Consider the following 56,226-nt stretch of genomic DNA (forward strand, 5'->3'; position numbering starts at 1 on the left):
GTCTTCGGGTCCACGGCCGAGGGCAGCTTGCCCGCGCCGACGAAGTAGTCACCCATCCCGCTCAGCCACTTCTCGATCGTCCCGTCCTTGCTGTAGCCGTCCAGGTCGGAGAGCGACAGCACCTTGGAGTTGGCGGCGTCGGCCTTGACCTGGTCGGCCGGCAGCTTCAGCATCTCGGCGGTCGCGGCCACGGTCTCGTCGAGGTGCTCGCTGCGGTACTGGATGGCGTCGCGCAGCACGCCGATGACCTTCTCGGTCTTGTCCTTCTCCTTGGCGACGACGTCGTTGCCGGCGACGAACGCGGTCGGGAACGACACGGTGTCGGCGAAGTCCTCGTTCTTGGCCAGCTCGACCAGGTCGGGGACGCTCTTCTTGATCGTGGAGATGGCCGGATACCAGAAGCCGGCCGCGTCGATCTGCTTGGAGGTGAACGCCGACACGATGGTGGAGGCGTCCATCGGGACGATCTTCACGTCGTCCTTGGTCAGCCCGGCCTTCTTCAGCGCGAGGGTGAGGATCATGTCGCCGGAGGTGCCCTCGGGCACGCCGATCGTCTTGCCCTTCAGGCCCGCCAGGGACGTGATACCGGCCTGGGCGATGACGCGGTCGGCGTTGCCGAGCGTGTTCAGCGCGACGACCTTGGCCTTGCCGGAGGCGGGCAGCCACATGGCGCCGGGGCCGATGTAGCCGAAGTCGAGGTCGCCGGTGCCCAGCGCCTGGATCTGCAGCGGGCCGTTGGTGAACACGCTGACCTTGGCGTCGAGGCCGTGCTTCTTCCACAGGCCCTGCTTGTCGGCCACGGCGAGCAGGCTCGCGCCGTTGAAGTCGGCGATGTAGCCGAAGTCCACGTGGGTGGTGCCTCCGTCCGAGCCGCCCGCGGCGCCGGAGTCGTCCGATCCGCAGGCCGCCGCCGACAGTGCCACGACGACCGCCGCGGCGGCCAGGAGAGTCTTCTTCATTTCGCGGGCTCCTTGATCTGCCGCTGGTGGTACACCGCGTGCCAGACGCGGTTGCGCAGGGCCCCGAACTCGGGGCTCAGCCTCATGTCCTCGTCGCGCGGGTAGGGGAGGTCGACGTCGATGATCTCGGCGATGCGGCCCGGCCGGGCGGCCATGACGACCACCCGGTTGGCGAGGAACACCGCCTCGTCGACGTCGTGGGTGATGAACATGACCGTCCGCCGTTCCTTGCTCCAGGTCTCCAGGAGCTGCTCCTGGAGCCGCACCCGGGTCAGCGCGTCCAGGGCGCCGAAGGGCTCGTCCATGAGCAGGATCGACGGGTTCACCGCGTACGCGCGGGCGATCGCGCACCGCTGCTTCATGCCGCCCGACAGCGTCTTGGGCAGCGCGTCCGCGAACTGCTCAAGGCCGACCAGGCGGATGAAGTGCTCGGCCCGCTCCCGCCGCTCCCCCTTGGGGACCTTCGCGGTGCGCATGCCGAACTCGACGTTCTCGCGGACGGTCAGCCACGGGAACAACGCGTACTGCTGGAAGATGACGCCGCGCTCGGGGCCGGGGCCGGTGACCGGCTTGCCGTCCACCAGCGCGGTGCCGCCGGTGGGCTGCTCCAGCCCGGCGAGGATGTTGAGCAGCGTGCTCTTTCCGCAGCCGGAGGGGCCGACCACCGTCACGAACTCGTTGTCGCCGATGTCCAGCGAGACGCCGCCGAGCGCGACGAACGGCTCCTTCCCCACCGGGAAGACCTTCTGAACGTCGCGTACGGAGATCTTGGGAGTGCTCATCGGTTCTCCTGCCAGGCCGTCAGCTTGTTGCCGGCGATCATGAGCAGCCGGTCCATGATCAGGCCGAGGACCCCGATCGCGATGATGCCGACGAAGATCGTCGGAAGGTCGTAGTAGAGCTGCGCGCTCTGCATCCGGTGACCGAGCCCGGCCTGCGCGGCCAGGAGTTCGGCGGCCACCAGCGTCCCCCAGGCCGAGCCGAGCCCGACCCGCATGCCCACGAGGATGAACGGCGTCGAGGCCGGCACCACCACGCGGCCGAAGATGGTCCCGTCGCTCGCGCCGAGCACCCGCGCGGCGTTGATGAGCGTCTTGTCCACGTTCACCACGCCCTGATAGGTGGAGATGACGCAGGACAGGAACGCCGCCAGGAAGATGACGAAGATCTTCGGACTCTCCCCGATGCCCATCAGGACGAGCACCAGGGGCAGCATCGCCAGCGGCGGGATGGTGCGGAAGAACTGGATCCACGGCTCGAACAGGCCGCGGGCCACCGTGTACCACCCCATCACGAAGCCGACGATCACCGCCGCGACCGAGCCGAGGGCGAACCCGGCCAGCACGCGCCCGAGTGAGGCGCCGACGTCGGTCGCGAGCGTGCCGTCCTGGATCATCTTCCAGGCGGCCGAGACGACCTCGACCGGAGTGGGGAACTGGAGTCCGGCCAGGGACAGCCCCCACCAGATCGCGATTCCGGCCACGATCGAGATGATGTTGAGGACCAGGAAGGTCCGGTTCTTGCGCGGCCGGGCGGGGGCGTTGTCGGCCCTCGTGGCGCCCGCACTGGTCACGGCCACTATCGGCCTCCGTCCGTCGTGACGTTCGCTTCGTATCCGGCGAGCAGCGGGGACTCGTGGAACAGGGCCGCGATGGCCCCGCGCGCTCCGCCGTCGTCCGAGAGCAGGGCGGGGCGGATCACGGGCGCAGCGTCGATGCGCCATGAGAGCTCGTAGGTGACCGTGTCCGCGACCTGGCGCAGCAGGGCCGGGGCGACCTGGATGATCTCGCCGCCGAGCACGATCTCGTCCGGATTGAGTGTCATGGCCGCCGTGCCGAGCACCCGGCCGACCGCCATGCCCGCCTCGCGGAGCACCTGGTCCACGGTCGGGTGGGCGATCTCCACCGCGGCCTTGAGGTCGTCCAGCGTGTCCACGGGCACGCCGAGCTCGCGGCACCGCCCGAGGATCGCCGGGACCGACGCGACGGTCTCCACGCACCCGCTCTTGCCGCAGCGGCACCGCGCGCCGCCCGGGACGGCGGTCACGTGGCCGAGCTCCCCCGCGTACCCGTTGGAGCCCTTGACGAGCTGCCCTCCCACCACCAGGCCTCCGCCGACGCCGTCGGACAGGCGCAGGTAGATGAGGTCGCGTACGGAGTCCGACTGAGCGTGCAGGGCCTCGGCCAGCCCGGCGAAGCGCACGTTGTTGTCGACGATCACGCCGGCGTGGAAGCGGGTGGCGAACACCTCGGCCACGCCGTCGGCGCTCGAACGGTCGCCCCAGCCCGGCACGCCGATGGCGATCGCCTGAAGCGCCCCGTAGTGGACGCCGGTCTCGGCGCTCAGCCGGTCGATCAGCGCGAGCCCGGCGTCGAGACGCTCGGGCCACTGTGCCGACTCCTCGTAGCGGGCGGTCCCGGACGCGATGATGTCGTGCGCGGCGTCGGCCACCAGGACGTTCACGCGGCGGTGACCGAAGTCGACGCCCATGTACTGCCCGGAGGCCGGGTCCAGCGCGAGCCGCTCAGCCGGCCGGCCGCTGCCCACGCGCTCCACGGCGTCGGTGTCGACGACGCGGATGGCACCGCGGCCGAGGAGATCGCCGGTGATCTCGGAGACCGTGGTGCGTGACAGGCCGACCCGGGCCGCGATCTCGTTGCGGCTCTGCGCGCCGTTCTGGCGGAGCACGCGCAACACCCGCTCCTCATGGGAGCGGCGCACGAGGGCATGCACGCCGTTGGGGGTCGTTGACACGCTGGAAACCTAAGGTTCGTCTGTTTTTTACGTCAACCATCCGATAAAAAGATTCGATAAATATGTCCGGGATCTTGACGAAAGCCTCTGACCAGCACGGACACCTCCCCGACAAGCTCCCAGGCATCCTGCCGCACCCGCCGGGGGCCGCTGAGGCCCCTGGGACACCGGATTCTGACGGCGTCTCGACGGAAAAATTTCACCTGTCTACGGTGCTCGCCGTGAGACAACTGGTGATCGGAGCCTTACTCCTCGCGTCCTCCGTGGCCCCGGCGACGCTGCCCGCCCAAGCATCGACAGTGCAGGCATCGACAGTGCAGGCGGCGTCCGGCCCCACCTACACCAACCCGGTGAGCGCCGGGGCGGTGCAGACCTTCCCCGACCCGACGATGATCCGCGGCAAAGACGGCCTCTGGTACGCCTACGGCACCACGAACCCGATCGACGGGAAGAACGAGCACATCCTGCCGATGCTCACGTCCCCCGACATGGTGCACTGGACGTACGCGGGAGACGTCTACACCGGAGACGACCACCCCTCGTGGTGGCCGAACGGCACACGCCCCTGGGCGCCGGACATCCGCTATGTGAACGGGACCTACCACCTGACGTACGCGCTCTCCACCGGCGGCGTCGGGCTCGCGACCAGCCCCCACCCGACCGGCCCCTGGACCGACCACGGCATGATCGTCCGGGCGGGCGGCAGCGGCTGCCCCACGGGCAACATCGACCAGGCCATGTACACCGACGTGAACGGTGACAACTACCTCTACTGGGGCAGCTACGACACGATCTGCGGCGCGAAGATGAACGCCGAGGCGACCGAGGTCACCGGCCCGGTCACGCAGATCGCCCGCGGGCGCCGCATGGAGGGCGGCTTCGTCGTCCGGCGCGACGACAAGTACTACCTGTTCTTCTCCGACGCAGGGTGCTGCGACGGCGCGTTCAGCGGCTACACGGTCAAGGTCGGCCGTTCCGACAGCCCACTCGGGCCCTTCACCACGCCGACCGGCGTCGACCTGATGGACCTGACCAGCAAGGACGGCATCGTCCTCGCGGCCAACGGCAACGGCTGGGCCGGCCCGGGCCACAACGCCGTCCAGACCGACCTCAGCGGGCAGGACTGGCTGGTCTACCACGCGATCCCCTCGTCGGCCCCCGAGTTCGGGCCGGTCACGACGACCTGGGGCACGACCATCGGCAACCTGGCCCGCCGGCCGCTGATGATCGATCGGCTCGACTGGATCGACGGCTGGCCGGTCGTACGGGCCGGGGCCGGGCCGTCCACCGGTGAGCAGCCGGCGCCGGTCACCACGTGGACCGTGGGCGGCACGTTCAACGAGGGCAAGGACGGGTGGACCGGGCCGTGGAAGCTCGCCTCCGACCCCGACTCGCTCGGCTACCTCAGCGGCAAGGGCGTGACCAGCGAACTCAGCGACGACCGGGTCCAGGGCGACGTGCGCGTGGAGGCCGACCTGCGCCTCGGCGCGGACGGCGACGCCGCCGGGCTCTTCGTGACCCGCGAGAACGGCGCGCGGAACATCACGGCGTGGCTCGACCGGGAGCGGGGCGCGCTCGTGGTGACGGCCAAGGTGAACGGGAAGACGACGAGGGCCTCCAGCCCGCTGCCGGCCTCGTTCGACTACGGCTCCTGGCACAACGTCGCCGCCGAGCGGCGCGGGAACGCGCTGGTCGTGTCGGTGTCGGCCGACCGGCTCGGGGACCCGCTGGCGACGGTCTCCATGACGCTGCCCGACGGCACGCCCACCTCGGGTGCCATCGGCGTGACCACGCGTGGCGCCGCCGACGCCGACAACGTGGGCGCCGCTCCGCTGTACCAGCCGGTGACCGAGCGGGTGCCCGACCCCGTCCTGGGCAAGCGGCTCCCGGCGTACTCCTACGAGTTCGACGGCACCGGCTCGCCCACCGGCTGGACCAAGGTCCGCAACCCGTCGGCCACCCTGTCGAACGGCTCCCTGGTCTGGCCGACCCAGAACGCCGAGCTGTACCTGGGCAACAACAGCGCGTCGATCCTGCTCCGCGACGCGCCGCAGGATGACTTCGCCGTGGAGACGAAGCTCACCTTCGACGGCACGAAGGGCAACCAGCAGGCCGGTCTGCTGCTGTACGAGAACGACGACCGATGGCTGAAGCTGACCCACTCGATCCTGCCGCTCAACCAGGGCAACGGCGCGGTGCTCCACCAGACCGAGTTCGGCAAGGAGGGCCCGCGTCCGGGCACCACCCCGCCCACCGCGGTCGCCAACGCGCCCATGTTCGGCGGCCCGGCCGCGGAGACCACCTGGCTGCGGCTGCTCTATCACTACGACCAGGAGAACGGCGAGCACGACGTCCGGATGGCGTCGAGCACCGACGGCACCCACTGGATCTGGGGCGGCACCTGGTCGCTCCCGCGCACCGGGCCGGTGAAGATCGGCCTGATCTCGATGAACACGGCGGGCGCCACCGCGACGTTCGACTACCTGCGGACGTACGAGGTGACCAGCCGATAACCGGCGACCGGCCGCCCCTTCACCCAAGGGGCGGCCGCTCAATGCGCGGGGAATGATCCGCTGCGGTTTGCGCCGGGGCCGGGGCGCGGGCCCGCGGGCGGGGTAGAGGCACTCCGATGCCGACCATCCACACCCTCACGGGATTCCCTGACTCCCTTGCGCGACGGCCCACGACGACGGCGGCGACGCTCGCCCTCGCGCCGGCCCTGGCCCTGGCTCTGGCCCTGGTGGTGCCGGTGGCCGCGGGCGCGGCGGCGGCCGGTGACGGCAACGGGAACGGCTCCGCCGTGCGCGTGGGCAACGGCTCGGCCAACCGCAACCTGGTGGCGATGGGCAGCACGCACCTGCGCGGCGCCCTCCACCAGTTCTCGGCGGGAGTGGGCGGGCTCAGCAGCGTGCAGGGCGGACTGTGCAGGCCGCGTGGCCGGCTCTGCGCGTTGTCGCAGGACATCCGCGCCACCAGAGCCAGGGCGACCCGGCGGTGACCCGCTGATGCGCGGCGGTCTCGCCCTGGCGGCGGTCACGATCGCGACGGCGGCGCTCGCCGCGTCGCCCCCTGCCGCCGCCTTGTTCCCTGCCGCCGCCTTGCCCCCTGCCGCCGCCGCACAGGCGGCGGTCACCCATGCGGCCGGGAACGGCGACCGCAACGGCAACAGCGCCACCGTCCGCCTCGGCAACGGGATCCGCAACGTCAGTCAGCTGACGGTGGGCAGCGCGCGAAGCGCGACCGGCATCCAGCAGAGGACGGTCGGCGTCGGCGGCCTGGCGAACGCGCAGAGCATCATGTGCCGCCGGTGGTCCCGCCTCTGCGACCTGACGCAGCGGGTGCGGGCGTCGGACCGGCAGAACGACGTGGTCCGCCTTCCGGAGGCGCGAACCCGGCGGGGCGTCGGGTCGTCGCCCTCGCGCCGGACGTCTACGGCCAGCCCGCGCCGGGCACCGTGACCCGGGTCGAGAGCACCTGCCCGGTTCCGGGTGGCACCATCTCGGGCATGCGCCACTCGGCCGCCACGATGAACAGCGTCTTCCCGTCCTGACCCCCGAGCGCGCAGGCGAAGCATCCCCGGTCGACTTCGACGGTCTGGAGGACCTCACCGCCCTCCCGGATCCGGACGCAGCGCTTGTTGCCGACGTCGGCGTACCAGACGGCGCCCTCGGCGTCGATGCAGATGCCGTCGGGGTGGTCCTCGCCGGTCTCGGCCCAGACCCGGCGATGGGACAGGCCGCCGTCCGCCTCGATGTCGAAGGCGACGAGCCTGTTGCCGTATGAGTCGGCCACGATCAGCGTCGAGTTGTCCGGCGTCACGGCCATGCCGTTGGGAAAGGCGATGTCGTCCGCCACCTGGCGCGCCGAGCCGTCGGGGCCGACGTGCACGACGTATCCGGGGTCGAACGCCGCACCGCTGAGCATGTCGAAGCCGATCCGGTTGACGTAGATGTTGCCGCGGCCGTCGATGACGATGTCGTTCCAGCCGCGCCCGAGGCCGGTGAGGTCGGCCAGGGTCGTCGACGAGCCGTCGGGTTCCAGCCGCCGCAGCAGCCCCTGCGCGGAATCGACGATCACCAGCCGTCCGTCGGCCTGCCACGCCGTGCAGAGCGGAAGCGAGTCCACCCGGGCCACCACTTCGTGCGTGCCGTCCAGGCCGAGCGCGATCACCTCGTGCGCCGTCCAGTCCGAGAAGTACAGGCGGCCGTCGTGCCAGCGCGGCGACTCGACCAGCCCGAGACCGGTGAGCCACGTGCGCAATTCCGTCATCGAAGACTCCCATCGCCGCGTTCGATCGGACAGTACGCGGCCGCTACGACAGTTTCCGTGTGCTTCTCACCGGCGCCGCCAGGGATCAGGGCACAACGGAGATCGTTCCGCTGGGAGGTCCTAATCCTCGTTCAGCGGCCGTGACGAGCGCGCCGCCCCGGGGTAGATGCCCGGCAGGTCCGTGCGAACGGATCTCCTTGACGGACGACGGGGAAGGCGCGGGAGAACATGGCTCGTCACAGGGCTCGTCACTGGGCTCACAACAGGGGGCGGCACGCGCTCACCGGCCCGGCGGCGCGACTGCTGGCGCTGACCGCGCTGACCTTCACGAGCGCCGGCCTCGCGCTCTCCCCCGTGAGCGCGGACGCGGCGACGAGCCGGGGATGGGGCGGCGGCGACGGGAACGGCGCCAACTCCAGGTATGTGATCAACAACGGTCAGAACAACCTGAACTCCCTGCTCGTCGGCAGCCAGCGGAACACGACGGGCGCTCAGCAGGTCATCACGGGCGTGGACGCGTCGGTGAACACGCAGGCATCCAACTGCCTGCACCGGCCCGGTTGCAGGGGCTCCCAGAACCTCCGGGGCCGTAACCAGAGCTCCCCCAGGACGAGCGGCACCGTGATCAACGGACGCTGACGTGCCGCAAAACGGCCGAGAACATGGTGGGACACGCGCGCCGGGGATCATCGGCAGGACCGCTGCGGAAGCTACGGTGTGACCAGGCTTCGGATCGGCGGACGGGCGGTGGCGGATGCATCATTCCTGCGGCGCATCTCGGCGTGTCCCGCTGTTCGCCGTCGTCCTCGTCGCGGCCGCCGCGCAGGTCCTTCTCACCGCTCCCGCGAACGCGCGGGCCGGGCGGGGGGACGGGGACGGCCCGGCCTCCGTCGGCAACGGAACCCGCAACCGCAACATCGTCTATCTGGACAGCCCCACGCGCAATCGCGGTCACCAGCACACCGCGGCCAGCACCGCGGGCGGGGCGACCAGCGTGGCGGACGGTTTCTGCCGCCGGGCCAGGAACTGCGACATCAGGCAGAACATCGCGGTCGCCGTCGCCGCGCCCCTGTAGCCCTCCTCACCTGCCCCTGCTCACTTACTCAGCGCGCGTACGGCCTCTTCCGGGCTGTCGTAGAAGGAGAGCAGCCGGTCCAGGCCCATGATCTGGAAGACGCGGGCGATGTCGGGGTCCAGGCCCGCCAGGAGCAGGGCGGCGCCCGCGTCGGCGGCGCGCTGGTGGGCCGCGACCAGTATGGCGATGCCGGTGGAGTCGCAGAAGGTCAGGCCGGACAGGTCGATCACCAGATCGGCGTCCGGGCCGAACTTCACCTCCTCCAGGGCCGCCCGTAGGCGTGGAGTCGTGTGATGATCCAGGTCACCGGCCACGACCAGCAGGTGCGGCCCGGAGGTGTGCGGCTGGAGGCTGACGGTCAGACCGTTGTCATGCTGCACCGAGGCTCCCGGAGGACGGCGTTCGAGTGGCGGGCGGGACGGACAGGGCGAGGACCGCGGTGTCGTCTGACACCCCCTTGCCCAGGGCCGTGATCAGGTCGTGCACGGTGGTGAGGAGGGCGTCGGCGCTCGTGGGCCTGGTGGCGGCGAGATGCGCGGTCAGTCCGTCCTCGTCGAGCATCGAGCCGGACGGCGTCCGCGCCTCGGTGAGGCCGTCGGTGTAGAGCAGCAGCGCGTCACCGGCGTTCAGGCGCGCGCTCACCTGGGCGAAGTGGGGATCGCGCAGGATGCCGATCAGCTGACCGCCGGCCGGGTGGATGGGCTCGACGGCGCCGTTCGCCCGCACCGCCAGCGCCGGGGGATGGCCCCCGGTGGCGAGCGTGACGCCGAACCCGTCACCGTCGGGCTGCAGGACGCCGAAGACCGCCGTGCAGTACGGCACCGGGGCCTCGCCGCCCGCGTGCTCCTGTTGCAGGACCGCGTCGAGATTGGCCAGCACCGCGTGCGGGTCGGCGTCGTAGACGGCCGCGGCGCGCAGGGTGTAGCGGACCAGTGACGTCAGCGCGGCGGCGTCGGCGCCCTTGCCGCAGACGTCGCCGAGGAAGAAGCCCCACCGGTCGCCGTCGAGGGGGAACAGGTCGTAGAAGTCGCCACCCACCTCGTCGGCAGAGACGGGGTGATAGGCGGCGGCCGCGCACAGTCCGGGCACCCGGGGCAGCGCCGGCGGGAGCAGGGTGCGCTGCAGGGTGCGGGCCAGCCGCTCCGCGCCCGCGCGCAGCTCCCTTTCGACCTCGACCGTACGGTGCGTGGCCAGCCGCACCTCGAGTTCGTCCATGACGAGGCCGGCCAGGTCCCGCAGACAGGCCAGCTCCTCGTCGCCGGCCTCACGGGGGCGGACGTCCATGACGTTGACGCTGCCCAGTGCCTCCCCGTCGGGCGTCGTGATCAGCGCGGCGGCATAGAAACGGATGCCCGGCTCACCGCGCACCGCCGGGTCGCCGGCCGCTTGAGGGGCCGGCAGCGCGTCGTGGACGACGTACGGGCCGCCGTGCCGTACGGCCGCGGCGCACAGGCTCTCGACGAGCCCGCGGCGCGGTGGCAGCCCGTGCGCGGCGATGACGCGGACCGTGTCGTCGCCGATGATCGTCACGGTGGCGAAGGGAGCGCGAAAGATTCGCGCGGCCAGGGCGGCCACCCGGTCGAACGCGGCGCCGGAGGCGGTCTCCAGGGCCGCGTAGCGGCGCACGGCCGCGAGACGACTCGCCTCCGTGGCGGAGACGAGCGACATCGGCCTGCCGGGCGCTTCGTCGACGGTGCTGACCTCGGGCTCCTTCCGCTCTCACCGGACCGGGGGCCCGGGAGCCCGCCTGCCCGGTGAACGATTTGCCCTATCCTACGTATCGTTGAACTGCGGCCAGGCGTCACCCCAGACGACGTCGCGCGCCTCGCGGTAGGTCTCACCCTGGCGCTTGGAGACCGCGCGGTCGGCCAGCCCGTCCTCGGCCGTGCACAGGCGCAGCGTCACCAGCCCCTTGCGCTTGAGGGGGTGGCGCAGGATCCGGCTCTCCGCTCGCGGCCATGGCCGGGCCGACGCCGCGACATAGGAGAACTTCTCGTCCTCGAAGCTCAGCGTGCCGTCCTTGATCCGCCGGTGCAGGGCGGTCCGGTTGAGGCGGACCGCGAAGTGGCACCAGTCCTGGTCCGGGCGGATCGGGCACTCGCCGTCGTGCGGGCAGGGGGCGACCAGGTGCAGGCCCGACTTCGCCAGCAGCCGCCGGGCCGCCGCGATCCGGGCGTAGCCCGCGGGCGTGCCGGGCTCGACGATCACCAGCATGGCCGCGCCGCGGGCCAGGGACCCGACCACGTCCTCCTGGACGGCGGGCGACAGCTCGCCGAGCACGTAGGACATCGTGACCAGGTCGGCCACCGGCGCGGGCGCGCTCCGGTCGACGAACGCCTGCTGCCAGCGCGCCTCCCGCACGGCCGCCGCGGGCGCGTGACCGGCCAGCCGCCGCCCGAAGGCGATGGCGGAGGGGGACTGCTCCAGGACGGTGACCGTGCGCAGCGCCGGCCAGACCGTGCTCGCGGCCCACAGCGCGCTGCCCGTGCCGCCGCCCACGTCCACCTGCGTCTCCGGCGCGAAACCGGGGGCCAGCAGGGCGACCTGGCGCAGCGCCGCGCGCACGGCGCTGTAGGTCGCCGGCATGCGATATCCGGCGTACGCGGCGACCGCGACCTCCGAGCTCAGCGCGGGCACGCTCCGGTCGAAGCCCTCCCGGTACTGCCGGATGAGCGTCTGCACGCTCCGCGTCAGCTCGGCCGTCGGGAAGCCGCCGAGCGACGCTTCCAGCGCGTCGTCCAGGTCATCAGGCAGGGTGGACACGGCGTTCATGATGCCCGGCTCCGCTCAGGCTGTCGAAGCGCCGAACCGCACGGTCACCGTGCAGGAGGCGCCCTCGTGACCGGCGAGCCCGCCGAACGTGAGCGTGAGCCGGGCGCCGGTCTCCACGCGGCGCAGGAGCGGATGGCCGCGCGTGACCCCGGCCACCGGGCGGTCCCACGTCACCGTCAGCCCGTCGAGGGCGCGCCGGGGGTCGGCCACCGTCACCGTGGCCGTGCCGTCGCCGAGGTCGCGCACGAGGACCGCGCACGGATCGGAGGCCGTCAGGCCGCCCGCCCGTCCCCCGGCCCGTCCGCCCGTCCAGAAGTTGACCGCGGTGACGCCCAGCGACGGAACCTCGACCCCCTGCTGCGCGGAGGTGTTGGCGAGCACCCGGGCCCAGCCGGGATCGGCGGCGCGGGCGGCGATCTCCGCCGGGCCCGCCCCCGGCATGAGGTGGTAGACGTAACCGGCCGCGTCCGGGTCCACGCCGTGGTCCAGCCACAGTGTCGCGTAGGCCCGGGTGACCCCCGCGGCCGTGCGGTCCTCGCACAGCGTGCGCAGCGACTGCCCGGCGGGCACGACGTAACCGCCGTGACCGTCCAGATGAGCCCATCCGGTGTCCACAGTGAGCCGGGCGCCGGTCCTGCGGTTGTCCACGACGGTCTCGACCGGCACGCCGTCGCGGCAGGTGATACCGGCGCCGAGGCAGACCACGGCGTCGTCGAGGAAGAACCACGACTTGAACGCCTCCAGCGTGCTCTCCAGGCCGTAGAGGTGCTGGCCCACGGTGGCGTACACGCCGTCGGTCGCGCCGCCCACCCATTCGGCCGGCGGGCGGGTGTCGCCCCACTCACCGCCCGCGCCGTCCGGCAGCCGCCGGGTGGAGACCGTCGTGCCCGGCAGCCGGTAGGGATCCACGGTCGGCCAGAAGGCGTCGGAGTACTGCTCGCCCTGTTCCTGCGCTGACGGGCCGGTGGTCCACCAGTAGAGCATTCCTGAGCCGGTGTGCCAGCCGCGCAGGTTCTCGCCGTTGCCGTACTCGTAGTGCGCGACGCGGGAGGAGGCCATGCTGACCGCCGCGCACCAGCCGGGTCTGCGGTGCACGGCGCGGGCGCTCATGGGGAACAGGCGGTGCCCGGTGGGCTCGGCTGCGGCCGGGACGGTCGCGTCGCCCAGCACGGCGGACAGGCGCGCGTGGAACGCCAGGTCGCTTCCCTCGGCCGCCCCCTCGGCCGCCCCCTCGGCCGCCCCCTCGGCCGCTCGGAGCATCGGCTTCGCGGTGTCGCGCACGGCCCAGCCCTTGACCATGGCCCGCCAGCGGGCCCGGTCCGGGTCCGGGGCGGTCTCGGCCAGCAGCAGGACCGCCGCGGCGATCTCCCTGCCCCTCCTGTGGTCGCCGTACGGCCGCCTGTCGATGCCCCGTCCGCGTACGAGGTCCATGCAGGCGCCGTCATGGACGAAGGGCGCGAACGCCCGGTCCACCGCGTCGAGGACGGTGCGCGCCGCCGGGTCGGTGATCTCCCACGGCGTGCCGCGCAGCACGGCGAACAGCGTCGCGAGGCCGGTCAGCAGCACCGCGCCGTACCCGCCCTGGTAGGGGACGGAACCGTGCTGGATGAACGAGCCGTCGCGGTAGAAGCCGTCGCCCTCGGTGACGTAGGGGAACACCGGGGAGAGCGCGGAGGCAGCGAGCGCGGCACGACCGGGGTCGCTGCCGGCGATCGCCCGCAGCAGCGTCACCGTGCACAGATCGACCCGGTTCGCCCCGGTGCTGTTGCCCTCGTAGTCGTCGAGGCGGCTTTCCGGGACGAAGGTGTCCACCGCCTCGCACAGCGCCGAGACCTGGGTGTCCGTCAGGTGCGGAGCGGCCAGCACGGCCGCGTCGAGCAGCGCCCTCGGCGTCCCGATCTGCCAGTCCCACCAGTTGCCGGTCTGCTCGGCGTCCGCGGCGTACACGTGCCGCACGTAGTGCTCGACGCCCTCGCCGACGGCCGTGCCGAGGCCCGGCTCGGCGGTCAGCCCGGTGCCCGGCAGCGCGTACGCACGGGCCATGGCCCGCAGCCGGGCCGGCGTGGCGTCGAGAGAGGGGAAGGGCAGGTCCGGCCAGAGCGACCGGCGCGCGGGCGTCATGGCGTCGCGGTGCCGCGCGGCCTTCGCGCCCAGCCGCGCCAGCCGGGTCCGGTACGGCTCCCGCTCCGGGTCGAACGTCCCCGGGTAGCCGAGCGTGACCTCCCGCCATCGGCGGCGCAGCGGGGCGATGGTTCCGGCGTCGGCCTTCTCGCGGGGAGCACAGGCCGCGGCCAGCGCGGCGAGCCCGCCGAGCTGGAGAAATAATCGCCGGGAAGGTCCTTTCACGCGTAGATTATCCGCGCGATCCCTTCCTTTCATCGATCTTCCACGCGCCTCTATGGGAGCGCTCCCAAATGACGTACCTTACTTCTGCCGTTGTCATCGGGAAAAGGAGCGCGTCGTGCGACGACTGTTACCCGTGGTGTCGTCCTGCCTGGCCCTGCTGCTGCCGCTGACGGCCGCGCCGGCCGCCTCCGCGTCGGCGTCCCCGTCGCACGGGCCGGGGACATGCGCGAAGGGCGGCACGCTGTTCTGCGAGGACTTCCAGTCGCTGCCGGTCGGCGGCGCGGCGAGCCTCAAATGGGGCGTCGACACCAAGCACGGCACGCTGACGGTGGAGCGCGGCGCCCGCGGACAGAAGATGCTGCACGTCCACACCGAGGGCAACGGCCGTGCGTTCCTCAAGGTGGACGACTTCGCCCCGCCCGGCAACGGCTTCTACGGCCGCCTGCGGCTGCGCGTCAAGGCGTTCCCCACCGCCCCCGACTGGGCCCACTACACACTGGTCGAGGCCACCGGCGCGGGTCCGGAGATCGTCCGGCCGCTCGGCGGCCAGTACGTCCCCACGCTGGGCAAAGACCTGTGGGGCGTCGGCGCGGACGGCGGCCCGACCGGCGACTGGACCAACTGGCGCGAGTCGGCTCCGTCGCGGGCGGACGTGTGGCAGTGCGTCGAGTGGCGGATGGACCCCGCCGACAACACGATCTCGCTCTGGTTCGACGGCGTGCCCAACCCCGACCTCACCGTGTCCACCCGCGGCCACGGCGGCAACGACGTCGACTTCGTGTTCCCCCGCTTCGACACCGTCCAGATCGGCTGGCAGCTCTACCAGCCGAACCCCTCCCCCGCGGCGTACGACCTCTGGGTGGACGACATCGCCCTGAGCACCCAGCGCGTCGGCTGCGCCTGACGTCCCACGCGGCCTCTCAAGCGGCCTCGGCGCGGCTGTCCCGCGGACCGGTCAGCAGGCGCAGCGAGCCGACGGCCAGACCGGTGACGAGCACCACGTGGACGACCAGGTGGACGGCCATGAAGTAGGCGGCGAAGACCGGCCCCCGCTGCCGGCGGACGAACCCGACCAGCTCCGGATCGGCGAGGACGAACCCGGCGACGAACACGGCGGGAAGGGCGAGCAGAAGGGGGTGGAACAGCCCGAACGGCAGGCTCAGCACCACCAGCCCCAGGCCGGCCAGGGCGAGCCCGCAGGACAGGATGCCGGCCGGGCTGTTGGCGTGCTCCGGCTTGGCCGCACCGCGCCGGGTGGTGGTCAGCGCGAGCGGGATCAGCGGCAGGGCCCGCCGCCACTGCTCGGTCAGGATCGGCAGCAGGCGGCTGCCGTCGTCGTGACGGCCCACGACCGTGTCCGTCAGCACGATCCGGCTGCGTACGGCGAGCCTGCTGCTGTATTCGACGTCCTCGCAGTCGCGCAGCCGCTCGTCGAGCCTGCCCACGGCGAGCAGCACGTCGCGGCGGACGGCGGCGAGGGCGAACACGACGCTGTTGACCTCCCCCAGGTGGCGGCGGCGCCAGTGCACCGCGTGGAGGATGCGATACCACTCGACCGGCCCGTCGTCGATCAGCGGCACGGTGTCGTAGACCCCGTGGACGCAGCCCACCTCGGGATCGTGCTCAAGGATCTCCATCGCGTTCGCGACGGCGTCGGGCCGCAGCGCCACGTCGGCGTCGAGGAAGAAGACGACCTCGCCCGTGGTGGCGTCGATCCCGGCGTTCCTGGCGGCGGACACGCCCCGGTTCTCCGGCAGGCGCACGACCCGGCAGCCCAGTTCCTCGGCGATCTCCGCCGAGCCGTCGGTGCTCGCGTCGTCGACCACGACGATCTCGCCGGGCACGCGGGTCTGCGCCAGCACCGACTCCAGGCACAGCCGCAGCGTCCTGGCCGCGTTGTAGCACGGCACGACCAGCGAGATCATCGCGTCGGTCCCGAGAGCACCCGCGCGTACACGGCGAGCGTCTCCTCGGCGGCGCGGCTCCAGCTCAGCGTCTCCCGCACCAGCCGCTCGCCCCGCTCGGCCAGGCCGCGGCGCAGCCCGGGATCGGTCATGACCTCGATCACCCCGTCGGCGATGTCGCGGGGATCGGCCGCCCGAACGAACCGTACGGCGGGGCGCGCGGGGTCGCCGAGGAAGATCCGGGAGAAGCCGTCGCCCAGGATCACCGGCCGGGCCAGGGCCATCGCCTCGGTCGCCACGAGCCCGAACGGCTCGAAGAGCGAGGGGAACACGCAGGCGTCGGCCATCGCGTAGTACTCCAGCAGCGCCCGCCCGTCCACGAAACCGCCGGAGGTCAGCACCCGGCCGTCGAGCCCCGTCTCGGTGACGATCCGCGCGACGCCCGCCTCGTCGCCCTCCCCCACGAGCACCAGACGCAGCCCCGGCACGGCGGGCGCGATGTCGCGCATGGCCTCGAGGAGCGGGTAGATCCCCTTCTGCCGTTCGAGGCGGCCGACGAAAAGCAGCACCGGGTCCTGTTCGGCGATGCCGAGCCTGGCGCGCAGATCCGCGGCGCCGAGGCGCAGCTTGTCGCGGTCGAACGCGGGGTCGGCGACCACCCGCTCGTACGTGCCGCCGAGGCGGACGACGTCGATCGGCGAGCGGTCCCAGCCCGCCTCCAGCAGTTGCTCGCGCACCTCCGGCGTGGCGACCACCACCCGCCGGGAGATCCGCGCCAGCCACCGCTCCAGCGCGGCGAAGAGGTTGAGCGGGTCGGTGATGCTGCGCTGCGGGGCGACGCCGTACTCGGTGGTGTGGACGTGGAACACGACCGGGAGCCGCAGCACGTAGTGGCACAGCAGGCCGCACAGGAAGTTCGTCGAGTCGTGCACGGCGACGAGGCCGGGCCGCCGGTCGGGAGGCAGCCGCCGCAGGAGCAGGAAGTAACGCCAGTTGCTCACCACGACGGTCAGCGCGAGCAGGAGGAACTCCAGGCCCCGTGTGCGGTTGAGCCTCCGGCGGCGCGCGATCGCGCCGAGCACGCGCCCGCGCGGCCGATACACGGTGACATCACCGATCCGCTCCCACACGGGCAGGCGGCCGTCGTTCAGTGTGAAGACCGCCATCTCGTGATCGCGTGCCAGGTGCGGCGCGATCAGCTCGGCATACCGGCCGAGCCCCGCCGTGATGTTGGGCGGGAACTGGTTGATGACGTGGGCGATCCTCACCCGCGCACCTCCATTGCAGGCCGGTAGAGCCGGGCGGAGACGGCCGTCACGACGGCCACGAGGACGACATTGCTCAGGGCGAAGGCCACCAGCCCGCCGGCCAGCCCCTGCCAGGCGATGAGCGCCGCCTGGCAGGCGAGCGCGAGCGGCGTCCCGGCCAGCAGGCAGCCGATGAGCACCTTCGCCCCCCGCACCCCGTCCATGGTCAGGGCGACCTGCTGGAGGTTGAAGACCGTGTGCGCGCCGATCCCGAGCGCCGACAGCGCCATCAGACCCAGCGAGTACGGATACTCGCCCCCCATGAGCAGGAAGAACACCGTGCTCGCCGCGAACGAGAACACGACGGTCGCCGCGAACACCACCGGGGCGAGCCGGGCGATCCGCCGCATCACGGCGGGCTTGTCCGACGTCGCCAGGGTGGGCAGCAGCACCAGGCCGACGCCGTCGGTGAACACCACGCCGAGCAGCCGCTTGGGAAAGCCGTTGTAGACGGAGTAGACGCCCACGTCGGCCCGGGGCGCCCAGTGGTTGAGGAAGATCACGTCCACCCCGAACACCACCGCCGTGAGCGCGGCGATGGCGGTGACGTACGCGCCGTGCCGGTAGAGCGAGCGGGCCAGCGCCCACGACCAGGACCGGGGCACGACCTCGAACCCGGCGACGGAGACCAGGGCGAAGACCAGGTTGGTGCCGATCAGCGCGACCAGGTAGGGCTCGGCGTCCCGCACGCCGAAGACCAGCAGGCAGCACGCGGCGGCGCCCAGGTAGACGACGGCCACGGCGAGCTTGAGCCCGGCGACGAGGCGGAACCTCTTCAGCCCGCGCAGGAAGCTCTCGGTGAGCTGGTTGAGCGTCATCGACAGCGCCAGCGCGAGCGCGAAGGCGAGCGTGCGGGTGTCCACGCCGAGCGCGGCGGTCAGCAGCGGAGCGGCCGCGAGACCCGCGGCGAACACCACCGCGCCCAGCACGAGCGTGGCCAGCAGCGCCGTCGTCACCAGGGCGGGCCGCGCACCCGGCTCGGCCCGCGGCAGCTCCTGGAACATGACGTAGTTGAGGCTCGTCAGCATGCCGACGGTGACGATCAGCGCGATCGACAGCACGACGGTGAAGTGGCCGAACGCGGCGGCGCCCACCCCTCGTGCGATGACGAGCGTGGTCGCGGCGGCCGTGCCGCTCGCCACGGTGCTCACCAGCGTGGGTCCGGCGGCCCAGCGGTGGGCGGCCAGGAGCCCGGCCGCCCGGTCCGTCAGCGCGCCCACCGCAGGTGTGCCCGCCGGGCGAACTCGAGGTCGTCGGCCGTGTTGACGCCGCGCGCCTCGTCGGGGTCGGTCACCGGCACCACCGTCAGCGGCCAGTTCCGCTCCGCCGACAGATAGGGCAGGAACGGCAGGAAGTTGACCTCTCCGGTCCGGGCGCCCGCGGCCGCCTCGCCCAGGTAACGCGTCCACTCCTCACGGAGCCCTTCGGTGTCCAGGCAGAAGACGCCGACGTCGCTGAGCCCGCCGGGGCGGCACTCGTCGCCCTCCCGCGACTGGCGCACCCGCAGCAGCGTCCCGTCGTCGTCGAGTTCGTACTCCACGTACGGGTCGGCCATCGGCACCAGCGGGAGCGTGAACCCCTTCTCGTGCGCCCCGGCGACACGGCCGACCGTGTCAGGGGACAGGCCCGCCTGGTCGCCCCAGACCACGAGGATCGCGCCGTAGGCCTCCCAGTGCGGTGCGGCACCGAAGATCGCGCCACCCATCCCGGTAGGCGTGTCCTGCACGCTCACCGAGACCGCGCCGGTCGCGATCCGGTCCGCCGCCAGCGCGCGGAACGGCCCCTCCCCCTCTGGGGACATCACCACGTGGACGTGCTCGACGTACGGCCGCAGCCGCTGGTGGAGCACGTGCCACACGGTGACGCCGTCGGCGATCTCCACCATGATCTTGGGGATGCCCAGGCCGAGGCGGGTCCCCCGCCCGGCCGCCGGGATCACCGCGCACAACCGTTCAGCCGGCACCGCCCACCTCCGCGAACAGGAGAGACACGATCTGTTCCAGGTCGCGCACGGCCACCGCCCCGGGAGCGGGGTCGGCCACGTGGACGTGCAGGGTCGCCAGGCCCGCGCCCACCGCCGACGCCACCCCGTGCGCGGAGTCCTCCAGCACCACGGCCGCGCCGGGATCGAGCCCCCAGCGCTCGCACGCGTACGCGTAGAAGGCCGGATCGGGCTTGCTCGCCGGGACGTCGTCGCTGGTGAGCACGCCACGGAAGTACGCGCCGAGCGAGCAGGCCGCCAGCACCCGCGCGACCGACGCCCGGCTGCCGCTGGTGACGAGGTAGGCGTCGCGGCCCGCGGCGACCAGGCGGCCGAGCAGCCGCCGCGCGCCGGGGAACACGGCCACCGCACCGGCCCGCTCGCGGTACAGCCGCTGCTTCAACCGGGCCAGCCGGTCCGCGTCCCCGGTGTCGCCCAGCAGGCGCACCGCCACCTCGCGGGTGCTCGCGCCGGCGTGGTCGGCATACCGGAAGGACGGGAGCAGGTCGGGCGCGACCTCGTCGATGGCCTGCAGGAAGGCCGCCTCGTGGGCCGGGCAGGAGTCCACGAGCGTGCCGTCGAGGTCGAAGAGCCAGACGCGGCGGGCACACGCCTCCGCCAGGAGCGCCGTCATTGGGCCCGCGCCAAGGCCGCCTCGTCCCTGATCGCGAGCAGGGCCTCGGCCGTACGCTCCGGGTGGTGCAGGCCCGGGCGGCCAGGGTGTTTCGGGTCGGCAGGGTGTTTCGGGTCGGCAGGGTGTTCCAGGTCGGCGGTGACCCAGCGGGCCCCCGCCCACTCTCCCCGGTCGAGCACGCCGTGAGGCACCGCGGGGGCGTCCGGCGCGGACGTGCGATGGCTCAGCACGTGGGTCACCAGCCGCCGCCCGTTGCGGGGGTCGCCGAGGTAGGCCAGCGTGCGGTCCACCAGGTCGGGCGCACTCAGCCCCCGGATGTCGTGATCGCTCCGGGTGTTGACGACGAACACCTTGGCCGCCGCCCGGCTCCGTGCGACGGCGTCGGCAACGCCCGGCGTGAGATAACTGGGCAGGAGCGAGGAGTGCGGGGTGCCGGGACCGTAGACGATGAGGTCGGCGTCGCGGATCGCCTCAAGCGCCCGCGGGCTCGGCGTCACCTCGGCGCGCTCGCGGCCCAGGACCTCCCTGGTCCATGCGGGCGGCAGCGCCTCCAGTTCGACCCGCCGCCGCGCGCCGAGCGGTTCGCGCAGCAGGAACAGATCGGTGATCACTCCGGGGCCCTGCGGCGCGACGATGTCGGCCTCGTCGGCCAGCAGGCTGCCGTCCCGCCTGAGCGCGGCCAGGAAGGCGTTCTCCCCGTTGGTCACGTTGAGCAGCCGTACGGGCGAGCCGAACGTGCGCGCGCAGGCGTCGACGGCGGCGTTGAAGTCCCTGCCGAGCCGCAGGTAGGCCCCGGCGAACACGAGGTTGCCGAGCGCGCAGTCGGCGAGGTCGAGCCCGTGCGGGTACGCCGCGAGCCGCCGGGCGAACACGCGCAGGTCCGCCGTGACGGCCTCGCGGGCCGCCTCGGGCAGCGCGGCGAACGGGCCGCGCCGCGCGGCGATCGCCTCGATGACGGCGGTGAGCCCCGCAGGCGTCGTCCCGCCCGGCAGGCGGTGTTCGAGCACGGTCGCCGACGCGGCCTGCGCCGGATCGGCGCGGTCGAGGTGGAGCAGGAGGTTCTTGCGGAAGTCCGACGGCCCGAGCATCCCGGGCAGATAGCGTCGCAGCGCGCCGGTGGACAGGCCGTTGTCGTAGCCGTTGACGATCAGCGACAGGCCGACGCCCGGAGTGCCCAGCATGCCCCTCGCGATGCCGGCCGCCCCGCGCCCGCCGCTGAACATCGTCACCGCGACGTTCATCGGATCTCCTCACGAGCGGCCGGCCGGCGCAGGACGCCCCGGCGCAGCAGCCAGTGGCGGTAGCCGAGATAGGCGACGAACAGGGCCCGGTCGCGGGCGCCGCGCCAGTATCGCCAGCCGCGACCGCCGCCGCCGCGCTCCCGGTGCTCGATCGGGACCTCCACCCACGCGTGGCCCATCTCGGCGACCCGCGCGGTGATCTCGGTCGAGCAGTTCATCCCGCCCGACTCCAGCGGCAGCGACCGGAAGAGCGGGCCGTGCACCACCTTGAAGATCGAGTTGAAGTCGCGGTAGCGCGTGCGGTGGAGCAGGTTGCTGACGGCCCCGCTGGCCGCCGACCCCCACCGGTAGGCCACGCCGTCGGCCTTCCTGATCCGGGCGCCGGAGAACGCCAGGGCCTCCCCGGCCTGAACCCGCGGCAGGACGCGGTCGAGGTTGGCGATCGGGAACTGGCCGTCCGAATCGAGCAGCACCACCCAGTCGAGCCGGGTGTGGGCGATCGCGGCGGCGACGGCCGCGCCCGCGCCCCGGTTGCGCTCGAACGTGACGACGACGAGCCGCGGGCACCGGGCCCGCAGGCCGGCCAGGATCTCGCCGGTCGCGTCACTGCTCCCGTCGTCGCAGACGACGATCTCCCAGTCGCCCACGGCCGGGGCGTTCTCCAGGTAGTCCTGCCATTCGCCCACCACCGCCGCGATGGTGTCCGCCTCGTTGTACGCGGGCGCGGCAACGGAGATGTTCACGGCGACGCTCACGGGTCACCCGCCCCCAGCAGGCGGCCGATCCAGCGGTCGAGGGGAAGCAGGTTGACCCCGACGATGATCGGGATGTGTACGAGCGCGAACACGATCGTCGCGCCGTACGAGATCGGTCCCCCGGTGAACAGGTTGATGTGCGGCGCGTCGATGACCTCGGGGATCTCGACCGGGTTGACCACGAACCACATGAGGTCGAGGAAGCCGGAGAACACGATGAGGATCCCGCTCAGCATGATCTTCAGGCAGCGTCCCGGGGTGCCCCCGCCGATGCGGTACGCGGCGGCGACCGTGAGCACGATGCCCGGATAGAGCAGTAGATAGAGGTGCGTGTAGAAGCTGTCGCCCTGGGCCCGCGCGCCGTCGCCGTAGTAGAACCAGCTGATCCGCGGGATGAGATAGCCGGTGAAGAAGACGAACGGGACGTAGAGCAGCCAGTTCAACCGCGGGGACACCCAGGGGAAGACCGCGATCGCCACGCACAGGCAGGCGAACGCGACCAGCTTGGCCACCAGCTCCCAGGGTGAGCCGATCTCCCTGGCGTGCGGCGTGGCCAGCCACACGAAGGCGAAACCGAGCGCCCCGACGGCCAGGGCCATCCACCACAGGTGGGGCGCCCAGGGGCGGGAGCCGGCGCGGACGACGTCCGCCGGAACATCTCCGTCGAGATGCGGCCGGGACGGAGGACTTTTGCCGAATGCCGTCATGAAGACGCGGCACCTTCCTTCCAACGTGCCCTGCGGGCAGGCGTGCCGGATGGCGCTGCGGAGAATGCAGCCGGGAGCGCGGGAGCGCTCCCACGCATTATGTCATTCTGATCCGGAAATCCGTCCGCAATATCAGATATTGGGCATCAGGGATCGACATTAGGGGCATATGCGCAGGTCAGCAGTGGCCCCAGACAGGAAAATTGTACTGGCGGGTAGTTGAATCTCGCGCTATCGCCGCCATTTCATTGCATTACGGACAATGTCAATCGCGTTTGCGGGCCCATGTCAATTTTGGACCGGTCCTATTTCGCCCAGCCTCAATCAGAAATCCTTTCCGGGGCCAGCCGGCCCAGGAGGACGTCGAGGTGCTGCACCCGGCCCGGCAACGGGGTCGTGCCGTCCCACCAGCCGATCGCGGCGATCTCGGCGTTGGGCACGAACCCGCCGTGCGGTCCGGGGACGCGGACGGCGTACACGGCGGCGTACTCCACCCGCCGCTCGGCTCCCAGCGCGAACCGGGCGTATCCGGCGAAGGTCAGGTCTTCCGCCCGCAGCCCGGACTCCTCGCGCAGCTCCCGTACGGCGGCCTGGCGGGGCGTCTCCCCGGGATCGATCAGGCCGCCCGGCAGCTCCCAGCACTGCCGGTAGCGGTTGAAGACCAGGAGCAACCGGTCCAGGTGCGCGAGCCGGTGCCAGGCCGCGACCAGCGCGAGCGGCGTCGGGGCGTCCGAGAACACCGCCTGCTCCGCCACCCGGTGAAACGCGGTCAGCTCGTTGCCCGCCTCGTCCGCCGCCATCGCGTCGGTCACGGCCACTCCTCACGTACGCGAGACGACGACGCCCTCAGGAGGCGAAGGCGGCCAGTCCTATGGTCTGCAGCATGGCCGAGTCGCCCTTGGTGGTCGAGCCCACCGAGACGACCATCGCGTGAACTCCATCGGGTTCTTCGCCACCCCGTCCATCCACTGCTGGGGCGTCCACGTGTCGTACCGGTGGTCGAGGATCCACTGGTCGTCGTCGGGCAGGGTCGGGCTGGGCAGGCCGCTCGTGTGGTTCAGCAGCTGGGCGACCGTCACGGGCGGGTAGCTCGCGGGCAGCGGGCCGGGCAGGTAGTGCTGCACCGTGCCGTCGAGGTCGATCTTCCCCTCGCCCACCAGCTGGAGGACCACGGTGGCGGTGAAGACCTTGGTCACGCTGCCGATCCGGAACCGGGCGTCGTCCGGCACCCGGCCGCCCGTCCGCAGGTCGCGCACGCCCGACGAGCCCGTCCGGGAGCCCGCCTCGCCCCGCACCCGGACCAGGGAGTAGGTCGCCTGGCCGACACAACGCCTCAGTATCGCCAGCCCGGAGGATCGGCGGATCGCCCGTACGAGCGATCCCGCGACAAGATTCGATGAACGTTTCATCGAATCTTGTCGCCGACCCGTGAACCGGTTAATTTGTTTGGCCAATTGACGAACTAAAAGGAAACTCGTTTCCGGGAGGATCGCACCTATGAGCCAACCCCCCGGCGGCCCCCTGACCAGCCGCCGCGGATTCCTCGGCATCGTGGGCGCCGGCGCGCTCGCCGCCGCCGGCCTCACGGGCTGCGCGGCCAAGAAGGAAGTGTCCAAGGGCACCGCCGTCGCCGCCGACAAGCTCAAGGGCCTCGTGCCCACCCGCGTGCCGTTCCAGGTGACCGGCCTGACGCCCGACCTGCCGGGCTCCGAATTCGTCGAACCCGGCTTCCTGACCAGGCCGGGCACGATGGTCCAGGCCGTCGCCGCCAAGCCGATCACCAGCGGCACCGAGGTGAAGGTGATGACCCCGCTGTGGGGCACCATCCCTCCCGGCCTCGGCGAGAACTCCTACTACGACGCCGTCAACGAGCGGCTCGGCGGGGTCGTCCGGTTCAACATCTCCGACGGCAACACCTACGTCGACAAGCTGAACACCATCCTCGCCAGCGGTGACGTGCCCGACATGATCCAGATTCCGGGCTGGAACCTGATCACCATCGCCCACTTCACCGAGGCGGCCAACAAGCTCTTCGCCGACCTGTCGCCCTATCTCGCGGGCGACAAGGCCAAGGAGTTCCCGCTGCTGGCCAACTACGACACCGCCGCCTGGGAGTACGGCGTGTTCGGCGGCGTGCTCCAGGGCATCCCGTGGCAGAACGCGCCCTACCCGTTCGCCACGATCGTCCGCCAGGACATCCTCGACGAGCTCGGCCTGTCCGTGCCCAAGAGCGCCGACGACCTGCTCACGCTGGGCAAGGAGCTGACCGACCCGAAGAAGAAGCGCTGGGCCTTCGGTGGCATGGACCAGGAGGTCCAGCGGGCGTTCGGCGCCCCGCGCGAGTGGCGCAAGCAGCCCGACGGCACGTTGATCTACAAGTACGAGACGCCGGAGTGGCAGCAGTCCATCGAGCTCCTGACGAAGCTGTTCGACGCGGGATACGTCCACCCGGACGTCGTGGCCAACCAGTTCGCCGACCACAAGGAGCCCTTCGGCAGCGGGCAGCTCGTCATGTACAAGGACGGGATCGGCGCGATCCACGAGCTGTTCGGCCGGTTCCTGCCCAGCAACCCGAAGTTCAACGTGCGGGCGGCGGATCCCTATCCGGCCCATCCGGGCGGCAAGGTCATCGTCTGGCGCAACGAGCCCGCGGGCATGTTCTGCTTCATCAAGAAGGGTCTCGGCGACGCCCGCACCCGCGAGCTGATCGGCGTCGCCAACTGGTGCTCCGCGCCGTACGGCACGCAGGAGTACGACCTGGTCAGCAACGGCGTCGAGGGCAAGCACTTCACGGTGAAGGACGGGCAGGTCCAGCAGACCGCGCTCGGCCGCAAGGAGTTCGCCCCGACGTACCTGTTCCTGTCCGGACGGCCCGGTGCGATCACCGAGAACCAGTATCCCGGCTACGTCGAGGCCTACCACGGCTGGGAGCAGACGGCCTCGCGATACCTGGAGAACGACCCGTTCGTCGGCATCCGGGTCGAGGTGCCGTCCAAGATGGCCGCTCTGGTCAAGCCGACCGAGGACAAGATGAACGAGATCTTCCGCGGCAAGCGGCCGATCTCGGAGTGGGCCACGATCCTCAAGGACTGGCGGGAGCAGGGCGGCAACGAGGCCCGCGAGTTCTACATGAAGGTCGCCAGGGAGAACGGCCGGCTGTGAGTGCCGACGCGGACACGAGGAGCGTGACGGAGGTCCGGCCGGGGGCGACCCAGGCCGGACCGGCCGTCGGCGCGCAGAAGGACACGCGGCGGGACACCTTCGCCGCACGGCTGCGGCGGGACTGGCCGCTGCTGGTCATGGCCATGCCGATGCTGGTGCTGGTCACCGCCTTCTGGTGGGTTCCCGCGCTGGGAAACGTCATCGCCTTCCAGGACTACAACCCCTTCACCGGCGGCATCCTGGGCAGCCCGATCATCGGTTTCACCAACTTCGCCGAGCTGTTCGGCGACCCGCAGTTCATCCGGGCGGTGGTGAACACGCTGGGCATCACCGCGTTCCAGCTCGTCTTCTACTTCCCGGTGCCGATCGCGCTCGCGCTGCTGCTCAACAGCGTGGTCTCCGGGCGGCTGCGGGCCTTCATCCAGGGCGTCGTCTACCTGCCCCACTTCTTCTCGTGGGTGCTCGTGGTCGCGATCTTCCAGCAGATGTTCGGCGGCGCCGGCCTCATCGCGCAGATCCTGCGCGACCACGGGCACGCGGGCATCGACTGGATGACCAACTCCGACACGTTCATCCTGCTCGTGACCGCGGAGACGGTCTGGAAGGACGCCGGCTGGGGCACGATCGTGTTCCTCGCCGCGCTCAGCACGATCGACCCCAACCTGTACGAGGCCGCCGCGGTCGACGGGGCCCGCCGGTGGCGCCGGATGTGGCACATCACGCTGCCGGGCCTGCGGCCGGTCATCGTGCTGCTGCTGATCCTGCGGCTCGGCGACGCGCTCAACGTCGGCTTCGAGCAGTTCATGCTGCAGCGCGGCGCGGTCGGCAGCAAGGTGTCGGAGGTCTTCGACACCTTCGTCTACTGGTCCGGCCTGCGCACCGGCGACTTCGGGTACGGCGCGGCGGCAGGCCTGTTCAAGGGTCTGGTCGGGCTCGCGCTCATCCTGGCGGCCAACCGGGTGGCGCACGCCCTGGGCGAGCGGGGGGTGTATTCGCGATCATGAGCAAGACGAAGGTGTCCGGGCTCGCGCCCTGGGAGGAGCCGGGATCGGCCGCGGGCCGGATCGGCAAGGGCGGCGTGCTGGCGCTCATCGTGCTCGCCGTGCTGCTGCCGCTCTACACGATCGTGCTGACCAGCCTGTCGTCCGCCGACACGGTGAACCGGGTCGGCGGCCTGGTGCTGGTGCCGGACGGCATCACGTTCGACGCGTACCGACAGATCTTCTCCGACAGCGTGGTCAGCCGCGCGGTGCTGGTCAGCACCGGCGTCACGGTCGCGGGCACCGCGGTCAGCCTCGGCGTGAGCGTCCTCGGGGCGTACGCGCTGTCGCGGCCGGGGACGCTGTTCCACCGGCCGATCCTGTTCTGCGTGCTGCTGATGTTCGTGTTCTTCCCCGGCCTGATCCCGACCTATCTGATGGTGGCCTCGCTCGGGCTGAAGGACACGTACTGGTCGCTGATCCTGCCGTCGGCCGTGTCGGCGTTCAACGTCGTCGTGCTGCGCGCGTTCTTCATGAACATCCCGCGCGAGCTGCTCGACAGCGCCCGCATCGACGGCGCCGGGGAGTTCCGCATCCTGTGGCGGATCGTGCTGCCCCTGTCGAAGGCGGTCACGGCGGTCATCGGCCTGTTCTACGCGGTCGGCTACTGGAACGCCTGGTTCAACGCCATGCTGTTCATCGACGACACCCGCAAGTGGCCGCTCGCGCTGATCCTGCGGTCGTACGTCGTGGACTCCAACCCCCTGCCCACCGCCACCGTCGGCATCAACGGCTTCGGCCACGTCGCGCCGCCGACCCTCGCGATCAAGATGGCCATCGTCGCCATCGCCGTGCTGCCCGCCCTGGTCATCTACCCGTTCGTGCAGCGTCACTTCACCAAGGGCGTCATCATCGGCGCCATCAAGGGCTGACCCTCCTTCCCCCGGACGCTCCGCCCCACGGACCGACGCCCCGCCGCACCTCCCACCGGCAGGGCGTCGCCGTGCGCCCTGTCAGCCGCGCGTGATGACGCCGTTGACTCGGTGATCCGGCGCAAATTAGTTTGGCTTCCAGCCAAAAGAAGGGCACGTGCATGCCACTGTGGTACGGAGGGGACTACAACCCGGAGCAGTGGCCCGAGGAGGTCTGGGCCGAGGACGTCGCGCTCATGCGCCGGGCCGGGGTCACCCTCGTCACCGTCGGCGTCTTCTCCTGGTCGCGGCTGGAACCGTCCGAGGGCCACTACACCTTCGGCTGGCTCGACCGGGTGCTCGACCTGCTCGCCGACGGCGGGATCGGCGTGGACCTGGCCGTCCCGACCGCCTCTCCCCCGCCGTGGTTCTCCCTGGCGCATCCCGATGCTCTGACCGTCACCCGGGACGGCGTACGGCTCACGCACGGCAGCCGCGACACCTACTGCGTGAGCGCCCCGGCGTACCGCGAGGCGTCGTCGCGGATCACCCGCGCCCTCGGCGAGCGCTACCGTGACCACCCCGCGCTGGCGATGTGGCACGTGCACAACGAGTACGGCACGCCCTGCCACTGCGACCACGCCGCCGCGGCGTTCCGGGCCTGGCTGCGGAAGCGGTACGGCGGCCTCGACGCGCTGAACGACGCCTGGACGACCGCGTTCTGGGGCCAGCGCTACTCCGACTGGGCGCAGATCACCCCGCCCCGGGCGACTCAGTACCTCCCCAACCCGGCGCAGGCGCTCGACTTCCGCCGGTTCGTCTCCGACGAGATGCTCGCCCACTTCGCCGAGCAGCGCGACCTGCTTCGCGAAGCGACCCCCGGGGTGCCCGTCACCACCAACTACGTGCTGGCCGGCTGGGCCTGCGTCGACCATTGGAAGTGGTCGCGCGAGGTGGACCTGGTCGCCATCGACGACTATCCCTCGGGACAGGGCATGGCGGCGGCCGAGCAGACCGCCTTCGCCGCCGACCTGGCCCGATCGTGGGCAGGCGGGCGGCCCTGGCTGCTGATGGAGCAGGCCACGGGGTATGTTCCGGGCCCGCGCACGTCGCCCAAGGAGCCCGGCGAGATCGCCCGGCACAGCCTGCAACACGTCGCCCGGGGCTCGAAGGGCGCGATGTTCTTCCAGTGGCGAGCCTCCCGCGGCGGTGCCGAGCAGTGGCATCCCGGCATGGTCCCGCACACCGGCCCGGACTCCCGCGTCTTCCGTGAGATCTGCGCCCTGGGCGAGGCGCTGAAGCGCGTCCCCGCGCCGCTCGACGGGCCGCCGATCGTCGAGGCGGAGGTCGCGATCCTGTGGGACGAGGAGGCGTGGTGGGCCGTCCAGGGGCCCGGCCTGCCGTCCGCCGAGATCGACTACCTCGCGGCCGCCGAGCAGGCCCACCGGGTGCTGTGGCGGCAGGGCGTCGCCGCCTGCTTCGCCCATCCGTCGCACGATCTGCCGGCGTACCGGGCCGTCCTCGTGCCGAGCCTCTACCTGCTCTCCGACGAGGCCGCCCGGAACCTCGCGACGTACGTGGAGGGCGGCGGCACGCTCGTCGTGTCGTTCTTCAGCGGGATCGCCGACGAGCACACCCGGATCAGGCTGGGCGGCTACCCGGGGGCGTTGCGCGAGATCCTCGGCATCCGCGTGGAGGAGTTCCGCCCGCTCGCCGACGCGATCGAACTGCCGGAATTCGGCCGGGCGACGGTGTGGAGCGAGGTCGTCCACCTGGACGGGGCCGAGGCGGTCGCCCGCTACCCCGGCGGCGGGCCCGCCGTCACGTGCCACCGCCTCGGCGGCGGCACGGCGTGGTATGTCTCGACGCGGCTCGACGACCCCGGCTATGCCCGCGTCCTCGCGCGCGCCGGGCTGGCCGGGAGCGGCATCCCCGGCGTCGAGGTCGTGCGGCAGCGGGACCGGGTCTTCGCCATCAACCACACGGAGGACGAGCAGCCCGTGCCGGTCGACGGCACCGACCTGATCACCGGCAAGCCCGTCGACGGCAGGCTCGACCCCGGCGGATACGTCGTCGTGCCCCTATAGGTGCGACGCGCGGTCAGTGTCCTACGGGGATCCGGGGATCCGGCGCCTCGGCCGACCGGCGGTGCCGGGCGGCCTCCGCCGTCCCCTGCTGAGCCCTGTCCGGCTGTCCGGGCTGCGGCTTCTCCTGCGCCTGTTCCCGCGCGGGCCGGCCCTCGGCCTGCCGGATCTCGTTCTCCAGGTCGTCCGCCGTCGGCGCCTCCAGCATGCGGGGCACGATCGCGGTCCCGGCCCGGGGGACGGCCCAGAAGTTCCCGGTGCGCTCGCCGTACCAGACCATCCAGCCGGGCGCCCTGGCCGCCAGTGCCCGCGCCGCGTTCCTGCCCGCGGTGATCTCGTCCGCCATGCCGATCCTCCCGTTCGCCGTACTTCCGGGAACCGGCCCTCTACCCGCGTGCGGACGGGTCAAGCGCCGGATCCTGGCGTTCCCGTGACCTTCCGGATGCACCGGTCAGGTTTGGGCCATGGGCCCGGCATGGTCGGTAATGCGCTCATCAAGAAGGAATGGGGAGAGTAAGCATTTTTCGAGAAAGGCGGGATACGCCTCATTTGTCTGGCTAGCTGGTATGTTTGAAGTGCTCCAGTCTCCACCCTCGCGAGACCGGGCGACGCGCAGCGGTCACCGCGTCCGGGCACCCGCCTCCGGCGATCATTCGAAGGCCGCGAGCCCCTATGGGACAGGCGTTCCCCGTGATCCCGGGAGGTTCGGGACACACCGCCAAAGATCCCTACAAAGCCTGACTTCTTTACCTATTTGCCACATTCTGGCGTACAGGTGGGATTGCCGGACGGACCCGCATACCATCGACCGTTGCGCATTACCGGGACCTGACACTCCGCCGGGTAGCGTCGTTCAAGACAGTACGCCCGAAAAATATGGATGAAGGCGCGTATATGACAACGCAGCAGCTCGAGATTACTGTGAGCGATCACCAGCCGGCCGTCGTGGTCGCGCTGCGAGGTGAACTCGACATCGCCAGCGGGGACACGCTCCGGAGGGCGATCAGGCATCTTGTCCGCCAGGGTCGCGTCAAGATCGTGGTGGATGCGTCCGGTCTGCGGTTCTGCGACTCCTGCGGCCTGGAAGCGCTGCTGGACGCCCGGGACGACATCGAGAAGGCCGCCGGTTCGATGCGGCTCACCGGAGTTCACGGCATCTTGAAGATCGTCCTTGAGGCGACCCGGCTGCGCGACACGTTCACCATCGACGGCACGCCCGTCGAGGCCGTCGCCGCCATGGTGCTGTCGGCCTCGCATGACGTGTCCATGGTCTGAGTGTTCACCGCCTGAACGTTCACGGTCCGACCGTTTGACCGCCTTGACCGCCGCCCCCGCCCTCTCGCCGAGGGCGGGGGCTTCTGACCGCCCGCCGCGGTCGTTTGTGCCGGTCAGGTCGGGGTACGCGCGGACGGGGGGGGGAACGGCCCCACGTCGTTCAGGGGAGGAACACGGACATGGATCAGTCCCGCGCACCCGTGCTGGAGGCGCTCACCGCCTATCGCCGGCGGGGAGACCTCAGCTTCACGCCTCCGGGCCACAAGCAGGGGCGGGGGGTGGATCCGCGGGTCCTGGAAGTCCTGGGCGAGGACCTTTTCAGGGACGACGTGATGATCATGAACGGCCTGGACGACCGGTTGCAGAGCAACGGTGTGCTCGAAGAGGCGCAGCAGCTCATGGCGGCGGCGGTCAACGCCGAGCAGGCGTTCTTCTCCACCTGCGGCAGCTCCCTGTCCATCAAGAGCGCCATGCTCTCCGTGGCCGGTCCCGGGGAGAAACTGCTGGTCGCCCGCAACGCCCACAAGTCGGTCATCTCGGCACTGATCCTGAGCGGCGTCGAGCCGATCTGGGTGCACGGGGACTGGGACGGCGATCTGCACATGTCGTATCCGCCCACGCCGGAGGCGGTGGAGGAGGCGTTCAAGGCGGCCCCCGACGCCAAGGGCGTCATCGTCGCCAGCCCGGTGGACTACGGCACCTGCGGCGACCTGGAGGGAATCAACGAGGTGTGCCGCAGGTATGACCGGACGTTCATCGTGGACGAGGCATGGGGCGCCCACCTGCCGTTCCACGAGGACCTGCCCACGTGGGGCATGAACGCCGGGGCGGACCTGTGCGTGACGAGCGTCCACAAGATGGGCAACGGGCTGGAGCAGAGCTCGGTGTTCCACCTGCAGGGCAACCGGGTGGACCCGGCCGTGCTCAAGGCCCGCGAGGACCTGCTCGGCACGACCAGCCCCTCGACTCTGATCTACGCGGCGCTCGACGGCTGGCGCAGGCAGATGGTGGAGCACGGCAAGGACCTGCTCGACCGTACGCTGGAGCTCGCGGAGTCGGTCCGCAGGGAGATCGACAAGATGCACGGCCTGTGGGTGCTGAGCAAGGAGAACACCCGCGCCTTCGACATGGACCCGCTGAAGATCGTGGTCGACGTGTCGGGGCTCGGCGTCGACGGCTATCACGCCGCAGACTGGCTGCGCGAGCGCTGCCACGTCAACCTCTCGCTGAGCGACCACCGCCGCGTCAGCGCCGAGATCACCGTCGCCGACGGTGAGGAGACGGTCGGCGTGCTGCTCGACGCGCTGCGCACCCTGTCATCGGCCCGCGACCTGCCGCCCGCGGCCGTGATCGACGTGCCCGAGCCGGGGGAGCTGGAGCTGGACATCGCGATGCTGCCCAGGGACGCGTTCTTCGGTCGGGTCGAGATCGTGCCCACCGGTCAGGCGGTGGGCCGGATCGTGGCCGAGATGGTGACGCCATACCCGCCGGGCGCACCCGCCCTGTGCCCGGGGGAGCGCATCACGCAGCCGGTCCTGAGCTACCTGACCAGCGGGCTCGAAGGCGGCATGAGCATCCCCGACGTCAGCGACCCCAGTCTGAAGACGCTGCGCGTCGTCGCCGAGTGACGGGGGTATGACGGGGAGCGCCCAATCAGGACCAGCACAGTCAGGACCAGCGCGTCAGGCCCAGCAGGAGGCGGCCGTCTGCGCCATGAGCAGCTCGACCACGTCGCACAGCCGGCCGCGCCGGGCGTACGCCGCCCGCTGACGCGCCGCCCCCGACCCGCTGCGGCGTACGCGCTCGAGCTGGTCGGTCAGCGGCGTCCAGTCGCCGTTCTCCTCCAGCACCGGCCGCACGTACTCGAGCAGGCGGTCGACCAGCCGCCAGGCCGGCACCCTGCCTATGGAAACCCCGGCGCCGAGCAGATCGAGGGCTTCGCCGTCCACGCCGTCGCGGGCGGCCCTCCAGTAGGCCGCCCGCAGCAGAGTGTCCTCGACCTCGGGGGCGGGCACGCCCGCCCGCACGTCGCGCAGCGCCGTCTCGGCCAGCCCCCGCACCAGTCCGGCCAGCAGCACGGTCTCCCCGACCGTCGGGCACACGTCGGCCGCGCGGATCTCCAGCGTCGGCACATGATCGGACGGGCGGACCAGCCAGTAGATCATCTTCCGGTCGAGGATCGTGCCCCCGGCCAGCATGCCGGCGACCAGGCTCTCGTAGTGCTCGACCGAGCGGAAGAACGGCGGCGGCTCCGCGCTCGGCCACCTTCCCATCATCAGCGCACGCCAGCTCGCGTAGCCGGTGTCCCTGCCGTCCGAGATCGGCGAATTGGCCGCGAGCGCCTGCAGGACCGGTAGCCACGGCCGCAGGTGGTTGCTGACCCGCACCGCCTCCTCGCGGTCGGCGATCCCGACGTGGACGTGGCAGCCGCAGACGCCCTGACCGTCCATGATCGCCCCGAACTCGCGGAGCATGGTCTGATAGCGAGGGCACGATGAGAGGGGCGGCACTCCCTCGTTGCCGTCCAGAGCGGTGCCGCACGCGAGGAGCGCGAGCCCGGCGCTCGCGGCGGCGCAGGCGGCCGCGCGGCGCATCTCGAGCAGGTCGCCGTGCAGGTCCCGCAGGCTGGTGTGCACGGCGGTGTTGCTCTCCAGTTGGAACTGTGTCAGTTCGAACACCAGCCGGTCCGCCCCCGGCCCGGCCGCCCGCTCGCGGATCTCCCGCGCCGCCGGGGCGACCCGCCCGGTTCGCGGGTCGGCGAGCAGGAACTCCTCCTCGACCCCGAGCGTGAGCGTCGCCGAACTCACGGTTGCCTGCGCGACGAGGGAAGGTCCGTGCACGGTGTCGAACTGGACCTCCCTTGTCACGTCTGGCATAAGCGGTCTTTTCAGGAGGGGTCCAGTCGGTCAGTTGCCCATTCCCCCCGACCATCGGGCGAAAAACCACATATGGCGTTTCTTGACCGTCCAGCTCGACCGCCCGGCTTGATCCTCCATTCGTGGCCTTCCGCAGGCCGTACGCCCCGGTTCAGGGGCGTCGCTGCTCTAGACTGACGAACCTGGCCGGGACTCCGGCCAGGCCCTGTCCCCCTGTCCCCCCTTCCCCCCACCGCCCGACCGTCCCCGCAGCGTCCGCCGAGGTGTGCTCCGTGACCGCCGCCGTCGTACTGACTCCCGTGTCCGCCCCAGTAGCCGACCATGTGCTGGTCGTCGCGCTCGACGGCGCCTTGGACTACACGAACGCCGAGCGGTTGCGCCAGGACGTCGAGGCGGCCCTCGGCGAGGAGCATCGCGAGCTCGTCCTCGACCTGAGCGGCGTGAACTTCTGCGACTCCACGGGCATCCGGATCCTGCTGTCCGTACGGAAGCTGATACAGGAGCGCAACGGGGCGGTGACGCTGGCGGGCCTGAACGCCCGGCTGGCGAGGATCTTCAGAGTCACCGGACTGATCAGCGCCTTTATCGTCGTGCCGGGCCTGGCGGAGGCCGTCGACGCGGTCAGCGCGCGGTCGACCCCCAGGTGAAGGCAGGCAACGAGTAACGAGACGGTAGCCTCGAAGACATCGGGCGGCAGACCCAGCCAGGAAGACAGCGGCGAGGAGGACAGGTGGTGGATCACCGCCGGCAGTGGCCGATAACGGATGATCTCGCGGCGCTGCGCGAGAACATCCAGCGGTACGCCGTGCAGGCGGGCCTCACCGGCCCCCGGCTGGACGACCTCGTCATCGCCGCCAACGAGGCCGCCATCAACGTGCTCGAACACGGAGGGGGAGCCGGCACTCTGGCGATCTCCTGCGACGGCGGCGTGCTCGCCGTCGACGTCGCCGACCACGTCGGCGTCCTGCGGCCCGGCGCGGTGCCGAGCGAGCGGCCCAGCGGTCGCGGCGACCGCGGCTTCGGCCTGTGGCTCATGGGCGAGCTGTGCGACTCGGTGACCATCGACCGGGTCCCCGGGCAGTCGACGATCCGGCTGTCCATGCAGGTTGACGACGGCGCCGCCTCCCTCGGGCGCAGCGCCCACCCCGTCTGAGCGGGCGCCTCCCCCCATCGCCTGGCCCCTGCCGCCTGCCACCCGGCTCTGTCGCCTGGCCCTGTCGCCTGGCTCTGTCACCTGGCTCTGTCGGCAAGCGGCGGCCCGTCGCGGACCCAGGCAGCGCCCGGGTCGACCCCTGGTTGGCCCTGGTTATCGTCCCGATCCCGTAAACCGGGCCGTCACGGCTCTCCGGCCGCCTTAACCTGGGTCCGCGACCACCTCCTCATGGCTGCTGGACGGCTACCTGAGGAATGCCCATGACGCGGCGGCAACCGCGATCAGGGCGCAGAGGCGGATGGTCCGGGGTGTGCTGTCGACCACGTCCCGGACCGCTCTGGCCACCTCTCCGATCCACGAGCCGAACTCCGGGTCGTGAATCCGCCCTTCGTGACGGCGTCCCGCGCTCCCGCGGGGCCTGATAGCAGTCATCGGGGCCCCCTCCCCATATGCGCTGTCCGAGATCGATGTCTCGGACGTGTCGATCGGCCCGATCAGGAATCCGTTCCCGGCCGGTCCGAGGCGCGCCATGGGCGGAATCCCCGCCGCCGCCGCGCCGCCGACCCGGTAGGAGGGATTCCGGACCTTTCCCTGATGTTCACAGGTGACCCACCGTGCACGCAACGAATGCGAGTGGGATTCGAGGTTCCATACGAAGAGTGACGATCAGATCACAGCTTGCGATAGCTTTTGATCCTGATTTGTCCGCTGACGCGAAGTTGTCTGTCCGATTTGTCCGAAGCGCTTTCCGGAATTTTGGGTCAGCGCGCGACACGCCGTCATTTGTCTCAGAGGACGGCATCGGGCGGCATATCCGGGCCGCCCGCGCCACGTCTTCACGAGGCCGGGACCGCGTTCGGATGGGGGATGCCCGAGACGATGTTACCGAAAGTGACGCCTCCGTCACGCATCAACGGCCCGGTGGCGGCTTCAGGCCCCGAGGTCGCGAACGGTGTTCTCGAGGCACCGCGTGAGCGCCTCCACCCGCTCCTCCGTCACCGGCTCGTCGCCGTGGGCCTCGGGCAGGTCCGCGCGGCGCACCACCACGAGCTTGCGGTGCCTCTCGTCGATCTCGTCGAGCGGCAGCACGCGGCACTCGCCCCGGACGAAGACCAGCGCGACGTCCGGGTCGGCCGACTCCAGCAGCCGCCGTACGCAGTCGGGGTCCAGCAGCGCCATCGTGCCTCCCTCGCCGATCGCCGATGCCTTCTACGGCCGCGTGCCCACGCCCGTCGTGACCTCCTTGATCCGCTCCCGGCCCGAAGCGGGCGCGAGCGGCGGGGTCTCCATGCCCGCACCTCGCCGCATTCCCTCGATCACGGCGCGCAGGGCGTCCACCGCGCTGTTCCGGGGCTGCCAGCCCAGCTCCTCGCGGGCGCGGGTGATGTCCATGATCGGGACCTGCAGGACCATCTCCACCAGGCCGGGCGAGGCCGGGATCAGCCGCAGGTGCCAGCCGGCCGACACCGCCGTGCGGACCACCGCGGCCGGGACCGGCAGCCGCCGCGCGCCGAGCAGGTCCGCCAGCACGGCGGGGTCGATCACGGGGTCGGCGGCGATGTTGAACGCCCCCCGCACGTCACGGGTGAGCGCCAGCCGGAACGCCTCTCCGGCGTCCCGCGAGTGGAGCGCCTGGAACCGCAGGCGCGGCATGTCCGGCACGAACGGGATCAGCTCCGGCCGCACCAGCCGCTGCGGCAGGAACGGCCCGGCGAACAGCCGCCGCTGCTCGGTCGCGGCCTCCTCCTTGAAGATGAACCCCGGGCGCATCCGCACCACGCGGATGTCCGGGTGGTCGCGCTCGAAGATGTCGAGCACGCGCTCGACGTAGGCCTTCTCCCGCCCGTACGCGGCGTTCGGCCAGCCGTGGGTCGGCCAGGACTCGTCGACGGGCGGGTCCTTGGGCCCCGGCGAGTACGCCCCGACGGACGACGAGTGGACGAGGACGGAGACCCCGGCCCGGACGGCGGCGTCGAAGACGCGCATGCTGCCGAGCACATTGGAGTTCCAGGTGGTGACCGGGTCGTGCGTGGGCTGGAACAGCCAGGCCAGGTGCACGACCGCGTCGGCGCCGGCGAAGATCGGATCGAGGTCGTCCCTGAAGACGTCGGCCGTACGCCATTCGGTCTTCGCCGGTTGCCAGCCCGGCATCCGCCTGGCGACCCCGACGATCGAGGTCACGCTCGGCTCGGACTCGAGGGCGGCGAGCACGCTCGTGCCGACGTTTCCGCTCGCACCAACCACGACAACTCGCATGAAATACTCCGTTTCCTGGCATAAGCCGCTACAAACCGCGATAGCGCCCATCCCCGACAATTGGGTGATCATGCGCTTCGTGGTCGCCCGGCTGGAGCGGGCCCGAAGATGGGGTTCCAGATTTCCCCTGGGACAATGCGGGGGAATCAGTGGTGGCGCGGGAATACCGCTACCTAGGAGGATTAAGTTCTCAATCTGGTCAGAGAGGCGGAGCAGCAGAGATGGCTCAGATCGTCGGTGGCGGACGCCCCGTCAATGACGCCGAGCGAAGGGTCATCGCGCACCTGCGGGACAACGCCCCTGACGACTGGCTGCTGCTGCACAACATCGAGATCCCGCGCGGGGCCGACCTGTTCGAGGTGGACGTGGTCGTGCTCACCGGCCACTCGCTCGTGGTGATCGACGTGAAGGGAGCCCGGGGCCGGTTCGAGGTGTCGGGCACTCGGTGGTTCCCCCAGCACCGGGAGGCGTTCGGCTCGCCGGTGGCCAAGCTGCGCGGCACCGCGCGGGCGCTGAAGGGCCTGCTGATCGAGAAGCACCGCGAGCTGGAGCGGCTGTACGTCGACAACGTGGTGGTGCTGACCGCCCCAGGCGCCGTCCTCGTCGACCCCAGCGGCCGCGACGCCCGGCACGTCACCACGATCGCCGGGCTCGTCCCCATGCTCAGCGACGTGTCCCGGGTGCGGCACGGGTGCAGCCGCGACGCCGAGCCCTACCGCACCGCGATCCTCGAGGCGCTGAACGGCACCGTGCGCCGCTCGACCGCGCCCCCGCGCTTCGGCAACTGGGAGGTGGAGGAGCAGCTCGGCGGCGACAGCCGGGTCACCGAGTATCGCGCCGTCAACGCGACCGCCCCGACCAGCGGGACCGTGCTGCTGCGGGTCTACCGCGCCGACCCGATGGCCGAGCAGCGGCGGCGGGTGGCCGAGCAGCGGCGGATCGCCAACGCCTACCAGTCGCTCGCCAAGATCCCGCCGCATCCCTGCGTCGTACGCTCGCGGGACTTCTTCGCGATCGACGACGAGAGCCGGTTCGTGCTCGTGCTCGACGACGTCCACGGGCAGGCCCTGCACCTGCACCTGACCGGGCGGAGGCTGGACATCGACGCCAAGCTCGGCGTGATGGAGGACATGCTGGACGGCCTCGCCCACGTCCACGCCAACAACGTCATCCACCGGTCGCTGACCCCCGCCTGCGTGCTCGTCACCGACGACGGGAACGCGATGCTGACCGGCTTCGACTACGCCAAGCCCGGCCCGCGCAAGCACACCGTGGCCAACGAGCTGCCCAACATCCTCGACGTCCACTACGTCGCTCCCGAATGCCGGGCGCGCCCCGATCGCATGACCCCCGCCGGTGACGTGTACTCGGCCGGAGTGATCGCCTTCCAGCTCCTCACCGGTGAGCTGCCCGCGCCCGGCGTGGACGCCGAGCCGGACGCCGGCGGCGTCGCCCCCGAGGTCATGGACCTCGTACGGCGGATGCGCGACCCCACACCGGCCAAGCGCCCGGACGCGGCCACGGCCCTCGTGGAGCTGCGGGTGGCCCGCGACGCCCAGCCCCGGCGGCGCGCGCCGTTCGGCGGCAGGATCAGGAGCGCCCTGCGCCGCCTGTCCCGCCACTGAGACCGAGGCGGTCACGCGGGACCTTCGTCACTTCTCCGGCGGCCCAAGGAAGGCTAACGTCCAGGTCATGATTCGGGTGTTCCTGGTGGACGACCACGAGGTCGTGCGGCGTGGTGTGGCGGCGTTGCTGGACGCCGAGGACGACATCGAGGTCGTCGGCGAGGCGGGGACGGCCGAGTCGGCCGTGGCCCGCATCCCCGCGCTGAAGCCGGATGTGGCGGTGCTCGACGTGCGCCTGCCCGACGGCAGCGGGGTGGACGTGTGCCGTGAGGTGCGCTCGAAGCTGCCCGGCCTGGCCTGCCTGATGCTGACCTCCTACGCCGACGACGAGGCGCTGTTCAACGCGGTCATGGCCGGGGCGGCCGGGTATGTGCTCAAGCAGATCCACGGCTCGGACCTGGTCGGCGCGGTGCGCACGGTGGCCGGCGGGCAGTCGCTGCTCGACCCGCAGACCACGGCCGCGATGCTGCACCGGCTGCGCGACCAGGCCGTGAAGAAGGACCCGCTTGCCGCGCTGTCGGACCAGGAGCGGCAGATCCTTGAGCTGATCGGCGAGGGCCTGACCAACCGCCAGATCGGCGAGCGGATGTTCCTGGCCGAGAAGACGGTCAAGAACTACGTGTCCAACCTGCTGAGCAAGCTCGACATGCAGCGCCGCACCCAGGCCGCCGCGCTCGCCGCCCGCCTCAAGGCCGGGCAGGAGAGCTGAGCCGGGGCCGATCGACGTCGACAACGGGACCTTCGTCCCTAACCCGCGTGGCGGTCGATCCCCCAGGCTTGCAGACATGAAGCTCGACTCGGCCGGCCTGGAGATCCTCAGCGGAGGGGAATGCCTGGACCTGCTGGCCTCCACCCCCATCGGCAGGATCGTCTTCACCGATCGCGCCCTCCCCGCCGTCCAGCCGGTCAACTTCTGCCTGCTCGACGGCAACATCGTCATCCGCACCGCCCCCGGTTCCAAGCTCGCCGCCGCGGCGCGGAACGCCGTCGTGGCCTTCGAGGCCGACGACTTCGACGCGACGTTCCGTACGGGCTGGTCGGTGACCGCGGTCGGGCACGCCCGCGCGGTCTCGGAACCGGAGGAGATCGCCCGCCTGTCGGCGCTGCCGCTCACGCCGTGGGTGCCCGGAAGCCGCGACCACTTCATCGTGATGGCCCCCGAGCAGATCTCCGGCCGCCGGCTCAACAGATAGCTCCCCGGCAGGAACGCCCGCCTCGTCTCCCGAGGCGGGCGTTCTTGCCGTGCGTCAGCGGGTGACCGTCAGACGGCGGCGGAACACCCAGTAGGTCCAGGCCTGGTAGGCGAGGACGACCGGAGTGAAGATCGCCGCCACCCAGGTCATGACGCCCAGCGTGTACGGCGTGGACGCCGCGTTGTGGACGGTCAGGCTGTTGGCGGGGTCGAGCGCGGGCATGACGTCCGGCCACAGACCGCCGAAGAGGGTGACGGTGACCGCGACGACGGCGGCCGCGTTGGCCGCGAAGGCCCAGCCGTCCCGGCCGCGCAGCGTCGCGACGAGCGCGCCGGCGATCCCGGCGGCGGCGGCCGCCACGCTCACCCAGGTGCCCGCGGTGCCGGTCATGAGCTGCGTGACGAGCAGGAACGCCCCGCCCAGCACGAGGGCGGCCAGACCTGCCCACCGGGCGGCCGTCCTGGCCCGCTCCCTCAGCTCGCCGGTGGTCTTGAGCGCGGTGAACACGGCGCCGTGCAGGGTGAACAGCGCCAGCGTGGCCGCGCCGCCCAGCAGGGCGTAGGGGTTGAGCAGGTCGAGCAGGCCGCCGGTGTACTCGTGCCGGGCGTCCAGCGGGACCCCGCGCACGATGTTGGCGAAGGCCACTCCCCACAGGAAGGCCGGGCCGAGCGAGCCCCAGAAGAACGCGCGGTCCCAGCCCCGGGTGCTGTCGCTCTTCGAGCGATACTCCAGGGCCACCCCGCGCACGATCAGGGCCAGCAGGACCAGGAAGAGCGGCAGGTAGAAGCCGCTGAACAGGGTGGCGTACCACTCGGGGAAGGCGGCGAACGTCGCGCCGCCCGCGACCAGCAGCCAGACCTCGTTGCCGTCCCAGACCGGGCCGATGGCGCGCACGAGCGTGCCGCGCTCGGCCTCGTCGCGGCCGAGGAACGGCAGCAGGACGCCGACGCCGAAGTCGAACCCCTCCAGCACGAAGTAGCCCGTCCACAGGACGGCGATGAGCAGGAACCAGACGGTGGTGAGCTCCATGGGATCGTCCTTCAGTACGACAGGGCGGGGAGAGCGGGCTCGTCCTGGTGGACCGCGTCCTCGGGCTCTGGCCCCTGGCGGATGAACTTCAGCAGCAGGCGGACCTCGATGACCGCCAGCACGGCGTAGACCAGCGTGAAGCCGATCAGGGTGGTGGCGACCTCACCGACATCGGAGCCCGGGGAGACGGCCGCGGCGGTCCGCATGACGCCGAACACGGTCCACGGCTGACGGCCCATCTCGGTGAAGATCCACCCGAGCGTGTTGGCCAGGAACGGCAGCCCGATGCCGAGCACGCCGAGCCGGTAGAACCAGGGGTTGCCGGGCAGCCCGCGGCGGCGGGTGGACCACAGACCGGCCAGCGCCAGCAGCCCGGCCAGCGCGCCGAAGCCGATCATCAGCCGGAACGACCAGTACGCGAGGCCGACGACCGGCCGGTAGTCGCCGGGGCCGTACGTCTTCTCATAGCGCGCCTGGATGTCGTTGATGCCCTCGACCTTCCCGTCCAGGGTGTTGGTGGACAGCAGGCTCAGGCCGTATGGGATCTGGACGTTGATGTGGTTGCGGCCGTTCTCCACGTCGCCGACCGCGAAGATCGAAAAGCCCGCGGAGGTCTCGTCCTCCCACAGGGCCTCGGCGGCTGCCATCTTCATGGGCTGCTGCCGTGTCATCAGCTGCGCCTGCCAGTGGCCGCTCAGCATCACCCCGGCCGACGCGACGAGCGTGACGACGAGGGCGGCGCGGGCCGAGGCGCGGAACAGGTCCACCTCGCGCCTGCGCGCGAGCTGCCAGGCGCTCACCCCGATGACGAACGCCCCGGCGGTCACGAACGCGCCGAAGATGACGTGGGGGAACGTCGCCAGAGTGGTGACGTTCGTCAGCACCGCCCAGATGTCGGTGAGCTCGGCGCGCCCGGTGGCCGGGTTGAGCCGGTAGCCGACCGGGTGCTGCATCCAGGAGTTGGCCGCGAGGATGAAGTACGCGGAGATGTTCGTGCCGATCGCGGCCAGCCAGATGGTCGCGAGGTGGACCTTCGGCGGCAGCCTGTCCCAGCCGAATATCCACAGGCCCAGGAAGGTGGACTCCAGGAAGAAGGCCATCAGCCCTTCCATCGCGAGCGGCGCGCCGAACACGTCGCCGACGAACCGCGAGTAGGCGCTCCAGTTCATCCCGAACTGGAACTCCTGGACGATGCCGGTGACCACGCCCATCGCGAAGTTGATCAGGAACAGCTTGCCCCAGAACTTCGTCATCCGCAGGTACGCCGCATCGCCCGTACGGTGCCAGGCCGTTTGGAACCCGGCCACGAGAACCGACAGGCCGATCGTGAGCGGCACGAACAGGAAGTGGTAGACGGTCGTGATGCCGAACTGCCACCGGGACAGATCCAGGACGTCCATAGGGGCTCCACACGCTCATGAGGGACGTCTGAAGCCTGGCCCAGCCCGGATCACCGCCCCAGGGCTGGCGGACCCGACTGGGAGAGGACCTTGGTCACGATCCCTCGGGACCGTTGGCGATGATGGACCTGTGCGTGTGCGTCCCGTCTCCCCGTCCCTGCTCGTGGAGGAACTCGCCGACCTGATCGCCGACCGGCCGCGCGACGCGTGGGTGCGCGTCGCCGTGGACGGCGCCCCCGCCGCCGAACCGGGACGGCTGGCCGACGATCTGGTGGAGCCGCTGCGCCTGCGCGGCCGGGAGGTCCTGCGGGTGCCCGCGGCCGGGTTCCTGCGCCCGGCCTCGCTCCGGCTGGAGTTCGGCCGCACCGACCCCGACGTGTTCCACGACGAGTGGCTGGACGTGGGCGGCCTCACCCGCGAGGTGCTCGGGCCGCTCGAACCCGGCCGTACGGGCCGGGTGCTGCCCTCGCTGTGGGACAGCGAGCGCGACCGGGCCACCCGCGCGGACTACGTGACGCTGAAGCCGGGCGGGGTGGTGCTGCTCGACGGCGCGCTGCTGCTCGGGCGCGGCCTGCCGTTCGACCTGACCGTCCACCTGTCCATGTCGGCCGCCGCGCTGGCCCGCCGTACGCCGCCGGAGGAGCGGTGGACGCTGCCCGCCTACGAGCGGTACGAGCGCGAGACCGGCCCGGTGCGGGCCGCCGACGTGGTCGTCCGCGTCGAGGACCCGCGCCACCCCGCGGTAGTCAGTCTTTAAAGCTCGTACGCCTCCAGCAGGCGCAGCCACACCTCGCTGACGGTCGGGTACGCCGGGACGGCGTGCCACAGGTCGTCCAGGGTCACCCCGGAGGTGACCGCGATCGTCGCGGCGTGCAGCAGCTCGGCCGCCCCCGGGGCCACGAAGGTCACGCCGAGCAGCACCCGGCGGCGCTCGTCGACCACCGCCTTAACCTTGCCCCGATAGCCGTCGCCGAGGAGGTAGCCACCGGCCACCTGCTCCATGTCGTACTCCAGGACCCGCACGTCGAAGCCCTCGGCGCGGGCCTGCGCCTCCGTGCGGCCCACGGCGCACACCTGGGGATCGGTGAAGACCACCTGCGGCGCCCCGGCGCGGTCCGCGCGGTCGCGCATGCCGGGCCGGTCGTCCGCCTCGCCCCGGGCCCGGGCGACGATCACGTCGGAGGCCACCCGCGCCTGGTATTTGCCCATGTGCGTGAGGAGCGCGAGGCCGTTGACGTCCCCCACCGCATAGAGCCAGCCGTCCGCCACGCCGGTGGCCCGCATGCTCTCGTCCACCGCGACCGGACCCGACTCCGGCAGCCCGACCGAGGCCAGGCCGAGATCGCCGACGGCGGACCGGCGGCCGGCGGCGACCAGGATCTCGTCGGCCGTGACCGTCCCCCCGCTCGCGAGCCGCACCGTGACCTCGCCGCCCGGCTCCGGCCGCTCGACCTTCTCCGCGCTCTCGTGCGTGCGGATGTCGATGCCCTGGTCGGTCAGCGACCGCGCGACCGCCTCCCCGGCGAAGGGCTCCAGCCTCGTCAGCAGCTCGCCGCCCCGGACGAGCATCGTGACCTCCCTGGCCCCGAGCCCGCGCATGGCCTGGGCCATCTCGCACGCGACCACGCCGCCGCCGATCACCACGAGCCGGTCCGGCACGGCACGCACCCCGGTCGCCTCACGGTTCGTCCACGGCGCGGCCGCGGCGAGACCGGCCACGGGCGGGATCACCGGGCGGCTCCCGGTGGCCAGCATGACGGCGTGGTTCGCGACGAGCGTGCGGGTGCCGCCGTCGGCCGTCGTGACCTCGACCCGCCGGGGGCCGGCGAGCCGTCCCGTGCCGCGTACGAGCGTCACGCCCGCCGAGTCGAGCCACCTCGCCTGCCCGGCGTCGTCGTAGTTCGAGACCACGGCGTCGCGCCGGGCCAGCACCGCGGCGGCGTCGATCGGCCCGCCCCCGGCTGACGTGTCCAGCCGCAGCCCCGTGACCCGGCCCACCTCTCCCGCGAGGTCCACCGGCCGCAGGAGCGCCTTGCTCGGCATGCAGGCCCAGTAGGAGCACTCCCCTCCCGCCAGCTCGCTCTCCACGATGACGGTGCTCAGGCCGGCCGCCGCCATCCGTCCCGCCGCGACCTCGCCCGCCGGACCCGCGCCAATGACGATCACATCGAAGACTTCCACGGGCTCCACCCTGTCACGGGTGCCCTCGTGACGTGGAGACGAGCCCCCCTTCATAGGCGGCGATGACCAGCTGGGCCCGGTCGCGCGCGCCGAGCTTGGCGAGCAGGTGACCGATGTGGGTCTTCACGGTGGCCGTGCTCACATGCAGGTTCGCCGCGATCTCCAGGTTGGACAGACCGCGCGCGACGAGCGTGAGCACCTCCCGCTCGCGGGCGGTGAGGCCGTCGAGCAAGGGGCCGGATCGATGCCTGTCCGCGGCGGTCCGGGCAAACTGTGTGAACTGGGCAAACTGGGCGATCAACCGCCGCGTCACGCTCGGCGCCAGCAGCCCCTCGCCCGCGGCGATGACGCGGATCGCCGTGAGCAGGTCGGCGGGCGGGGTGTTCTTCAGCAGGAACCCGCTCGCCCCGGCCCGCAGCCCCGCGTAGACGTACTCGTCGAGGTCGAACGTGGTGAGGATCAGCACCTTCACGCCGGACGTCCCGGCGCAGATCTGCCGGGTCGCCTCGATGCCGTCCATGCCGGGCATCCGCACGTCCATCAGCACGACGTCGGGACGCTCTGCACGGGCCAGTTCGACGGCCCGTGCCCCGGTGCCCGCCTCACCGACCGCGACCAGCCCCGGCGTGCTGTCGACCAGCAGGCGCAGGCTGCCGCGCAGCAGTTCCTGGTCGTCGGCGAGCAGCACCCGGATCGGCGCGGACTCGTTCACGTCCCCTCCCCTCCCAGCGGCAGGCGGGCGAGCACGCGGAACCCGCCGCCGGGCAGCGGACCCGCCGTGAAGACCCCGCCGTGCGCCGTGACGCGCTCGCGCATGCCGATCAGGCCGTGGCCGGGCGGACCGGGGGGCAGGACCCGGCGGCCCGGCCCGTCGTCGGTCACCTCGACGCGCACCTGTTCTCCCTCGTCGCGCACGGAAACCCGGCAGGCCGCCGGGGCCGCGTGCCTGACCACGTTGGTGACGGCCTCCTGGACGATCCGGTGGACCGCCAGCTCCAGCACCGGGGGCAGGCCGTCCGTCACCCGCACGTCCAGGTCCACGCGTACGCCCGCGGCCGCCGCACGCTCGGCGATGTCCGGCAGCGCCTCGAGGCCCGGCGCCGGAGACAGCGCGCCGATGACATCTCCGGGGGCCGTACGCAGCACGCCGAGCATGTGCCGCATCTCGGTCAGCGCCTGCCTGCTCGTGGTCTCGATGACCCGCAGCGCCTCCAGTGCCTCCTCCGGCCGCCGGTCCGCCACGTGCGCGGCGACCCCGGCCTTGACCCCGATGAGGCTGAGCGTGTGGGAGACCACGTCGTGCATCTCCCTGGCGATGCGCAGCCGCTCCTCGGTGACGGCGCGCTCGGCGGCCTGCTCGGCCCGGCGCGCGGCGTACGCCCGGCGCTCCCGCACCGCCCGGCCGATCGTCCAGGCGCCGCCCAGCGCGAGCGAGCCGAGCACGACGGTCTCCACGATCCGCCTGACCTCCGGCTCGGCCGCCACGCCGCCGAACGCCGCCAGCAGCAGCGCCCCGACGGTCAGGACGCCGATCGCCGCCGTCGGCTCCCACCGGCGCCGCCGCGTCGTGAGCGCGACCGGATAGAGCGCGTACGCCATGGCGGCCAGCGGTTCCCGCGCGACGCCGAGCGCCATGACCGCAGCGGACGCGACCGCGACGACGCAGAAGACCGGCAGCGGCCACCGCCGCCTGACCGCGAGCGGCAGCGTCATCGCGGCGATCAGGGCCCAGGCCGCCGGGTGATGCACGTCCGGGGAGTTGACGACCAGCACCAACGCGTACCCCAGCGCGGCCAGCAGGTCGAGCGCGACCAGCTCACGGGGGCGCAGCGGCCGGGGGAACAACGGCCGCACGTCCGGATCGTCCACGCGCCCACGCTAGCCATCCCCGCGCACGCCCGCCTCCTGCCCTGGTCTGTCATGCCACGGTCTGAGGCGCGTCCGGCGGATCGCACTCCGCTCCGACGCGGGGAACGGGCGCCCCGCGAGACCGTCAGGACATGATCGAAGTCAGAGAGCTGACCAAGCGTTTCGGGCGCACGGTCGCCGTGGACGGGCTGACGTTCCACGTGAAACCAGGCCGCGTGACCGGGTTCCTCGGGCCGAACGGCGCGGGCAAGACCACGACCATGCGGGTGATCCTCGGCCTGGACCACCCGGCGAGCGGCGAGGCGCTGGTCAATGGCCGCCGCTACGACCGCATCCGCCACCCCATGCGGGAGGTGGGCGCGCTCCTTGACGCCGGCGCCGTCCAGGGCGGCCGTACGCCCCTCGGCCACCTGAGCTGGATCGCCCGAGCCAACCGCATCGGCCGCGACCGGGTCGTGTCCGTCATCGAGCAGGTGGGCCTGGCCGGCGTTGCCCGCAAGCGGATCGGCGGCTTCTCGCTCGGCATGCGCCAGCGCCTCGGGATCGCCGCCGCGCTCCTCGGCGACCCCGCGGTGCTGCTGCTCGACGAGCCGGTCAACGGCCTCGATCCGGACGGCGTGCGCTGGATCCGCGAACTGCTGCGCGGCCTCGCCGCCGAGGGACGCACGGTGCTCCTGTCGAGCCACCTGATGAGCGAGATGGAGCTCACCGCGGACCACCTCGTCATCATCGGCCGCGGGCGGCTCATCGCGGACACCCCGATGCGGGAGCTGACCGCCGTAAGGGACGTCCTCGTCCGCAGCAGCCGCGCCGGTGACCTCGCCACCGCACTTGCTGCCGCGGGCGGAACGGTCACCGCCGAGGACGGCGGGGGCCTGTCGGTGCGCGGCCTCGATCCGAAGGAGATCGGCGACCTCGCCGCCCGGCACGCGATCCCCCTCCACGAGGTCACCCCTCGCGGCGCCTCGCTGGAGGAGACCTACATGCGGCTCACGGCCGAGCTCACGGGTGGGGGTGCCGGCCGGTGATCGACGCCCTCGCCGCCGAATGGCTCAAGCTCCGCACCCTCCGGTCCACCTTCGTCGTCCTCGGCGTGGTCGGCGTCGTCGTCGCGCTCATGGCCCTGCTGGCGTGGTATGCCGTCCACCTGTGGGAGGGCCTGCCGCCCGGCCGGCGCGATCACCTGGAGGTGTCGTCGCTGCCCGAGCTCGCCAACTGGCTCGCCTCGCTGTGCCTGGCCGTGCTGGGCGTCCTCGCCTTCTCGGGTGAGTACGGCACCGGCATGATCCGCACCACGTTCACCGTGCTGCCGTCACGCGGGCGGGTGCTCGCCGCCAAGGCGGGCGTCGTCGCGGTCGCCGCCTTCTGCACGGGGCTCGCGGCCGTGCTCGCGACGTATGCCGCCGGGCGGCTCATCATCGGCGATCGGCCCATCCGAGGGCAGTCGGCCGAGGCGCTGAGCCGGCAGATGCCGCTCTTCCTCGCGTTGAGCCTGTCCATCGCGATGTTCGCGCTGCTCGGCCTGTGCCTGGCCGCGATCACTCGGTCGGCCGTCGCCGCCGTCGCCGCGCTCGTGGCGGTCTGGTACGTGCTCCCGATCATCGTCAACAACATCCCGGCGCCGTGGAACGAGCGCATCGGCTCGATCCTGCCGGGCGCCCTGGCGGGCCAGCTGGCCGGCACCGGCAACCCCCAGTCGCTCGGCGGCGCGCTCCTGTCGCCGCTCGCCGCGCTCGCGGTGACGGTCGCCTGGGTGGCGGTGCCGTACACGGTGGCCGCCGTCCTGCTGGCCCGCAGGGACGCCTGACGGCTCAGCTCGCGCTCAGCGGCGCGCAGGCCCCAGGGGTTGCGGTGGTCGCGGTGGTCGCGGTGGCCGGCTTCGCGGCCGTGCTCGCACCCGCGTCCGCCGCGAGGGACACCTTGGCCGTGAGCGAGAGGGTCAGGGGCAGGGTGAGACCGGGCGAACAGGCGGGAGCGCACGTCGCGGGCGCGGGCACGGACTTCACGACCGGCTTCTCGACCGGCTTCTCCACGGGCTTCACGACCGGCTTCACGACGGGAACGGGCGCCGGAGCCGGGGCGGGCTTGACGACCGGCTTCACCACCGGCTTGACGACCGGCTTCGCCACCGGCTTCACGACGGGCTGCACGAGCGGTGCCGGGTCGGGCTTCGACGCGGCGGGCGTGGACGTGACGCCGGCGGGCCGCTTGCCGGGATCGACCTGCGGCCGGGACGCCGGTGCGTCCTGCTTGCCGTCCTTCTTCTCGTCCTTCACGTCCTTCTTCACGTTGGCGGAAAGGTCCACGTCACGCTTTTCCACCTGTGGGGAGAACGTCGTCTTGCCGTTCTCCTCCTGGCCGTCGCGGTTGATCTCGACCGTCTCCGGCGTGTCCTGCAACGCGGCCAGCCGGTCCTGGTCGGCGTACTGCTGGGCGGTCGTGCTGCCGTTCTGCCAGTTGTACGGCAGCGCGGCCGCATCCGTCGTCTCCTTCTGGAACGGCGTGAGGACCAGCGTGAGATCACGCATCAGGAACTGATGCTGGCGCTGCTGCTCCCGCAGCCGCTGATTGTGCCGGTGCCCGTTCTTCTGGCTGTTGCGCTGGCCCCGGGAGTGCGGATGGCCGAACCGGACGAGGCCGTGCTGCGCGGACATCGTGGCGGCCCCCGCCGGAGCCGCGACGAGAGGAACACTCGCGATCACGGCGCCACCGGCGAGGACGGCGCCGATCGCGAGGATCCCGGCGACGCTCGTGCTGTTTGCCATTTCGTTTTCCCCCTAGAACAACCGCAGAAGAACCACCGTGCTTACCGATCTCGGGGTTTCCGCGCAGATCACCGGACAAACGAGCTAAGACCCGGTCTTTCCCTTCCCCTGCGCATTGTTGAGGGCGCCGCAGGTTTAAATGTCCGTCTTATGAGAGAAATGTCCTGACACCGCCCGATGCCGCCCGCCGTACCGTCGCGAAGTGAGGGTGGGGCGGGTCAGGGTACGGCTCAGGCATGACCTCTGCACGGGACGAACTGGCGGGGCTCGACCCCTTCGACATCTTCGACACCGAGGCGGCGCGGCTGGACCGCTTCTTCTCCTCCCTCGACGAGGACGGCTGGAACCGCCCCTCCCGGTGCGACGGCTGGACGGTGCGCGACGTGCTCGCACACCTGGTCGGTGAGGAGTCGTACAACCACGCGTGCCTGGACGACGACATCGACGGGTTCTACGAGCTGCTCGAACACGAGGGCGTGCGCGGCGGCTTCGACGGTTTCAACGAGTGGTGCGTGCGCAAGCGCCACGGCCTGCCGGTGGAGCAGGTGCTCGACGAGTGGCGGACCAGGAACGGGGAGACGCGAAGGCGGATGCGCGCCCTCGGCCGCGACGGCACGCTCCACACGTCGGCCGGCCCCTACCCGGCCGGTCTCCAGACCTTCCACTACGACTCGGAGTACGCCACGCACGCCGACGACGTCGGGGCTCCGGTGACGCCCGACGAGGCCGGCGACCGCCTCGGCTGGCGGGTCCGGGTCGGCATGTTCGTGCTGGAGGAGCAGGGGTCCAAGGCGCGGATCGAACACGCCTGCGGCCGGTTGCAGGTGCAGGTGGACGACGGCCTGACCGCCGACCTCTCCCCCGAGGAGTTCGTCGAGGCGACGGTCGGCCGGCTGCCCGCCGGGCATCCTCTCGACGCCCGCGTCCGGGGCGCGCTGCGCTGCCTCGCCTGAGCCGCGCGCCGGAAACACAGCTCCGGCGACAAGACGAGACACGCCGGGCGCCCCTGCGGGCACCCGGCGTGCGGGACATAACGGATCGGACCGCGCCCTCGGCACCGGTGGTAATAAGACGCTCGTCTCCCGCCTCGGCGGGACCGCCGCCCACGACCCCGTGTTTCCGGGAGCGGGCCGTACGGGCAGGGCCGCACGCACGGTCACGGCCCTCGGAGTGAGGGCACTCGCGGCGACGGGCGCGGCGGAGCCCCGGCGTGCGGCTCCGCCTCCCACCGTGCCTCCCACTGGGCACCGGTACGGCAGGCCGGCCGGACGTTCGCGGCCGGGCGGCCGGGTGGGGCCTCCGGGCCTGCGGTCGACGGCGGCGCGACGGCGCGCCGGATATGGAATGCGTATCGATAAACGCCTCATGCGAATTCCCCGAATATAAATACGGCCAGGACAGGCCGGTTTTGCCCGGGGGGATCCAGACGTGCGGCGGCCCGTCAACGATGCACCGGGATCGGGCCCAAATCAATCAGGCGCGCCGGAGAGAACGCATTCCGCCCGATTAGACAGGAGATCAGGGCAGCCAGGAGACGCGACCGCGCAGCACGCCGTAACCGACGAAGGCGACCACGTCGATCAGCGTGTGCGCGATGATCAGCGGCATGGTCCGCCCCCAGCGCTGGTAGAGCCGGCCGAAGACCACGCCCATCGCGATGTTGCCGACGAAACCGCCGAAGCCCTGGTAGAGGTGGTAGGAGCCGCGCAGGACGGCCGACGCCCCCAGCGCGCGCCACGGCGACCAGCCGCGCTGCCCCAATCGATGCAGCAGATAACCGGCGACCAGCACCTCCTCCAGCACGCCGTTCTGGGCGGCCTCGGCGACCAGGACCGGGATCCGCCACCACATGTCCGGCAGGCTGTCGGGCACGACGTTCAGGTTGAACCCGGACCGGAAGGCGAACAGGTAGAACAGCAGCCCGGTGCCGCCGATAACCGCCGCCAGCACGGCGCCGCGCAGCGTGTCGCGGCCCGGCTCGCGCCAGTCGGCCCCGATCGTGCGCATGGACTCGCCCGATCGCGCCAGCATGTAGGCGACGAGCCCCACCGGCGCCACGTTCACCGCGATCCCCGCGAGGTGCAGCGAGAGATCCAGCCACGGGCGGCCGGGGGCCAGCGAGCCGACGAGCACCGCGTGCTGGTCGCCCAGGTCCTTCGGCGCGGTCAGTGCGCCGATGAGGCGGATGAGCGACAGCAGGGCGCTGGCGCCGAGCGAGACCGCGAAGACCGCGATGATCTCCGGGCCGATCAGCCGCGGCGTAAGTCCGCGCAGGGCGGTCGCGTCGGCGGTGGCGTCGTCCATGCTGGCAGGGTAGCCGCCCCCGCACGGTCATCCGTCCCGTCAGTACGGCAGCGCACGGGACGTGAACGACGGTGCGACGAAGGCCGCCTTGAACTTCGGAAAGGCGACCGTGTTGGGGTTGCCGTCCGAGGTGTAGCGGTCGGTGGGGTTCGCCTTGAGCCAGTCGAGCCACGCCATCGAGCAGAACTTCTTGCAGTCGCCGACCTTCTCCTTCGACCTGATCCGCGGGATGCCGACGGGGTCGAAGTCCTTGGTGTACGGCGACGGCGCCGGGGTGTAGCCCGCGAGGAACACGCCCTTGTAGTCGTAGCGGGTGCCGCCGGACGCCCCCTGCAGCGCCCACTTCTTCTCGTGCGGCTGGTTGCCGTACGGCAGGGCGAGCGTGACCGGCGGCGTCTTGATCAGCGAGGTGATCAGCGTCTGCCCGGCCGCGATCTGGTTCTCCACCTGGTCCTTCGGCTTGCCGAGCAGGTTGAGGTGGTCGCGGGTGTGGTTGCCGACGTCGAAGTTGTGGTCCTTGAGCCACTGCAGGACCTGGATCTGCTCCTCCTGCCGGGCCTTGCCGAACAGATCCTTGATCACGTACATGGTCGCCACCGGCCGGAAGCCCGGGTGCTTCTTCGCGACGTCCATCAGGATGCCGATCGCGCAGTCCGGCGCCGGGTTGCCCATGCCGTCGAGCGTGAGCTGGGAGGGCGAGGAGTCGTCGAAGGTCAGCACCACCGGGTGCTTGCCCGCCGGAATGTCGATCTTTCCGGTGACGTACTCGGCCGCGGTGACCGGCACGTAGTCCTCCGCCGCGAGCCGTTCCAGCTCGTCGCGGAAGTCCTTCGGGCTGCGGTCGTCGCCCGGCGGCGGGTTCTTGACGATCCGGTGATACATGATCACCGGGACCTGTCCCAGTTCGTTGGCCTTCACCTGGGCGGCGGCGGCCGTCTCGGACTTGCGCAGCGCCGCCCCGCCCGCCGCGTTGTGCTGCTGGTGACCGGCCGGGCTCGCGTGCGTGATGTGTTTGCCCCCACCGGCGGCGCAGGCGGAGAGCGCAACCGCCCCCAACGACGCCGCGGCGATGCCGGCAACCCTGAAGCGCCCCATGGATCCCCCTCATCGGGCCGCGCTTGACGATGAGGGGCTCCTACCCGCGAGACGTGTTCACGTCACGCGTCGTAGGACAAACATCACGCTAAGTGAGTCACAGATGGGGCTCGGCGCAGAAGGCGACGCCGTCACCGCCGATCTCGACGGAGCCTTCCGACGCGGCGGCGAACACCGAATCGCCGGGCCGCAGCTTGACCTCCGAGCCGGCCGTGCCCACGTTCACGACGCCTTCGGTGCACAGCACGATCCTCGGCAGGCCCCCCGGAAGCGTCTCGTTCGCGCCGGATGCGATCCTGCGGAGCAGGAACTCCGGGACCGGCGGCACGTACGCACCGCCGACCGGCTCCACCACCACGGGCTGCGCCGCGGCGTCGGTGATCCGCAGCAGCTCCTCCACGTCGATGTGCTTGCCGGTCAGGCCCGCCCGCAGCACGTTGTCGGAGCAGGCCATGATCTCCACGGCGAAGCCGTCGAGGTAGCAGTGCAGCACCCCGGCGCCGAGGAACAGCGCCTCGCCGGGGGCCAGCGTATGACGGCGCATCAGCAGCGGCGCCAGCACGGCCGGGTCCTCCGGATAACGCCGGGCCAGCCGCACCACCAGCGCGTAGTCGGGCATGTGGACGGCGGAGGCCGCCCACACCACCGACTCGACCAGCTCACGCCGGGACGTGCCCCCGGATTGGGGCCACTCCAGCAGCACCCGCAGCGCGCCGAGCACGTCGCCGCCGCGCAGCGCCGCGACCACCGGCCGCAGCACGTCGACGTGCAGCCGCTCGACCAGCATCGCCGACTGCTCGGGCGGCCGGAACCCGGCCAGCCCGGTGAACGGCGTGAGCGCGCAGACCAGCTCCGGCTTGTGCCACGGGTCGATGTAGTTCGCGTCCCCTCGGGCGTGGCCGTCGGCGGCCTGCTCGGCGTCGGGGTGGACCTGAAGCGACAGCGGCGCGTCCACCGCGATCAGCTTCATCAGGTACGGCAGCCGCTCCCCGAACCGCCCGGCGACCGCCTCCCCGAGGGTCCCCACCGGGTCGGCCGCGACCGCGTCGGCGAGCGTGGTCTCGGCCCCGTCCCTGGTCAGCCGGGAGGACGCGGCCGGGTGGGCACCCAGCCACAACTCGGCCTCCGGCCCCGAGGCGGGCCGCCCGGTCAGCTCGGCGATGGCCGTCCGGGAGCCCCAGGGGTAGTCCTTGATGACGTTGGTGAGCAGATCCACGTGAGTCCTCTGCTTAGCGGGCACGGCGCGTCGGCGCGGGGGCCATCCGAGACTAACGGGATTCGTTGACGCACCGGAGCACGGGGTGACGGACGAGCGCGCCGGGGTCCACATCACCGCCCGTTACGTGGAAGACCGCGGTCTCCCCCGGCAGCAGCGTGACGAGCTGGTCGTCCACGGTCGCGCGGGGGTCGAGCCGGTCGGGGAAGATCGCCAGCTCGCGCACGATCGTCCGCGCGGTCACCCGCACCCGCAGCCCGCCCTCGATCTCCTCGACCACCGTGTCCATCTCCGCCGGCGGGTAGTCCATGGCCGGGTCCTCGCCGGGGAACCGCAGCGCGCGTACGTCGCCGAGGGTGGCCACCAGCACCTCGCCCGCCGGGTTCCCGGCTCGCGCCACCCCCTCGGGCAGCTCCACGGACACCGTGCCGCGCGCCGGCGCCGACACGTCGAAGCGCTCCTTGGCCAGGATCTCCCCCGCCAGGCTGAGCCGGTCGACGGCGAGCTCACCCGACCACGGCTCGTCGGTGTCGTTGACGACCGCCAGCGCGTCGCCCTGGAAGGTCAGCAACCGGTCGGCGTACGCCCGGCGCAGCGCGTACCACAGCGGCTTGCGCCGCCCACCGCCGTCCACCGCGGCCCACGAGGTGACCGGCCAGCAGTCGTTGAGCTGCCACACGATCGTGCCCATGCAGTAAGGCGCGAGCGCCCGGAACCGCTCGATGCCGTACGCCATCGCCCTGGCCTGGTTGAGCTGGGTGTAGTAGTGCCAGTCGTCGAACCCGTCCGGCTGGGGCAGGTGCTCCCCGAGGCCGCGCAGCAGCTTGAGGTTGCCGTCGACGGCCTTCTGGTGGTGGGTCACCCCGGGGGAGACCGGCGTCAGCGGGTCGTCGGAGACCGCGGCGCGCAGCGTCGCGTACGTCGGCGGGCCCTGGAAGCCGAACTCGGCCACGAACCTCGGCGTGTAGGTCGCGTAGTGGGTGTAGTCCTGGTGGTTCCAGACCGTCCAGATGTGGACCGTGCCCCTGGACGGGTCGTTCGGCGGCAGGTCGGGGGCCCCCGAGTAGGGGCTGCCCGGCCAGTACGGCCGGGTCGGGTCGAGCTCGGCGACGACCCGGGGCAGCAGGTCGTAGTAGAAGCCGCCGCCCCAGCTGCGGCCCTCCAGCGAGTCCTGCCAGCCCCAGTCGGCGTGGCCCTCGATGTTCTCGTTGTTGCCGCACCACAGCACGAGGCTGGCGTGGCGGGCCAGGCGGGCGACGTGCTCGCGGGCCTCGGCCTCGACGTCCGCCGTGAAGCGGCCCTCCTCGGGGTAGGCCGCGCAGGCGAACGGGAAGTCCTGCCAGACGAGCAGGCCCATCTCGTCGGCGAGGTCGTAGAAGTCCTCGCTCTCGTACATCCCGCCGCCCCACACCCGCAGGCAGTTGGCTCCCGCGCCGGCCGCCTGGGCGAACCGCTCGGCCAGGCGCTCCCGGGTGATCCGGTTGGGGAAGCAGTCGTCGGGGATCCAGTTGAATCCCTTGACGAAGACCGGCTTCCCGTTGATCACAAAGGTGAACGCGTCGTCGGTCCGGTCGAGCTCGACGGACCGGAATCCGATCCGGCCCGTCCACTCCTGGTCCTCCAGGCGTACGACCAGGTCGTACAGCGGCTGTTCGCCGTATCCGCGCGGCCACCACAGGTCCGGGTCCGGCACGGTCAGCGTGACGACCGCCCGCCGCTGCCCTGCTGCGACCGTCACGCTTTCGGTCACGCCCGCGACCGACGCCGAGAGGGTGAGCGGCCGCTCGGTGGCGCGCTCGACCGCCACGTGCACCTCGACGGTGCCGTCCGCCGAGGCGAAGGGCCGCACCTCGGCGATCCGGGCGGTGCTCCAGGTCTCGATGCCGATGGGCCGCCAGATCCCGGCGGTGACCACCGTCGGTCCCCAGTCCCAGCCGAAGTTGCAGGCCATCTTCCTGATGAACTGGTACGGCTCGGTGTACGCGCCGGGGCGGTCGCCGAGGGCCGCCTTCTGCGCCTCCGCGTACCCGTACGGCGGGTCGAAAAGGATCCTCAGCGTGTTCTCACCCGCGCGCAGCAGGTGCCGCACGGAAAACCGATACGACCGATGCATGTCGGCCGTCGTGCCGATCTCGATGCCGTTGAGCA

The 56,226-nt window shown here is 71.6% G+C and carries 54 protein-coding genes (2 of these 54 only partly in view); 21 read left to right on the forward strand and 33 right to left on the reverse strand.

Annotated elements, in window-relative coordinates; translation table 11 throughout:
- The 4 genes in view from HHX35_RS27815 to HHX35_RS27830 are tightly spaced (each overlapping or abutting the next) and all read right to left on the reverse strand, a layout consistent with a single transcriptional unit that may run on beyond the window.
- A protein-coding gene (locus HHX35_RS27815) for an aliphatic sulfonate ABC transporter substrate-binding protein (RefSeq protein WP_182901666.1) crosses the window boundary here: on the reverse strand, positions 1-959 show its 5' portion. It extends 40 nt beyond the left edge of the window; only the first 959 of its 999 coding nucleotides appear in the window; it begins with the start codon at positions 957-959; its stop codon lies off the left edge, out of view.
- On the reverse strand, positions 956-1,741 hold the full coding sequence (locus HHX35_RS27820) for an ABC transporter ATP-binding protein (RefSeq protein WP_182901667.1): 786 nt from the start codon (positions 1,739-1,741) through the stop codon (positions 956-958). Before HHX35_RS27820 ends, HHX35_RS27815 begins: the two co-directional genes overlap by 4 nt.
- Complete coding sequence (locus tag HHX35_RS27825; protein ID WP_182901913.1) at positions 1,738-2,538, reverse strand: ABC transporter permease; 801 nt, start codon at positions 2,536-2,538, stop codon at positions 1,738-1,740. Before HHX35_RS27825 ends, HHX35_RS27820 begins: the two co-directional genes overlap by 4 nt.
- Complete coding sequence (locus HHX35_RS27830; RefSeq protein WP_220505976.1) at positions 2,538-3,713, reverse strand: ROK family transcriptional regulator; 1,176 nt, start codon at positions 3,711-3,713, stop codon at positions 2,538-2,540. Before HHX35_RS27830 ends, HHX35_RS27825 begins: the two co-directional genes overlap by 1 nt.
- Before the next feature lie 299 nt (positions 3,714-4,012).
- On the opposite strand from HHX35_RS27830, the gene HHX35_RS27835 reads away from it, so the two are divergent.
- The 3 genes from HHX35_RS27835 to HHX35_RS27845 all read left to right on the forward strand — a co-directional run bounded on the left by HHX35_RS27835 (position 4,013) and on the right by HHX35_RS27845 (position 7,171).
- The gene (locus HHX35_RS27835) at positions 4,013-6,226 is read left to right on the forward strand and encodes a family 43 glycosylhydrolase (protein WP_220505977.1); all 2,214 of its coding nucleotides are present in this window, start codon (positions 4,013-4,015) and stop codon (positions 6,224-6,226) included.
- Positions 6,227-6,342: 116 nt separating this feature from the next.
- Positions 6,343-6,711 (forward strand): hypothetical protein, encoded by a 369-nt coding sequence (locus HHX35_RS27840; RefSeq protein WP_182901669.1) that lies wholly within the window; start codon positions 6,343-6,345, stop codon positions 6,709-6,711.
- Between the two features lie 7 nt (positions 6,712-6,718).
- A complete protein-coding gene (locus HHX35_RS27845) occupies positions 6,719-7,171 on the forward strand; it encodes a hypothetical protein (protein WP_182901670.1) in 453 nt (150 codons plus the stop codon).
- Here the strand turns inward: HHX35_RS27845 and HHX35_RS27850 are convergent.
- Positions 7,143-7,982, reverse strand: coding sequence for an SMP-30/gluconolactonase/LRE family protein (locus tag HHX35_RS27850; RefSeq protein ID WP_182901671.1), 840 nt, complete (start codon positions 7,980-7,982; stop codon positions 7,143-7,145). The genes HHX35_RS27845 and HHX35_RS27850 overlap by 29 nt on opposite strands.
- A 228-nt stretch (positions 7,983-8,210) precedes the next feature.
- Here HHX35_RS27850 and HHX35_RS27855 point away from each other — a divergent pair, with 228 nt between their 5' ends.
- Both HHX35_RS27855 and HHX35_RS27860 read left to right on the forward strand, forming a co-directional pair.
- The gene (locus tag HHX35_RS27855; RefSeq protein ID WP_182901672.1) at positions 8,211-8,621 is read left to right on the forward strand and encodes a hypothetical protein; all 411 of its coding nucleotides are present in this window, start codon (positions 8,211-8,213) and stop codon (positions 8,619-8,621) included.
- Between the two features lie 115 nt (positions 8,622-8,736).
- A complete protein-coding gene (locus HHX35_RS27860; RefSeq protein ID WP_182901673.1) occupies positions 8,737-9,057 on the forward strand; it encodes a hypothetical protein in 321 nt (106 codons plus the stop codon).
- A 20-nt stretch (positions 9,058-9,077) separates the two neighbouring features.
- Here the strand turns inward: HHX35_RS27860 and HHX35_RS27865 are convergent, their stop codons facing one another.
- The 4 genes from HHX35_RS27865 to HHX35_RS27880 all read right to left on the reverse strand — a co-directional run bounded on the left by HHX35_RS27865 (position 9,078) and on the right by HHX35_RS27880 (position 14,175).
- Positions 9,078-9,437 carry an STAS domain-containing protein gene (locus HHX35_RS27865; RefSeq protein WP_310739345.1) on the reverse strand — a complete coding sequence of 120 codons (360 nt, stop codon included), beginning with the start codon at positions 9,435-9,437 and terminating at the stop codon, positions 9,078-9,080.
- Positions 9,427-10,725, reverse strand: a complete 1,299-nt coding sequence (locus tag HHX35_RS27870) for a PP2C family protein-serine/threonine phosphatase (RefSeq protein ID WP_182901674.1) — start codon at positions 10,723-10,725, stop codon at positions 9,427-9,429. The genes HHX35_RS27865 and HHX35_RS27870 overlap by 11 nt, the downstream gene beginning before the upstream one ends.
- Positions 10,726-10,830: 105 nt before the next feature.
- Positions 10,831-11,820, reverse strand: a complete 990-nt coding sequence (locus HHX35_RS27875; protein ID WP_310739346.1) for a small ribosomal subunit Rsm22 family protein — start codon at positions 11,818-11,820, stop codon at positions 10,831-10,833.
- A 24-nt stretch (positions 11,821-11,844) separates the two neighbouring features.
- Complete coding sequence (locus HHX35_RS27880; protein ID WP_310739347.1) at positions 11,845-14,175, reverse strand: polysaccharide lyase 8 family protein; 2,331 nt, start codon at positions 14,173-14,175, stop codon at positions 11,845-11,847.
- Positions 14,176-14,290: 115 nt separating this feature from the next.
- Here HHX35_RS27880 and HHX35_RS27885 point away from each other — a divergent pair, with 115 nt between their 5' ends.
- Positions 14,291-15,079: a hypothetical protein gene (locus HHX35_RS27885; protein ID WP_182901677.1), complete on the forward strand. Its 789-nt coding sequence runs from the start codon at positions 14,291-14,293 to the stop codon at positions 15,077-15,079.
- A 16-nt stretch (positions 15,080-15,095) separates the two neighbouring features.
- Here HHX35_RS27885 and HHX35_RS27890 read toward each other — a convergent pair whose 3' ends face one another.
- The 10 genes from HHX35_RS27890 to HHX35_RS27935 form a co-directional block, all read right to left on the reverse strand.
- Positions 15,096-16,100 carry a glycosyltransferase family 2 protein gene (locus tag HHX35_RS27890; RefSeq protein ID WP_182901678.1) on the reverse strand — a complete coding sequence of 335 codons (1,005 nt, stop codon included), beginning with the start codon at positions 16,098-16,100 and terminating at the stop codon, positions 15,096-15,098.
- Positions 16,097-17,347, reverse strand: coding sequence for a glycosyltransferase family 4 protein (locus HHX35_RS27895; protein WP_182901679.1), 1,251 nt, complete (start codon positions 17,345-17,347; stop codon positions 16,097-16,099). The genes HHX35_RS27890 and HHX35_RS27895 overlap by 4 nt, the downstream gene beginning before the upstream one ends.
- Positions 17,344-18,606: a lipopolysaccharide biosynthesis protein gene (locus tag HHX35_RS27900; protein WP_182901680.1), complete on the reverse strand. Its 1,263-nt coding sequence runs from the start codon at positions 18,604-18,606 to the stop codon at positions 17,344-17,346. Before HHX35_RS27900 ends, HHX35_RS27895 begins: the two co-directional genes overlap by 4 nt.
- Positions 18,594-19,349 carry an NTP transferase domain-containing protein gene (locus HHX35_RS27905; protein ID WP_240809034.1) on the reverse strand — a complete coding sequence of 252 codons (756 nt, stop codon included), beginning with the start codon at positions 19,347-19,349 and terminating at the stop codon, positions 18,594-18,596. The genes HHX35_RS27900 and HHX35_RS27905 overlap by 13 nt, the downstream gene beginning before the upstream one ends.
- Positions 19,339-20,001, reverse strand: coding sequence for an HAD family phosphatase (locus HHX35_RS27910; protein ID WP_182901681.1), 663 nt, complete (start codon positions 19,999-20,001; stop codon positions 19,339-19,341). Before HHX35_RS27910 ends, HHX35_RS27905 begins: the two co-directional genes overlap by 11 nt.
- The gene (locus HHX35_RS27915; protein WP_182901682.1) at positions 19,998-21,242 is read right to left on the reverse strand and encodes a 2-phospho-L-lactate transferase CofD family protein; all 1,245 of its coding nucleotides are present in this window, start codon (positions 21,240-21,242) and stop codon (positions 19,998-20,000) included. The genes HHX35_RS27910 and HHX35_RS27915 overlap by 4 nt, the downstream gene beginning before the upstream one ends.
- Positions 21,239-21,985: a glycosyltransferase family 2 protein gene (locus HHX35_RS27920; protein ID WP_310739348.1), complete on the reverse strand. Its 747-nt coding sequence runs from the start codon at positions 21,983-21,985 to the stop codon at positions 21,239-21,241. Before HHX35_RS27920 ends, HHX35_RS27915 begins: the two co-directional genes overlap by 4 nt.
- Positions 21,986-21,993: 8 nt before the next feature.
- Positions 21,994-22,704, reverse strand: coding sequence for a hypothetical protein (locus tag HHX35_RS27925; protein WP_240809033.1), 711 nt, complete (start codon positions 22,702-22,704; stop codon positions 21,994-21,996).
- 320 nt (positions 22,705-23,024) lie between these two features.
- The gene (locus HHX35_RS27930) at positions 23,025-23,516 is read right to left on the reverse strand and encodes an NUDIX hydrolase (RefSeq protein WP_310739349.1); all 492 of its coding nucleotides are present in this window, start codon (positions 23,514-23,516) and stop codon (positions 23,025-23,027) included.
- Positions 23,517-23,573: 57 nt separating this feature from the next.
- Positions 23,574-24,113 (reverse strand): serine hydrolase, encoded by a 540-nt coding sequence (locus HHX35_RS27935; RefSeq protein WP_182901684.1) that lies wholly within the window; start codon positions 24,111-24,113, stop codon positions 23,574-23,576.
- An 88-nt stretch (positions 24,114-24,201) separates the two neighbouring features.
- Between HHX35_RS27935 and HHX35_RS27940 the strand changes: the two genes are divergently transcribed.
- The 4 genes from HHX35_RS27940 (at position 24,202) to HHX35_RS27955 (ending at position 29,844) form a co-directional block, all read left to right on the forward strand.
- The gene (locus tag HHX35_RS27940; RefSeq protein ID WP_182901685.1) at positions 24,202-25,866 is read left to right on the forward strand and encodes an extracellular solute-binding protein; all 1,665 of its coding nucleotides are present in this window, start codon (positions 24,202-24,204) and stop codon (positions 25,864-25,866) included.
- Complete coding sequence (locus HHX35_RS27945; RefSeq protein ID WP_310739350.1) at positions 25,863-26,870, forward strand: ABC transporter permease subunit; 1,008 nt, start codon at positions 25,863-25,865, stop codon at positions 26,868-26,870. Before HHX35_RS27940 ends, HHX35_RS27945 begins: the two co-directional genes overlap by 4 nt.
- The gene (locus HHX35_RS27950; protein WP_182901686.1) at positions 26,867-27,778 is read left to right on the forward strand and encodes a carbohydrate ABC transporter permease; all 912 of its coding nucleotides are present in this window, start codon (positions 26,867-26,869) and stop codon (positions 27,776-27,778) included. Before HHX35_RS27945 ends, HHX35_RS27950 begins: the two co-directional genes overlap by 4 nt.
- 161 nt (positions 27,779-27,939) lie before the next feature.
- Entirely contained in the window at positions 27,940-29,844 is a 1,905-nt protein-coding gene (locus HHX35_RS27955) for a beta-galactosidase (protein WP_182901687.1), read from the forward strand.
- A gap of 13 nt (positions 29,845-29,857) precedes the next feature.
- Here the strand turns inward: HHX35_RS27955 and HHX35_RS27960 are convergent, their stop codons facing one another.
- Entirely contained in the window at positions 29,858-30,187 is a 330-nt protein-coding gene (locus tag HHX35_RS27960; protein ID WP_182901688.1) for a hypothetical protein, read from the reverse strand.
- 530 nt (positions 30,188-30,717) lie between these two features.
- On the opposite strand from HHX35_RS27960, the gene HHX35_RS27965 reads away from it, so the two are divergent.
- Both HHX35_RS27965 and HHX35_RS27970 read left to right on the forward strand, forming a co-directional pair.
- Positions 30,718-31,116, forward strand: a complete 399-nt coding sequence (locus HHX35_RS27965; RefSeq protein WP_220505978.1) for an STAS domain-containing protein — start codon at positions 30,718-30,720, stop codon at positions 31,114-31,116.
- Between the two features lie 179 nt (positions 31,117-31,295).
- Positions 31,296-32,744: an aminotransferase class I/II-fold pyridoxal phosphate-dependent enzyme gene (locus HHX35_RS27970; RefSeq protein WP_182901689.1), complete on the forward strand. Its 1,449-nt coding sequence runs from the start codon at positions 31,296-31,298 to the stop codon at positions 32,742-32,744.
- Between the two features lie 54 nt (positions 32,745-32,798).
- Here the strand turns inward: HHX35_RS27970 and HHX35_RS27975 are convergent, their stop codons facing one another.
- Complete coding sequence (locus HHX35_RS27975) at positions 32,799-33,992, reverse strand: glutamate--cysteine ligase (RefSeq protein WP_182901690.1); 1,194 nt, start codon at positions 33,990-33,992, stop codon at positions 32,799-32,801.
- 272 nt (positions 33,993-34,264) lie between these two features.
- Between HHX35_RS27975 and HHX35_RS27980 the strand changes: the two genes are divergently transcribed.
- Positions 34,265-34,639 carry an STAS domain-containing protein gene (locus tag HHX35_RS27980; protein WP_182901691.1) on the forward strand — a complete coding sequence of 125 codons (375 nt, stop codon included), beginning with the start codon at positions 34,265-34,267 and terminating at the stop codon, positions 34,637-34,639.
- An 83-nt stretch (positions 34,640-34,722) separates the two neighbouring features.
- Positions 34,723-35,145 (forward strand): ATP-binding protein, encoded by a 423-nt coding sequence (locus HHX35_RS27985; protein WP_182901692.1) that lies wholly within the window; start codon positions 34,723-34,725, stop codon positions 35,143-35,145.
- Positions 35,146-36,075: 930 nt separating this feature from the next.
- On the opposite strand, the gene HHX35_RS27990 is transcribed toward HHX35_RS27985, so the two are convergent.
- Positions 36,076-36,324, reverse strand: a complete 249-nt coding sequence (locus HHX35_RS27990) for a hypothetical protein (RefSeq protein WP_182901693.1) — start codon at positions 36,322-36,324, stop codon at positions 36,076-36,078.
- Between the two features lie 30 nt (positions 36,325-36,354).
- Positions 36,355-37,401 (reverse strand): NAD-dependent epimerase/dehydratase family protein, encoded by a 1,047-nt coding sequence (locus HHX35_RS27995; RefSeq protein WP_182901694.1) that lies wholly within the window; start codon positions 37,399-37,401, stop codon positions 36,355-36,357.
- A 221-nt stretch (positions 37,402-37,622) separates the two neighbouring features.
- On the opposite strand from HHX35_RS27995, the gene HHX35_RS28000 reads away from it, so the two are divergent.
- The 3 genes from HHX35_RS28000 to HHX35_RS28010 all read left to right on the forward strand — a co-directional run bounded on the left by HHX35_RS28000 (position 37,623) and on the right by HHX35_RS28010 (position 40,219).
- Positions 37,623-39,026 (forward strand): methylation-associated defense system protein kinase MAD6, encoded by a 1,404-nt coding sequence (locus tag HHX35_RS28000; protein WP_182901695.1) that lies wholly within the window; start codon positions 37,623-37,625, stop codon positions 39,024-39,026.
- A 67-nt stretch (positions 39,027-39,093) separates the two neighbouring features.
- Positions 39,094-39,735, forward strand: a complete 642-nt coding sequence (locus HHX35_RS28005) for a response regulator transcription factor (RefSeq protein ID WP_182901696.1) — start codon at positions 39,094-39,096, stop codon at positions 39,733-39,735.
- A 76-nt stretch (positions 39,736-39,811) separates the two neighbouring features.
- Positions 39,812-40,219, forward strand: a complete 408-nt coding sequence (locus tag HHX35_RS28010) for a pyridoxamine 5'-phosphate oxidase family protein (protein WP_182901697.1) — start codon at positions 39,812-39,814, stop codon at positions 40,217-40,219.
- 54 nt (positions 40,220-40,273) lie between these two features.
- On the opposite strand, the gene cydB is transcribed toward HHX35_RS28010, so the two are convergent.
- Together cydB and HHX35_RS28020 are read right to left on the reverse strand one after the other, a co-directional pair.
- Positions 40,274-41,248, reverse strand: coding sequence for a cytochrome d ubiquinol oxidase subunit II (cydB, locus tag HHX35_RS28015; protein ID WP_182901698.1), 975 nt, complete (start codon positions 41,246-41,248; stop codon positions 40,274-40,276).
- A gap of 11 nt (positions 41,249-41,259) precedes the next feature.
- Entirely contained in the window at positions 41,260-42,648 is a 1,389-nt protein-coding gene (locus HHX35_RS28020; protein ID WP_182901699.1) for a cytochrome ubiquinol oxidase subunit I, read from the reverse strand.
- A 130-nt stretch (positions 42,649-42,778) separates the two neighbouring features.
- On the opposite strand from HHX35_RS28020, the gene HHX35_RS28025 reads away from it, so the two are divergent.
- Positions 42,779-43,405 carry a uridine kinase gene (locus HHX35_RS28025; RefSeq protein WP_182901700.1) on the forward strand — a complete coding sequence of 209 codons (627 nt, stop codon included), beginning with the start codon at positions 42,779-42,781 and terminating at the stop codon, positions 43,403-43,405.
- On the opposite strand, the gene HHX35_RS28030 is transcribed toward HHX35_RS28025, so the two are convergent.
- From HHX35_RS28030 to HHX35_RS44800, 3 genes are read right to left on the reverse strand one after another with little or no spacing between them, the layout of a single operon-like run.
- On the reverse strand, positions 43,402-44,829 hold the full coding sequence (locus HHX35_RS28030; protein ID WP_310739351.1) for an NAD(P)/FAD-dependent oxidoreductase: 1,428 nt from the start codon (positions 44,827-44,829) through the stop codon (positions 43,402-43,404). The genes HHX35_RS28025 and HHX35_RS28030 overlap by 4 nt on opposite strands.
- A 13-nt stretch (positions 44,830-44,842) precedes the next feature.
- Positions 44,843-45,541 (reverse strand): response regulator transcription factor, encoded by a 699-nt coding sequence (locus HHX35_RS28035; RefSeq protein WP_182901702.1) that lies wholly within the window; start codon positions 45,539-45,541, stop codon positions 44,843-44,845.
- A complete protein-coding gene (locus tag HHX35_RS44800; protein WP_182901703.1) occupies positions 45,538-46,698 on the reverse strand; it encodes a sensor histidine kinase in 1,161 nt (386 codons plus the stop codon). The genes HHX35_RS28035 and HHX35_RS44800 overlap by 4 nt, the downstream gene beginning before the upstream one ends.
- A 131-nt stretch (positions 46,699-46,829) precedes the next feature.
- Here HHX35_RS44800 and HHX35_RS28045 point away from each other — a divergent pair, with 131 nt between their 5' ends.
- Positions 46,830-47,726 (forward strand): ABC transporter ATP-binding protein, encoded by an 897-nt coding sequence (locus HHX35_RS28045; protein WP_182901704.1) that lies wholly within the window; start codon positions 46,830-46,832, stop codon positions 47,724-47,726.
- The gene (locus tag HHX35_RS28050; protein ID WP_182901705.1) at positions 47,723-48,505 is read left to right on the forward strand and encodes an ABC transporter permease; all 783 of its coding nucleotides are present in this window, start codon (positions 47,723-47,725) and stop codon (positions 48,503-48,505) included. The genes HHX35_RS28045 and HHX35_RS28050 overlap by 4 nt, the downstream gene beginning before the upstream one ends.
- Before the next feature lie 4 nt (positions 48,506-48,509).
- Here HHX35_RS28050 and HHX35_RS28055 read toward each other — a convergent pair whose 3' ends face one another.
- The gene (locus HHX35_RS28055) at positions 48,510-49,463 is read right to left on the reverse strand and encodes a hypothetical protein (protein ID WP_182901706.1); all 954 of its coding nucleotides are present in this window, start codon (positions 49,461-49,463) and stop codon (positions 48,510-48,512) included.
- 236 nt (positions 49,464-49,699) lie between these two features.
- On the opposite strand from HHX35_RS28055, the gene HHX35_RS28060 reads away from it, so the two are divergent.
- Complete coding sequence (locus HHX35_RS28060; protein WP_182901707.1) at positions 49,700-50,416, forward strand: maleylpyruvate isomerase family mycothiol-dependent enzyme; 717 nt, start codon at positions 49,700-49,702, stop codon at positions 50,414-50,416.
- A 565-nt stretch (positions 50,417-50,981) separates the two neighbouring features.
- Here HHX35_RS28060 and HHX35_RS28065 read toward each other — a convergent pair.
- From HHX35_RS28065 to HHX35_RS28080, 4 genes are all read right to left on the reverse strand, one after another.
- Entirely contained in the window at positions 50,982-51,767 is a 786-nt protein-coding gene (locus tag HHX35_RS28065; RefSeq protein WP_182901708.1) for a CPBP family intramembrane glutamic endopeptidase, read from the reverse strand.
- Positions 51,768-51,806: 39 nt separating this feature from the next.
- Positions 51,807-52,862, reverse strand: a complete 1,056-nt coding sequence (locus tag HHX35_RS28070; RefSeq protein WP_182901709.1) for a polysaccharide deacetylase family protein — start codon at positions 52,860-52,862, stop codon at positions 51,807-51,809.
- Between the two features lie 97 nt (positions 52,863-52,959).
- Positions 52,960-54,078, reverse strand: coding sequence for a mannose-6-phosphate isomerase, class I (gene manA / locus HHX35_RS28075; RefSeq protein WP_182901710.1), 1,119 nt, complete (start codon positions 54,076-54,078; stop codon positions 52,960-52,962).
- A 52-nt stretch (positions 54,079-54,130) separates the two neighbouring features.
- A protein-coding gene (locus HHX35_RS28080) for a glycosyl hydrolase 2 galactose-binding domain-containing protein (RefSeq protein WP_182901711.1) crosses the window boundary here: on the reverse strand, positions 54,131-56,226 show its 3' portion. It continues 301 nt past the right edge of the window; 2,096 of the gene's 2,397 nt are visible here — the last part of the coding sequence; its start codon lies beyond the right edge, outside the window; the stop codon is at positions 54,131-54,133.

The organism is Microbispora sp. H10830 (genome assembly GCF_014161375.1).
Lineage (GTDB): Bacteria > Actinomycetota > Actinomycetes > Streptosporangiales > Streptosporangiaceae > Microbispora > Microbispora catharanthi.

Excerpts from the sequence above, each read along its gene's own strand:
- HHX35_RS27820 (WP_182901667.1), bottom strand. The coding sequence starts at position 1,741 with ATGAGCACTCCCAAGATCTCCGTACGCGACGTTCAGAAGGTCTTCCCG.
- HHX35_RS27840 (WP_182901669.1), top strand. The coding sequence starts at position 6,343 with ATGCCGACCATCCACACCCTCACGGGATTCCCTGACTCCCTTGCGCGA.
- HHX35_RS27845 (WP_182901670.1), top strand. The coding sequence starts at position 6,719 with ATGCGCGGCGGTCTCGCCCTGGCGGCGGTCACGATCGCGACGGCGGCG.
- HHX35_RS27850 (WP_182901671.1), bottom strand. The coding sequence starts at position 7,982 with ATGACGGAATTGCGCACGTGGCTCACCGGTCTCGGGCTGGTCGAGTCG.
- HHX35_RS27855 (WP_182901672.1), top strand. The coding sequence starts at position 8,211 with ATGGCTCGTCACAGGGCTCGTCACTGGGCTCACAACAGGGGGCGGCAC.
- HHX35_RS27860 (WP_182901673.1), top strand. The coding sequence starts at position 8,737 with ATGCATCATTCCTGCGGCGCATCTCGGCGTGTCCCGCTGTTCGCCGTC.
- HHX35_RS27870 (WP_182901674.1), bottom strand. The coding sequence starts at position 10,725 with ATGTCGCTCGTCTCCGCCACGGAGGCGAGTCGTCTCGCGGCCGTGCGC.
- HHX35_RS27890 (WP_182901678.1), bottom strand. The coding sequence starts at position 16,100 with ATGATCTCGCTGGTCGTGCCGTGCTACAACGCGGCCAGGACGCTGCGG.
- HHX35_RS27910 (WP_182901681.1), bottom strand. The coding sequence starts at position 20,001 with ATGACGGCGCTCCTGGCGGAGGCGTGTGCCCGCCGCGTCTGGCTCTTC.
- HHX35_RS27915 (WP_182901682.1), bottom strand. The coding sequence starts at position 21,242 with ATGAACGTCGCGGTGACGATGTTCAGCGGCGGGCGCGGGGCGGCCGGC.
- HHX35_RS27925 (WP_240809033.1), bottom strand. The coding sequence starts at position 22,704 with ATGACGGCATTCGGCAAAAGTCCTCCGTCCCGGCCGCATCTCGACGGA.
- HHX35_RS27935 (WP_182901684.1), bottom strand. The coding sequence starts at position 24,113 with ATGAAACGTTCATCGAATCTTGTCGCGGGATCGCTCGTACGGGCGATC.
- HHX35_RS27940 (WP_182901685.1), top strand. The coding sequence starts at position 24,202 with ATGAGCCAACCCCCCGGCGGCCCCCTGACCAGCCGCCGCGGATTCCTC.
- HHX35_RS27950 (WP_182901686.1), top strand. The coding sequence starts at position 26,867 with ATGAGCAAGACGAAGGTGTCCGGGCTCGCGCCCTGGGAGGAGCCGGGA.
- HHX35_RS27955 (WP_182901687.1), top strand. The coding sequence starts at position 27,940 with ATGCCACTGTGGTACGGAGGGGACTACAACCCGGAGCAGTGGCCCGAG.
- HHX35_RS27960 (WP_182901688.1), bottom strand. The coding sequence starts at position 30,187 with ATGGCGGACGAGATCACCGCGGGCAGGAACGCGGCGCGGGCACTGGCG.
- HHX35_RS27965 (WP_220505978.1), top strand. The coding sequence starts at position 30,718 with ATGGATGAAGGCGCGTATATGACAACGCAGCAGCTCGAGATTACTGTG.
- HHX35_RS27970 (WP_182901689.1), top strand. The coding sequence starts at position 31,296 with ATGGATCAGTCCCGCGCACCCGTGCTGGAGGCGCTCACCGCCTATCGC.
- HHX35_RS27975 (WP_182901690.1), bottom strand. The coding sequence starts at position 33,992 with ATGCCAGACGTGACAAGGGAGGTCCAGTTCGACACCGTGCACGGACCT.
- HHX35_RS27990 (WP_182901693.1), bottom strand. The coding sequence starts at position 36,324 with ATGGCGCTGCTGGACCCCGACTGCGTACGGCGGCTGCTGGAGTCGGCC.
- HHX35_RS27995 (WP_182901694.1), bottom strand. The coding sequence starts at position 37,401 with ATGCGAGTTGTCGTGGTTGGTGCGAGCGGAAACGTCGGCACGAGCGTG.
- HHX35_RS28000 (WP_182901695.1), top strand. The coding sequence starts at position 37,623 with ATGGCTCAGATCGTCGGTGGCGGACGCCCCGTCAATGACGCCGAGCGA.
- HHX35_RS28005 (WP_182901696.1), top strand. The coding sequence starts at position 39,094 with ATGATTCGGGTGTTCCTGGTGGACGACCACGAGGTCGTGCGGCGTGGT.
- HHX35_RS28010 (WP_182901697.1), top strand. The coding sequence starts at position 39,812 with ATGAAGCTCGACTCGGCCGGCCTGGAGATCCTCAGCGGAGGGGAATGC.
- cydB (WP_182901698.1), bottom strand. The coding sequence starts at position 41,248 with ATGGAGCTCACCACCGTCTGGTTCCTGCTCATCGCCGTCCTGTGGACG.
- HHX35_RS28020 (WP_182901699.1), bottom strand. The coding sequence starts at position 42,648 with ATGGACGTCCTGGATCTGTCCCGGTGGCAGTTCGGCATCACGACCGTC.
- HHX35_RS28045 (WP_182901704.1), top strand. The coding sequence starts at position 46,830 with ATGATCGAAGTCAGAGAGCTGACCAAGCGTTTCGGGCGCACGGTCGCC.
- HHX35_RS28055 (WP_182901706.1), bottom strand. The coding sequence starts at position 49,463 with ATGGCAAACAGCACGAGCGTCGCCGGGATCCTCGCGATCGGCGCCGTC.
- HHX35_RS28060 (WP_182901707.1), top strand. The coding sequence starts at position 49,700 with ATGACCTCTGCACGGGACGAACTGGCGGGGCTCGACCCCTTCGACATC.
- HHX35_RS28065 (WP_182901708.1), bottom strand. The coding sequence starts at position 51,767 with ATGGACGACGCCACCGCCGACGCGACCGCCCTGCGCGGACTTACGCCG.
- HHX35_RS28070 (WP_182901709.1), bottom strand. The coding sequence starts at position 52,862 with ATGGGGCGCTTCAGGGTTGCCGGCATCGCCGCGGCGTCGTTGGGGGCG.